The sequence below is a fragment of the Pseudomonas sp. 22526 genome, from assembly GCF_052044735.1.
GTDB classification, from domain to species: Bacteria; Pseudomonadota; Gammaproteobacteria; order Pseudomonadales; family Pseudomonadaceae; genus Aquipseudomonas; species Aquipseudomonas piscium.
On record NZ_JBQENK010000017.1, the window covers coordinates 19,754 to 75,959 of the forward strand.

The following is a 56,206-nucleotide window of genomic DNA, read 5'->3' on the forward strand; positions in this document are numbered from 1 at the left end:
CGCGATAGCCTTTACCCCCACCCCTTGTGGATTGAGCCCCATGCTCGTCACCTCATCATCGAACCCATGACCGGCACAACCCGATCCCCGTCCAAAGCCTCCCGCCTGTTCTTCGGTTGCCTGGCTTACGTCAGCCTGGCCATCGGCCTGATCGCCATCGTCGTCCCCGGCCTGCCGACCACCGAATTCGTGCTCCTCGCCGCCTGGGCCGCGACCAAAAGCTCGCCACGCCTGAGCGCCTGGATGGAAAACCACCGCCTGTTCGGCCCCATCCTGAGCAACTGGCGCAACGGCCGGATCATCAGCCGCCGGGCCAAGATCAGCGCCACCCTCAGCATGCTGCTGTGCGCCGGCCTGATGCTGAGCCTGCTCACCCATCACTGGACCATGTACCTGGCGCTGGCCGGCATGGGCCTGGGCAACCTGTGGATCTGGTCGCGCCCGGAGGCTCTGGCCCAGGCCTCCTGATTCCTCTGCAAGAGCAGCCGGTCGACGCTCGGTTGCTCGCGACACTCCCTCCAGCGAAACCTCCCTCCTTTCTGTTTATGTCAAACCCATGACCGCTCGTCGGCTTTTTCTCAGGCAAATGCCGGCCAAGCCGATGTTCCGGGCATGGCGCTGAATGGACTTGGCGACCGGAGTCAGCCGACTCACCGCTCACCACCAGTCCATTCGCGAGATCGCCCCATGTTCGACTCTCTGTCCATCCGCCTGAAAATCGTGCTGTTGTCCGGACTCTGCCTGCTCGGCGTGGTGGGCCTGATCGTCGGGATGAACATCTACCAGACCAACCAGAACGATCAGCTGGTCAGCAGCTCCAGTTCGCGAATGCTCACCGACAGCGTGCAGAACCTGCTGCAGGCCCGGGCTGCCGAGCAGGCGGTGCGGGTGCAGAAAACCTTTGGCGAAAGCCTGCTGGTGATCACCGCCCTGGCCGACCAGATCAACGACCTGCGGGCCATGGCCGGTAAGCGTTCGCTGGACGCCGCGACGCTGCGCGAAGAACTCAACCACAGCCTGAAAACCGCCTTCGAACGCAACACCAAGGTGCTGGGCATCTGGCTCGCCTATGAGCCCAACGCCCTCGACGGCAAGGACAGCGAGTTCGCCAACGACGCCGGCCATGCCTCCAACGAAGCCGGGCGCTTCGCCAGTTACTGGAGCCGTGCCGGCGGCACCGGGCTGAACACGGTGATGGTCGAAGAGGACATGAACAAGACCACCCTGAGCGTCAGCGGCACCCCCTACAACAGCTGGTACACCTGCCCGCGCGACAGCAAACGCACCTGCCTGCTCGACCCCTACGCCGACACCGTGGGCGGCAAGCTGATGCTGATGACCACCATTTCCCTGCCGCTGATCGTCGACGGCAAAGTCATAGGCGTAGTCGGCGTGGACATCGCCCTGGATGCCCTGCAGGCCGCGGCCGCCGACTCCCAGCGCGGACTGTTCGAGGATGCCGGACACATGCTGATTGTGGCCGGCAGCGGCATCCTCGCCGCCTACAGCAACGATGCGGCCAAGGTCGGCAAGGGCATCGCCGATACCCTGGGCGCCGAAGGCAAGGATGTCCTGCAACTGCTGACCGGCAACACCCCGAAAATCCTCAAGCAGGGCGACCTGATCCGCGCCGTGTATCCGGTCAGCCCGATCGCCGACGCCCGTCCCTGGGGCGTGGTGATCGACCTGCCGGAGCAGGTGCTGCTGGCCGACACCGTGAAACTCCAGAGCGTGCTCGACGACGCCCAGGCCCAGGGCACCCTGGTGTCCGTGCTGGTGGCGGCGGTCGCCGGCGTGATCGGCCTGCTGCTGATCTGGCTGACCGCCTCCGGCGTGACCCGGCCGATCAACAGCGTCGCGCAGATGCTCAAGGAAATCGCCAGCGGCGACGGCGACCTGACCCAGCGCCTGAAGTACAGCAAACAAGACGAACTGGGCGAGCTGGTGGGCTGGTTCAACCGCTTCCTCGACAAGCTGCAACCGACCATCGCGCAGATCAAGCAGAGCATCACCGACGCCCGCGGCACCGCCGACCAGTCCTCGGAGATCGCCCGCCAGACCAGCGAAGGCATGCAGGTGCAGTTCCGCGAAATCGACCAGGTGGCCACCGCCTCCAACGAAATGAGCGCCACCGCCCACGACGTCGCCAACAGTGCCTCGAACGCCGCCAATGCCGCCCGTGGCGCCGACCAGTCGGCCAAGGACGGCATGACCATCATCGAACGCAGCACCCGCGACATCAGCATCCTGGCCGAGGAAGTGAGCAAGGCGGTGGTCGAGGTCGAGGCCCTGGCGGTCAACAGCGAACAGATCGGCTCGGTGCTGGAAGTGATCCGCAGCATCGCCGAACAGACCAACCTGCTGGCCCTCAACGCCGCCATCGAAGCGGCGCGCGCCGGGGAAAGCGGCCGCGGCTTCGCGGTGGTCGCCGACGAGGTGCGCAACCTGGCCAAGCGCACCCAGGATTCGGTGGAAGAGATTCGCCTGGTGATCGAGCGCATCCAGAGCGGCACCCGGGGCGTGGTGGCGACCATGCATTCGAGCCAGGCCCAGGCCCAGAGCAACGCCGGGCAGATCCAGCAGGCGGTGCAGGCCCTGGGCAAGATCAGCGATGCGGTCACGGTGATCAGCGACATGAACCTGCAGATCGCCAGCGCCGCCGAACAGCAGAGCGCGGTGGCCGAAGAGGTCAACCGCAACGTCTCGGCGATCCGCAGCGTGACCGAATCCCTCACCGAACAGGCCACCGAATCGGCCCAGGTCAGCAGCCAGCTCAACGCCCTGACCACCCAGCAGATGAAGCTGATGGATCAGTTCCGCGTTTGACCTTGCCCCTGTAGGAGCGAAGCTTGCTCGCGATGAACCANGTGCGCGTCATCGTTGACAAGCATCGCGAGCAAGCTTCGCTCCTACAGGTAGCCCTTGCTCCGTCACGGGGCTGCGGCGCTTCACTTTTTTGATCTATGCTGGCCCCTCTCTTGCGGAGGGCCTGCAATGACCGATGTGCTGTCGTCTGTTCAAGCCGCGCTTGGCTTGCCTCTTACCCCGATTGCCTTGACCTCGAGCGGCGCCCTGCCCTCGGCCTTCGCCGTGACCGAACTGGCCAGCGCCAGCATCGCCGCGGCCGGCCAGGCGGCGGCCGGGCTGCTGTTCAGCCAGACCGGGCGCCAGCCCACCCTGAGCGTCGACCGACGCCTGGCCTCCTTCTGGTTCGCCACCTCACTGCGTCCGCTCGGTTGGAGCGTGCCGCCGCTGTGGGACCCGGTCGCCGGCGACTACGCCACCCGGGACGGCTGGATTCGCCTGCACACCAACGCGCCCCATCATCGCCAGGCAGCCGAACAGGTACTCGGCCGGGTCGCGGATCGCCCGGCCATGGCCGCCAAGGTTGCGCAGTGGGACAAGAGCGATCTGGAACAGGCGGTGGTCGAGGCAGGCGGCTGCGCCGCCGAGATGCGCAGCTGGGCCGACTGGCAAGCCCATCCCCAGGGGCAGGCCGTAAATGCCGAGCCCCTGGTGCATTACGTGAAGCAAGGTGCAAACACCGCGCAGCCCTGGCGCGGATCGCTGTCACGCCCCCTGGCCGGGATCAAGGTGCTGGACCTGACCCGGGTGCTGGCCGGCCCCATTGCCAGCCGCTTTCTGGCCGGGCTGGGCGCCGACGTGCTGCGCATCGACCCGCCGGAGTGGAACGAACCCGGCGTGGTCCCGGAAGTCACCCTGGGCAAACGCTGCGCCCGGCTGAACCTGCACGACGCCGCCGATCGCCAGGTCTTCGAAGGCCTGCTGAGCGAAGCCGACCTGCTGTTGCACGGCTACCGCGCCGATGCCCTGGAACGCCTCGGCTACAGTGCGGCCGAGCGTCAGCGCCTCGCCCCGGGGCTGATCGACGTGTGCCTGAATGCCTATGGCTGGAGCGGCCCCTGGCAGAACCGCCGTGGCTTCGACAGCCTGGTGCAGATGAGCAGCGGCATTGCCGAGGCCGGCCAGCGCTGGCAGCAGGCCGATAAACCGGTACCGCTGCCGGTGCAGGCCCTGGACCACGCCACCGGCTACCTGATGGCCGCCGCGGCGATCCGCCTTTTGACCCAACAGCTGCAAACCGGGGCCGTCGGCAGCACGCGACTGTCGCTGGCGCGCACCGCCAAGCTGTTGATCGAGCACTCCCATGGCAGCGCCGAGCCCGCCTTGCGTGCCGAAGACCAGGACGATCAGGGATTGCTGGTGGAGCAGACCTCCTGGGGCCCGGCCTATCGCCTGCAAGTGCCCTTGCAGATCAGCGGCACGCCCCTGCAATGGGCCTACCCCGCCAGCGACCTGGGCGCCCATCGGCCGAAATGGTAATGCTCGTAGCCTCGTAGCCCTGTAGCCGCTGCCGAGCCTGCGAGGCTGCGATCGGCCGCGCAGCGGCCGTAAAACAGGCCATGCGTTACTTCCTCTATGCCGCTGACGAGGACTGCGTCCTCGATCGCAGCCTCGCAAGCTCGGCAGCGGCTACAGGGGATTTGGAGATTACAGGGCCGTCCACAGATGCTGCGCCGCATAACCGCGCCAGGGCCGCCAGGCCTCGGCGCGGGCCAGCAGCTGGCTGGCACTGACCGGCGCGCCTTCGAGCGCCGCCAGGGCATTGAGCAAGCCCACGTCCGCCGCGGGAAAGGCATCCGCCTCGCGGAACTGGCGCAGGGCCACGTAGTGCGCGGTCCAGTCGCCGACACCCCATAGCGCCCGCAAGGCGGACAGGCTGTGTTCGAGGCTGGCCTTGGGGGCAAACAGCTGCGGATCGTCGAGCAGCGCCTGAGCCACGCCGGACAGGGTTCGCCCCCGGCTGCGCGGCATGCCCAGGCTCGCCAGGTCGGCGCCGGCCATTCGCCCCGGCTCAGGGAACACATGGCTCAACCCCGCTGGCGCCCCCACGCAGCACAGAGGCTGGCCATACTGCGCCACCAGCTTGCCCGCCAGGCGGATGGCCGCTGTCACCGTAATCTGTTGCCCCAGCACCGCGCGCACCGCCAGTTCGAAACCGTCCCAGGCGCCGGGTACCCGCAGCCCCGGCCGCGAGGCGATCAGGCGGGCCATCAGCGGGTCGGCGGACAGGTGCCGGTGGATCGGCGCCAGGTCGGTGTCCAGGTCCAGCAGGCGGCGGATGCGCGCAACGATCTGCGCCTGGGCTTGCGGGTCGGGAAAGTGCAGGGTCAGGGCTAGCGCGTCGCTGTCACCCGGCACCACGCTGAACCAGCCGTGCATGCCATCGAGGCTGATGCTGCGCGAGTAGCAGTCGCCGCTGACGGTCTCCAACCCGGCGATGGCCCGCGCCCGGAGAAAGGCCAGCATCGCCGGCCAGTCATAAGGCGCCTGGTAAGCCAGCCTCACAGCGACAGCACACCGCTGTACAGGCCATAGGCGGCCAGGCTGGCCCCGACGACCACGCAGGCGAAAATGCCCTTCTCGATGCCAGTGAACAACGGCTCGCCCTGCTCGCGCTTGGCCTTGGCGAACAGGATCACCCCGGGGGCATACAGCAGGGCCGACAGCAACAGGTACTTGACCCCACCGGCGTACAACAACCAGACCGCGTAACACAAGGCCACGCCACCGATGCACAGGTCTTTCATGCGCTCGGCCGAGGCCTGCTCGTAGGTTTCGCCGCGGCCGCTGAGCAGCACCGCATAGGCCGCCGACCACAGGTAAGGCACCAGGATCATCGACGAGGCAAGGTAGATCAGGCTGGTGTAGGTCCCGGCGGAGAACAGGGTGATCAGCAGGAACACCTGGATCATGCTGTTGGTCAGCCACAGGGCGTTGACCGGTACGTGGTTGGCGTTTTCCTTCTTCAGGAAGGCCGGCATGGTCCGGTCGCGGGCCGTGGCGAACAGGATCTCGGCGCACAGCAGCGCCCAGGACAGCAAGGCACCGAGCAGGGAAACCGCCAGGCCGACGCTGATCAGCAACGCACCCCAGGGACCGACGATGTGCTCCAGCACCGCCGCCAGCGACGGGTTCTGCAAGGTCGCCAGCTCCGGCTGGCTCATGATCCCCAGGGACAACACGTTGACCAGCACCAACAGGGCCAGCACGCCGATAAAACCGATCACCGTGGCCCGACCGACATCCGCGCGCTTCTCGGCCCGGGCCGAATAGACGCTGGCGCCTTCGATACCGATGAACACAAAGACCGTGACCAGCATCATGTTGCGCACCTGGTCCATCACCCCGCCGAAGTTCGGGTTTCCGCGGCCCCAGATGTCGCGGGTGAAAATGTCCGCCTTGAACGCTACCGCGGCGATCACGATGAACATCACCAGCGGCACGATCTTGGCCACGGTGGTCAGCAGGTTGATGAAGGCTGCTTCCTTGATCCCGCGCAGCACCAGGAAATGCACCGCCCACAGCAAGACCGAGGCGCAGGCGATGGCCACCGGGGTATTGCCCTGGCCAAACACCGGGAAGAAATAACCCAGGGTGCTGAACAGCAACACGAAGTAGCCGACGTTGCCCAGCCAGGCACTGATCCAGTAGCCCCAGGCGGACGAGAAGCCCATGTAGTCGCCGAAGCCGGCCTTGGCGTAGGCGTACACCCCCGAATCGAGCTCGGGCTTGCGGTTGGCCAGGGTCTGGAACACGAAGGCCAGGGTCAACATGCCCACGGCGGTGATCGCCCAACCGATGAGGATCGCCCCTGCGTCGGCCCGGGCCGCCATGTTCTGCGGCAAGGAAAAGATCCCGCCGCCAATCATCGAACCCACCACCAGGGCAATCAGGGCGCCGAGTCGCAGTTTTTGTGTGGTTTGTGACATGCCTACCTCTGCGTGCGGTCCAATTGTCCGACAACCAAACTATATGCAAATAAATTACTTCCACACGCTGGCAACGAACTAAAAGAGTCAATAATTCATCTTTTTCCGCCTCATCGACATGACGCCGATCAGAACATATTGAATAGTCGTGAGTTTTATTTTTCATAAAGACTAAATGCCATCAGCCGGCCAGCCCCCTTATAACTTTTTTACTAGTTGCACATTCTTAAAAGCAGACTAGTTTCAACTTGGCGTTAACAAGAAGCCCTGCCACCTTGCCTTCCAGGCCTTCTGAAACACTGCTTTCAGGCCTCCTGCCGACTACCGCAAAGACTGCTTAAGTCATTCATTCACAATGGAATGTAGCGATGACCTGATCTAAGTCAGCTGTTTTTATTACGCGCAGATCTACTCTGACGTCTCTCTTCTCCTGCAATGGAGTCACGCAATGTCTGACACTCCCGGAAAACTACGACTTGGTGCGTTAGTCGCGTTGGTAGTCGGCTCGATGATTGGCGGCGGGATCTTTTCCTTGCCACAAAACATGGCGGCAAGTGCCGATGTAGGCGCTGTTCTTATTGGTTGGGCTATTACCGCTGTCGGTATGTTGACGCTGGCCTTCGTGTTCCAGACCCTGGCCAACCGCAAGCCTGATCTGGACGGCGGTGTCTACGCCTATGCCAAGGCCGGTTTCGGCGACTACATGGGCTTTTCTTCGGCCTGGGGCTACTGGATCAGCGCCTGGCTGGGCAACGTCGGCTACTTCGTGTTGCTGTTCAGCACCCTGGGCTATTTCTTCCCGATCTTCGGCGAGGGCAACACGCCGGCCGCGGTGATCGGCGCCTCGGTCCTGCTGTGGGCCGTGCATTTCCTGGTGCTGCGCGGGATCAAGGAAGCGGCCTTCATCAACCTGGTGACCACGGTCGCCAAGGTGGTGCCGCTGCTGCTGTTCGTGCTGATCGCCCTGTTCGCCTTCAAGCTGGACATCTTCACCGCGGACATCTGGGGCGTGAAGAACCCCGACCTGGGCAGCGTGATGAACCAGGTGCGCAACATGATGCTGGTCACCGTCTGGGTGTTCATCGGCATTGAAGGCGCGAGCATCTTCTCCTCCCGCGCGGAAAAACGCTCGGACGTGGGCAAGGCCACCGTGATCGGTTTCATCACCGTGCTGCTGTTCCTGGTGCTGGTGAACGTGCTGTCGCTGGGCATCATGACCCAGCCGGAACTGGCGAAGCTGCAGAACCCCTCGATGGCGGCGGTGCTGGAGCATGTGGTCGGCCACTGGGGCGCAGTGCTGATCAGCGTCGGCCTGATCATCTCGCTGCTGGGGGCGCTGCTGTCGTGGGTGCTGCTGTGCGCGGAGATCATGTTCGCCGCGGCCAAGGACCACACCATGCCGGAGTTCCTGCGCAAGGAGAACGCCAACCACGTGCCGGTCAATGCCCTGTGGCTGACCAACGCCATGGTGCAGATCTTCCTGGTGATCACCCTGTTCTCGGCCAGTACCTATCTGTCGCTGATCTACCTCGCCACCTCGATGATCCTGGTGCCCTACCTGTGGTCGGCGGCCTATGCGGTGCTGCTGGCGGTGCGCAACGAAACCTACGAAGCGGCCCTGGCCGAACGCAAGAAAGACCTGTTGATCGGGGTCATCGCCCTGCTCTACGCGGTCTGGCTGCTGTACGCCGGCGGGGTCAAGTACCTGCTGCTCTCCGCCCTGCTCTACGCCCCCGGCGCGATCCTGTTCGCCAAGGCCAAGCTGGAGCTGGGCAAACCGATTTTCACCAACGTCGAGAAGCTGATTTTCGCCGCAGTGGTCATAGGCGCCCTGTTGGCCGCCTACGGGCTCTACGACGGCTTCCTGACCCTGTAACGGCACGATTGTTTCTACCTCTGGAGGATCACTGTAATGACCACGGAAAAAGTTAAGTACGGCGTTCATTCCGAAGCCGGCAAACTGCGCAAAGTCATGGTTTGCTCCCCAGGCCTGGCCCATCAGCGGCTGACCCCGAACAACTGCGATGAACTGCTGTTCGATGATGTGATCTGGGTCAACCAGGCCAAGCGCGACCATTTCGACTTCGTCACCAAAATGCGCGAGCGTGGGATCGAAGTCCTGGAAATGCACAACCTGCTGACCGATACGGTGCAGAACCCCGAAGCCCTGAAGTGGATCCTGGATCGCAAGATCACCCCCGACACCGTCGGTGTCGGCCTGACCAACGAAGTGCGCAGCTGGCTCGAAGGCCTGGAGCCACGCAAGCTGGCCGAGTTCCTGATCGGCGGCGTGGCCGGCGAGGACCTGCCGGACAGCGAAGGCGCCAGCGTGATCAAGATGTACCGCGACTACCTGGGCCACTCCAGCTTCCTGCTGCCGCCGCTGCCCAACACCCAGTTCACCCGCGACACCACCTGCTGGATCTACGGCGGCGTGACGCTCAACCCGATGTACTGGCCGGCCCGGCGCCAGGAAACCCTGCTGGCCAGCGCCATCTACAAATTCCACCCCGAGTTCGCCAACGCCGACTTCGAGGTCTGGTACGGCGACCCGGACAAGGATCACGGCCAGGCCACCCTCGAGGGCGGCGACGTCATGCCGATCGGCAATGGCGTGGTGCTGATCGGCATGGGCGAGCGGACCTCGCGCCAGGCCATCGGCCAGCTTGCACAATCCCTGTTCGCCAAGGGCGCGGTGGAAAAAGTGGTGGTGGCCGGCCTGCCGAAATCCCGCGCAGCGATGCACCTGGACACCGTGTTCAGCTTCTGCGACCGCGACCTGGTCACGGTCTTCCCGGAAGTGGTCAAGGAAATCGTGCCATTCGTCATCCGTCCCGACACCAGCAAGCCCTATGGCATGGACGTGCGACGGGAGAATAAATCGTTCATCGAGGTGGTGGCCGAGTCCCTGAACCTCAAGCAACTGCGCGTGGTGGAGACCGGCGGCAACAGCTTCGCCGCCGAACGCGAACAGTGGGACGACGGCAACAACGTGGTGGCCCTGGAACCGGGCGTGGTCATCGGCTATGACCGCAACACCTACACCAACACCCTGCTGCGCAAGGCCGGCGTGGAAGTGATCACCATCAGCGCCGGCGAACTCGGCCGCGGCCGTGGCGGCGGCCACTGCATGACCTGCCCGATCGTGCGCGACCCGATCGATTACTAATTAATTAACCACTACCCGACGCTGTGAAAGCGTAGCGAGCGCAGGAAAGACAAGGCAAAAACAGGCGAGGAACGGTTGGAGTCGCACTCGACTCTACTGGTTGTAAATGAGCATTCCGAGCCTGTTTTTAACGCAGTATTTCGAGCGTAACGCCGAAGGTGAACAGCCCGCAGTAGCTTTCACAGTGTCGGGAAAGGAGATCCATCATGGCTTTCAACATCCACAACCGTAACCTGCTGAGCCTCGAGCACCACACCGCGCGCGAACTGCGCTACCTGCTCGACCTGTCCCGCGACCTCAAGCGCGCCAAGTACACCGGCACCGAGCAGCAGCACCTCAAGGGCAACAACATCGCCCTGATCTTCGAGAAAACCTCGACCCGTACCCGCTGCGCCTTCGAGGTCGCCGCCTATGACCAGGGCGCCAACGTCACCTACATCGACCCGAACTCATCGCAGATCGGCCACAAGGAAAGCATGAAGGACACCGCCCGGGTGCTCGGGCGCATGTACGACGCCATCGAGTACCGCGGCTTCAAGCAGGAAATCGTCGAAGAACTGGCGAAGTTCGCCGGGGTGCCGGTGTTCAACGGCCTGACCGACGAATACCACCCGACCCAGATGATCGCCGACGTGCTGACCATGCGTGAGCACGCCGACAAGCCGATCCATGACATCAGCTACGCCTACCTGGGCGACGCCCGCAACAACATGGGCAACTCGCTGCTGCTGGTGGGCGCCAAGCTCGGCATGGACGTGCGCATCTGCGCGCCAAAGGCCCTGTGGCCCCATGACGACCTGGTCAGCCGCTGCAAGAAATATGCGGAAGAAAGCGGCGCCCGCATCACCCTGACCGAAGACCCGAAAGCCGCGGTCAAGGGCGTCGACTTCATCCACACCGACGTCTGGGTATCGATGGGCGAGCCAGTGGAAGCCTGGGCCGAACGTATCCAGCAACTGCTGCCGTACCAGGTCAACGCCGAGCTGATGAAGGCCACCGGCAACCCACGGACCAAGTTCATGCACTGCCTGCCGGCGTTCCACAACAGCGATACCAAGGTCGGCAAGCAGATCGCCGAGCAGTATCCGAACCTGGCCAACGGCATCGAAGTGACCGACGACGTGTTCGAGTCGCCGGCCTGCATCGCCTTCGAGCAAGCGGAAAACCGCATGCACACCATCAAGGCGATCCTGGTCTCGACCCTGGCCGACCTGTAACCCCGACGCCCGGGACAATCTCCCGGGACCTGTAGGAGCGAGGCTTGCCCGCGATGGCGTCAAACCTGACACCCGACAATCGCCGGCAAGCCGCGCACCCACCGGATCACCGAATTCTGGAAGGAATGCATTATGCGTATCGTCGTCGCATTGGGCGGCAACGCCCTGCTCCGCCGTGGTGAACCCATGACCGCGGACAATCAACGCGCCAATATCCGGATCGCCACCGAACAAATCGCCAAGATCCATCCCGGCAACCAACTGGTGATCGCCCACGGCAATGGTCCGCAGGTCGGCCTGCTGTCGCTGCAGGCGGCGGCCTATACCTCGGTGTCGCCTTACCCGCTGGACGTGCTCGGCGCCGAAACCGAAGGCATGATCGGCTACATCATCGAACAGGAACTGGGCAACCTGCTGGACTTCGAAGTGCCCTTCGCCACCCTGCTGACCCAGGTCGAGGTCGACGCCAAGGACCCGGCGTTCCAGAACCCGACCAAGCCCATCGGCCCGGTCTACAGCAAGGACGAAGCGCAAAAACTGGCCAAGGAAAAAGGCTGGGCCATCGCCCCCGATGGCGACAAGTACCGCCGCGTGGTGGCCAGCCCGAAACCCAAGCGCATCTTTGAAATCCGCCCGATCAAATGGCTGCTGGAAAAGAGCAGCATCGTGATCTGCGCCGGCGGTGGCGGCATCCCCACCATGTACGGTGAGGACGGCAAGCTCAGGGGCATCGAGGCGGTGATCGACAAGGACCTGTGCTCGGCGCTGCTGGCCGAACAGCTGGAAGCCGATCTGCTGGTGATCGCCACCGACGTCAACGCGGCCTTTATCGACTGGGGCAAGCCCTCGCAGAAAGCCATCGCCCAGGCCCACCCGGACGAAATGGAAAAACTCGGCTTCGCCGCCGGCTCCATGGGACCAAAGGTCCAGGCGGCCTGCGAGTTCGCCCGCCATACTGGAAAAGTCGCGGTGATCGGTTCACTCTCGGACATCGAAGCGATCGTCCAGGGCCAGGCCGGCACGCGCATCAGCACGGCCCAGCCGGGCATCACCTACCGATAAGAGAAACCCAGGGGGCAGGCTCCAGGCCTGCCCCCTCTCCCATGCCTTGAAAGGAGAGAACCATGGCCCAGTTCGAACCCGGTCATTTGCACATCGAACGACACGCGCTGAACAAGGACGATGTCAGCTACAACATCTGCATCGACTACGAGGTCGCGCAAGATCCCAAGGAAGGCAAAGGGATGCAGTTCAAGATGCATGGAACGATCCAGGGCAAAGCGGTCGATGAACCCTTCTTCCTGCCCAAGGATCAGGCGTACAACTTCGCCAGCAACGTGACGAAAATCGCCGAGAAGTATGGGATTCCCAAGGCAATGAGCAGCATAGGTTCGGTGCACAAGCACTACGACGCGATGTTCGAGGACGTGCGGGTGCAGTTGAACATGAAGTCCGGGGATCCGGTAAAACCCGAACATTTCGAATAACCCCAGCCCGTGGATCGCGGGCTTCCCTACCCGCTTTGTAGGAGCGAGGCTTGCCCGCGATGGTCGTCAAGGATGACGCGGGTAGCCTGATATGCCGCGGCGTCTTCGAGTTCATCGCGAGCAAGCTTCGCTCCTACAGAAGCCCCCTGCGGACCCTACGGCGAATTTCACCAATGGCGTCCGCCAAGGCATACTTGCCACCCTCCGTTTTCCAGAACCCTTGATCGCCCCATGCGCATCCACGTCAGCTTTATCGACCGCGTCGGTATCACCCAGGAAGTCCTGGCCCTGCTCGGTGGGCGCAACCTCAACCTGGATGCGGTGGAGATGGTGCCGCCCAACGTCTACATCGACGCCCCGACCCTCAGCCCACAAGTGCTGGAAGAGCTGCGCGACGCGCTGTTCAGCGTACGCGGCGTGCAGGCGGTGACGGTGGTCGATATCTTGCCTGGCCAGCGCCGACACTTGCAGCTCGATGCCCTGCTGGCGGCGATGACCGACCCGGTGCTGGCCCTGGACAGCGCCGGCAAGGTACTGCTGGCCAACCCGGCGCTGATCGCCCTCTATGGCCGCGAACCGGCCGGGGAAAGCGTGGCCGAGCTGTTCGACGACCCGGCGCTGCTGGAAACCCTGCTGGAACAGGGTTTTCGCCTGCCTCTGCGGGAAATCACCCTCAACGGCCAGACCCTGCTGCTGGACGCCACGCCGATCACCGATGCCGGCGCGCTGCTGACCCTGTATCAACCCAATCGCATCGGCGAGCGCCTGTCGGCCCTGCACCACGACCATGCCGAAGGCTTCGATGCCCTGCTCGGCGACTCCCCGGCCATCCGCACCCTCAAGGCCCGCGCCCAGCGTGTCGCCGCGCTGGATGCGCCGCTGCTGATCCAGGGCGAAACCGGTACCGGCAAGGAACTGGTGGCGCGGGCCTGCCACGCCATCAGTGCACGGCACGGCGCGCCGTTTCTCGCGCTGAACTGCGCCGCCTTGCCGGAAAACCTCGCCGAAAGCGAGCTGTTCGGCTACGCCCCCGGCGCCTTCACCGGCGCCCAGCGCGGCGGCAAGCCGGGGCTGATGGAGCTGGCTAACCAGGGCACGGTGTTTCTCGACGAAATCGGCGAAATGTCGCCCTATTTGCAGGCCAAGCTGCTGCGTTTTCTCAACGACGGCAGCTTTCGCCGGGTCGGCGGCGACCGTGAGATCAAGGTCAATGTGCGGATCCTCAGCGCCACCCACCGCGACCTGGAAAAGATGGTCGCCGAGGGCAGTTTTCGCGAAGACCTGTTCTATCGCCTCAACGTGCTGAATGTGGAAGTGCCGCCCCTGCGCGAGCGCGGCCAGGACATTCTGTTGCTGGCGCGCTACTTCATGCAGCAGGCCTGCGCGCAGATCCAGCGCCCGGTCTGCCGCCTGGCGCCCGGCACCTATCCGGCGCTGCTGGGCAACCGCTGGCCCGGCAACGTGCGCCAGCTGCAGAACGTGATCTTCCGCGCGGCGGCGATCTGCGAAAGCAGCCTGGTGGACATCGGCGACCTGGATATCGCCGGCACCTCAGTGGCGCGCCAGAACGACACCGAAGTCGAGAGCCTGGAACAGGCCGTCGAGGAGTTCGAGAAGGCGCTGCTGGAAAGCCTCTACGTCAACTACCCCTCGACCCGCCAACTGGCCAGCCGCCTGCAGACCTCCCACACCGCCATCGCCCATCGCCTGCGCAAATACGGCATCCCCAACAAGCCCTGAGCCTGCCGTAGCTTCTGCTTCTTGCTTCTGTAGGAGCAAGGGGGACGCCCAGTTCTTGCTCGCGAAAAATCTCAACGGCGCCGCAGTGCCTGGAGCCTGCGCAGCGCCCTCAGGTTCATCGCGAGCAAGCTTCGCTCCTACAGAGAAACAGTGCGAAAAGCGACCTCTACCTGTACTGAAAGCGCTACAGCGGAACGATATCGCTACAGTCGGTTGTAATCAGCGCTACGCAAGGCTTTGATCCCCATAGGCTTTTCCCTGGCCCTCCAGCTGTAGCGATTTCGCTACAGCTGTCAGTTTCCGCTCGCCATGAAAAACACATAAATCATTGATTTATAACAACTAAAAAACATTGGCCGCATTTTTGCTAAGGGCTTATCCATTCAGCTCGGCCCTGCACGAGCATTCAATCGCGTCCACCAGACGAATCTGGCCCCTTGAGGAGTTTCCATGAGCGAGTTGCGTTTTACTGAAGATCACGAATGGCTGCGTACCGAAGCCGATGGCAGCGTTACCGTCGGCATCACGGCTTTCGCGCAAAACGCCCTGGGCGATGTGGTGTTCGTGCAATTGCCGGAACTGCAGGCCTACGACAAAGGCGCTGAAGCCGCCACCGTGGAATCGGTAAAAGCCGCCAGCGGCGTGTACATGCCCCTGGACGGGGAAGTGGTGGAAACCAACCCGGCCCTGGAGGCAAGCCCGGAGCTGGTCAACGAAGACCCGCTGGGCGACGGCTGGTTCTTCCGTTTCATTCCCGCGGACGCCGCCGCTGTCGGCCAACTGCTGGATCAGGACGCCTACGACCGCCTGATCAAAGCCAACGCCGACGCCTGAGGAGCCGCCATGACTCAAGTTAACCTGAGCACCGCCAACGAATTCATCGCGCGCCATATCGGCCCGCGCCAAGGCGACGAGCAAGCCATGCTCAACAGCCTGGGCTTCGACTCCCTGGAAGCCTTGAGCGCCAGCGTGATCCCCGACAGCATCAAGGGCACCAGCGTCCTCGACCTGCCCGCCGGGCAGAGCGAAGCCGACGCCCTGGCCTCGATCAAGGCCATCGCCGCCAAGAACCAGCTGTTCAAGACCTACATCGGCCAGGGCTACTACAACTGCCACACGCCGTCGCCGATCCTGCGCAACCTCCTGGAAAACCCGGCCTGGTACACCGCCTACACCCCGTACCAGCCAGAAATCTCCCAGGGCCGCCTGGAAGCGCTGCTGAACTTCCAGACCCTGATCAGCGACCTCACCGGCCTGCCGATCGCCAACGCCTCCCTGCTCGACGAAGCCACCGCCGCCGCCGAAGCCATGACCTTCTGCAAGCGCCTGAGCAAGAACAAGGGCAGCCACGCCTTCTTCGCCTCCAGCCATTGCCACCCGCAGACCCTCGACGTGCTGCGCACCCGTGCCGAGCCGCTGGGCATCGACGTGGTGGTCGGCGACGAGCGCAAGCTGACCGACGTCAGCCCGTTCTTCGGCGCCCTGCTGCAATACCCGGCGAGCAACGGCGACCTGTTCGACTACCGCGAGCTGACCGAGCGCTTCCACGCCGCCAACGCCCTGGTGGCGGTCGCCGCCGACCTGCTGGCGCTGACCCTGCTGACCCCGCCGGGTGAGTTCGGCGCCGACGTGGCCATCGGCAGCGCCCAACGCTTCGGCGTGCCGCTGGGCTTCGGTGGCCCGCATGCGGCGTACTTCTCCACCAAGGACGCGTTCAAGCGCGACATGCCAGGCCGTCTGGTCGGGGTGTCCGTGGACCGTTTCGGCAAGCCGGCACTGCGCCTGGCCATGCAGACCCGCGAGCAACATATCCGTCGCGAGAAAGCCACCAGCAACATCTGCACCGCCCAGGTGCTGTTGGCCAACATCGCCAGCATGTACGCCGTGTACCACGGCCCCAAAGGCCTGGCCCGGATTGCCCGGCGCATCCACCAGCTGACCGCGATCCTGGCCCAGGGCCTGAGCAAACTGGGGATCAAGGTCGAGCAGGAAAGCTTCTTCGACACCCTGACCCTGCACACCGGCGCCCGCACCTCGGCGCTGCACGACAAGGCCCGCGCCCAGCGCATCAACCTGCGGGTGATTGACGCCGAGCGCCTGGGTCTGTCCCTCGACGAAACCACCGGCCAGGCCGATGTACAAGCGCTGTGGAGCCTGCTGGCCGACGGTCAGGCCCTGCCGGACTTCGCCGCGCTGGCTACCACGGTACAGAGCCGTATCCCGGCGCCGCTGGTGCGTCAGTCGGCGATCCTCAGCCACCCGGTGTTCAACCGCTATCACTCGGAAACCGAGCTGATGCGCTACCTGCGCAAGCTGGCGGACAAGGACCTGGCCCTGGACCGCACCATGATCCCGCTGGGCTCGTGCACCATGAAGCTCAACGCCGCCAGCGAAATGATCCCGGTCACCTGGGCCGAATTCGGTGCCCTGCACCCGTTCGCCCCGGCCGAGCAAAGCGCCGGCTACCAGCAACTGACGTCCGAACTGGAAGCCATGCTCTGCGCCGCCACCGGCTACGACGCGGTGTCCCTGCAGCCGAACGCCGGCTCCCAGGGTGAATACGCAGGCCTCTTGGCCATTCGTGCCTATCACCAGAGCCGTGGCGACGACCGTCGCGACATCTGCCTGATCCCTTCGTCCGCCCACGGCACCAACCCGGCCACCGCCAACATGGCCGGCATGCGCGTGGTGGTCACCGCCTGCGACGCCCGCGGCAACGTCGATATCGAAGACCTGCGGGCCAAGGCCATCGAGCACCGCGAGCACCTCGCCGCGCTGATGATCACCTACCCCTCGACCCACGGCGTGTTCGAGGAAGGCATCCGCGAAATCTGCGGCATCATCCATGACAACGGCGGCCAAGTGTACATCGACGGCGCCAACATGAACGCCATGGTCGGCCTCTGCGCCCCGGGCAAGTTCGGCGGCGACGTGTCGCACCTGAACCTGCACAAGACCTTCTGCATCCCCCACGGCGGTGGCGGCCCGGGCGTCGGCCCGATCGGCGTCAAGTCGCACCTGGCGCCGTTCCTGCCGGGCCACGCAGCCATGGAACGCAAGGAAGGCGCGGTCTGCGCCGCGCCGTTCGGCAGCGCGAGTATCCTGCCGATCACCTGGATGTACATCCGCATGATGGGCGGCGAAGGCCTCAAACGTGCCTCGCAGCTGGCGATCCTCAATGCCAACTACATCTCCCGTCGCCTGGAAGAGCACTACCCGGTGCTCTACACCGGCAGCAATGGCCTGGTGGCCCACGAGTGCATCCTCGACCTGCGCCCGCTCAAGGACAGCAGCGGCATCAGCGTCGATGACGTGGCCAAGCGCCTGATCGACTTCGGTTTCCACGCCCCGACCATGTCGTTCCCGGTAGCCGGCACCCTGATGATCGAGCCGACCGAAAGCGAATCCAAGGAAGAACTGGACCGCTTCTGCGACGCCATGATCCGCATCCGCGAAGAAATCCGCGCGGTGGAAAACGGCGGCCTGGACAAGGACGACAACCCGCTGAAGAACGCCCCGCACACCGCGGCGGAAATCGTTGGCGAGTGGTCGCACCCCTACAGCCGTGAACAGGCGGTGTACCCGGTGGCCTCGCTGATCGACGGCAAGTACTGGCCTCCGGTCGGTCGCGTCGACAACGTGTTCGGCGATCGCAACCTGGTGTGCGCCTGCCCGTCGATCGAAAGTTATCAGGACGCGTAAGACGACATCACCGTCCATCGCGGGCCAGCCTCGCTCCCAGGGTTTCTGCGTATACCTGTAGGAGCGAGGCGGCTGGCGACGAATACCGGCTAGACCGGACTGCAACACCCGCTTCCCCCGTGCGTGCCGATCAACACAATAAGAAACCGGAGAACCAACATGTCCTTGAGCGTGTTCGACCTGTTCAAGATTGGCATCGGCCCCTCCAGCTCCCACACCGTTGGCCCGATGCGCGCGGCCGCGCGCTTCGTCGAAGGCCTGCGGCGTGACGGACTGCTGGGCGCCACCACCTGCGTCAAGGTCGAGCTGTACGGCTCGCTCGGCGCCACCGGCAAGGGCCACGGCAGCGACAAGGCTGTGCTCCTGGGCCTGGAAGGTGAACACCCGGATACCGTGAATACCGAAAACATTGCCGCGCGCCTGCAGGAAATACGCAGCAGCGGACGCTTGACCCTGCTCGGCGAACACGTCATCGCGTTCAACGAGAAAGAACACCTGGCCATGATCCGCAAACCCCTGGCCTACCACCCCAACGGCATGATCTTCCGTGCCTTCGATGCCGCCGGGTTGCAGATCCGCAGCCGCGAGTACTACTCGGTGGGCGGCGGCTTCGTGGTCGACGAGGATGCCGCGGGAGCCGACCGCATCGTCGAAGACACCACCAAGCTGACCTTCCCCTTCAAGAGCGCCAAGGACTTGCTCGGTCACTGCACCACCTATGGCCTGTCCATCAGCCAGGTGATGCTGACCAACGAAAGCGCCTGGCGACCGGAAGCGGAAACCCGCGCTGGCCTGCTGAAGATCTGGCAAGTGATGCAGGACTGCGTGGATGCCGGCTGTCGCAACGAAGGGATCCTGCCTGGCGGCCTGAAGGTCAAGCGCCGTGCGGCCGCCCTCCACCGCCAGCTGTGCAAGCACCCCGAGGCGGCCTTGCGCGATTCCTTGTCGGTGCTGGACTGGGTCAACCTGTACGCCCTGGCGGTCAACGAAGAAAACGCCAACGGCGGGCGCGTCGTCACTGCGCCCACCAATGGCGCCGCCGGCATCATCCCGGCGGTGCTGCACTACTACATGCGCTTCATCCCCGGCGCCAACGAAGACGGGGTGGTGCGTTTCCTGCTGACCGCCGCCGCCATCGGCATTCTCTACAAGGAAAACGCCTCCATCTCCGGTGCCGAAGTCGGCTGCCAGGGCGAGGTCGGCGTGGCCTGCTCGATGGCGGCCGGCGGGCTGTGCGAAGTGCTCGGCGGTACCGTGCAACAAGTGGAAAACGCCGCCGAGATCGGCATGGAACACAACCTCGGCCTGACCTGCGACCCGATCGGCGGCCTGGTGCAGGTGCCCTGCATCGAGCGCAACGCCATGGGTTCGGTCAAGGCGATCAACGCCGTGCGCATGGCCTTGCGTGGCGACGGACAGCATTTCGTCTCCCTCGACAAGGTCATCCGCACCATGCGCCAGACCGGCGCCGACATGAAAAGCAAATACAAGGAAACCGCCCGCGGCGGTTTGGCAGTCAACATCATCGAGTGCTGATGCAGGCACACACGCATCTCACGTTTATCCAGGAGCTGAACATGTCCACCGAAATACTGTTGAAGACCCCGCTGCATTCGCTGCACCTCGAACTCGGCGCGCGCATGGTGCCGTTCGCCGGTTACGACATGCCTGTGCAATACCCGCTGGGCGTGATGAAAGAACACCAGCACACCCGCGAGCAGGCCGGCCTGTTCGACGTCTCGCACATGGGCCAGATCCGCCTGACCGGCGCCAATGCCGCCCAGGCCCTGGAAACCCTGGTGCCGGTGGACATCATCGACCTGCCCGTGGGCATGCAGCGCTATGCCATGTTCACCAACGAAAATGGCGGCATCCTCGACGACCTGATGGTCGCCAACCTGGGCAACGACGAGCTGTTTCTGGTGGTCAACGCCGCCTGCAAGGACCAGGACCTGGCCCATCTGCGCCAGCACATTGGCCAGGCGTGCGGCATCGAGCCGCTGTTCGAGGAGCGTGCCCTGCTCGCCCTGCAAGGCCCGGCGGCCGTCACCGTGCTGGCGCGCCTGGCGCCAGAAGTGGCGAAAATGACCTTCATGCAATTCACCCGCGTGAAGCTGCTGGGCGTGGACTGCTTTGTCAGCCGTTCGGGCTACACCGGCGAAGACGGTTTCGAAATCTCGGTACCGGCGGCCGACGCCGAAACCCTGGCCCGCGCCCTGCTGGCCGAGCCGGAAGTGGCCGCCATCGGCCTCGGCGCCCGGGATTCGCTGCGCCTGGAAGCCGGCCTGTGCCTGTATGGCCATGACATGAACAGCCAGACCACACCGATCGAAGCCAGCCTGCTGTGGGCCATCTCCAAGCCACGTCGTGCCGATGGCGCGCGGGCCGGCGGCTTCCCGGGCGCGGAACAGGTGTTCGTCCAGCAGCTCAATGGCGTGCAGCGCAAGCGCGTGGGCCTGCTGCCCCAGGAACGCACACCGGTGCGTGAAGGTGCGGAAATCGTCAACGAAGCGGGCGAGGTGATCGGTAGCGTTTGCAGTGGCGGTTTTGGTCCGACCCTGGGCGGTCCGTTGGCCATGGGTTACATCGATAGCGCCTATGTCGCACTCGATACGCCAGTTTGGGCAATTGTTCGTGGGAAAAAGGTGTCAATGCTTGTAAGCAAAATGCCATTCGTTGCACAACGCTACTATCGCGGTTGATCGACTGTTTCTATAAGTAACGCGGTTGCGTTAAAAGTGCACTAATCTGTAACGCAACCGCCATAAAATAGTGCATATTTTCGATATTGAACTTGCCTTATAACAGTTGAAAACAATTGAACAACTCTATCGAATAAGCCCAGACGCCTAGTTCCGGCAACAGCTGCCAAGCTGAGGAAAACCGGGGCTTCGCAGGGCTTGTTTTTTCTCCCATAGTTGGCGTAGAGTTTCCCCACTGTGTTTGCATGGGTCGCTTGGAATCGTGACCTGGGCAGTAGCCAACAAGTTTGCTACAACCCGTTCGACGTCTCTTACTTTCCTGCAACCCAGCCCAGTACTCTTTCATGAGGAAGAGACTGTCATTAATTTTTTAGCGTCAAAGGAAATAAGAAATGTCCCAACGTCAGAGCGGTACCGTCAAGTGGTTTAACGACGAGAAAGGTTTTGGTTTTATCACTCCAGAAAGCGGTCCGGATCTGTTCGTGCATTTCCGCGCTATTCAGGGCAACGGCTTCAAGAGCCTGAAAGAAGGCCAGAAAGTGACCTTCATCGCTGTGCAGGGCCAAAAAGGCATGCAGGCTGACGAAGTTCAAGCCGAAGGCTGATCGTCTGTAACGAAAAAGCCCCTGATGCTGACATCAGGGGCTTTTTTGTGCGCGCAATTCCGTAAAATGGCTTCTTTTTTCGATCGAGAGGCCTGTGATGCCAAAGCACCTGCTAACCCCCCAGGGCGATTTTCCCGCCGCTGGCCTGGGCCGTCGTCTGGCAGCGATGTTCTACGATTTCCTGCTGTGCACCGCACTGCTGATCGTCACGGGTGGCATCTACAAGTTCATCCAGCTGCAGATCCTCGGTGAAACCCGGATGCGCACCCTGACCGAATCCGGCGCCCTGGACGGCGATCCCCTCTACTCCACCGTCCTGCTGTTCGTACTGTTCGCCTTCTTCGCCAAGTTCTGGACCCATTCCGGCCAGACTCTGGGCATGCAGGTCTGGGGCATTCGCGTGCAGAACGCCGACGGCAGCAGCATCAGCCTGTGGCAGGCCCTCCTGCGCTTCATGGTCTCGATCGCTTCCTGGCTGTGCGCCGGGCTGGGTTTCATCTGGGTCCTGGTCGACAAGCAGAAGCGCAGCTGGCACGACATCTACTCTTCCAGCCAGATAGTGCGCATTCCCAAGCAGAAAAAATAATCCGCCACAGACAAAAACGCCCCGAATGTCGGGGCGTTTTTCTGTGCGCTTGTCGAAGGCGATCAGGCATTGCCCGCCAGCTTCATCCGCGCGGCCTGGGTGAAATCCAGCATGCGCTTGAGCGGACGAATGGCCTGGGGAATCAGCGCCGGGTCGACGAATATCTCGTTGCTGCCCTCACGCAGGCTCTGCAAGGTGCGCTCCAGGGTGTTCATGGCCATCCACGGGCAATGGGCGCAGCTGCGGCAAGCCGCGCCGTTACCGGCCGTTGGCGCCTCGATAAACACCTTGTCCGGGCACAGCTGCTGCATCTTGTAGAAGATGCCGCGGTCGGTCGCCACGATCAGCGTCTTGTTCGGCAAACGTTGCGCGGCGGCAATCAGCTGGCTGGTGGAGCCCACCGCATCGGCCAACTCGATCACCGAGGTCGGCGATTCCGGGTGGACCAGAATGGCCGCATCGGGATAAAGCGCCTTCATGTCCTCCAGCTGCTTGGACTTGAACTCTTCGTGGACGATGCAGGCACCGTCCCACAGCAGCATGTCGGCACCGGTCTGGCGCTGGATGTAGGTGCCCAGATGCTTGTCCGGCCCCCAGATGATGGTTTCGCCGTTATCCATCAGGCTTTCGACGATTTCCAGGGCGCAACTGGAGGTCACCACCCAGTCGGCACGGGCTTTGACCGCTGCCGAGGTGTTGGCGTAGACCACCACGGTGCGTTCCGGATGCTGGTCGCAGAACGCCGAGAACTCTTCCACCGGGCACCCCAGGTCGAGGGAGCAGGTGGCTTCCAGAGTGGGCATCAGCACCCGTTTCTCGGGGTTGAGGATCTTCGCCGTCTCGCCCATGAACCTGACACCGGCGACCACCACGGTCTTGGCCGGGTGAGCGTTACCGAAGCGGGCCATTTCCAGGGAATCGGACACGCAGCCGCCGGTCTCTTCGGCCAGGGCCTGAATCACCGGGTCACAGTAGAAGTGAGCCACCAGCACCGCGTCCTGAGCCTTGAGCTCGGCAGCAATCGCGGCACGGTAATGGGATTCCTCTGCAGCCGTCAGCGGCTTGGGCTGTTTGGCGTCAAGGTGGGCCTGAACCAGAAGGCGTTCGGAAATTTGCGTCATGATCGCAAGACCTGCGGGCGCTTATGCGCGAAAGTCGAGTATACACCCGGCTCCGGACCCGTTGAGGGTACCGCCGGGAGAGTGAGTATTCATCAGGTAGGTGCAGCGTTGAAACTGCGCAAGGCTACAGAATATCCCCTTGATGTAAAAGATGATTCTGACCTGTGTCACAGGGCTCGCCCGAGCACGAAAGCCCACAAATTGCAGCCTCTACAGAAACGCCTCTGCGCAAACGGCTCAGTGACGCGCAATGCGCACTCGCACCATTTTTGAGCATTACCGGCAGGCGAGCCTCGGCCTGGCGCTGAATACCCTCGATCGACCAAGCGTTTTTTTACACTTCATAGCAATTTTATCTTTCTGCGCTAACGTCAGTTACAGAAACAGCTAACTGCTGGTTGGCTGCAGCAACAGCTTGGCGGGCTCTGGTTCAGATGACGGAGAAATGATCCCTGCTGACCGGCCCTTGCGGTTTCCCCCAGCCCAAACAAGGAAGCAGTGCATGAACAGTGATTGTGTACAGGTGCTCAGGAGAGTGGCGTGGACATTGATTGTCGCTGGTCTTCCCACCGGAATGGCCATGGCGGCATCAAATAACTGCGCTGGATTGCCGCCACTGCCGTCGACGGTGGAAGTGGGAGAGGGTCAGCAGACGATAATGCACTCCCCCGTTGCCATTACCCGATTGGCCGTGGGCGACCCGAAAATTGCCGATGTGTATCTCAATGGGCGGGATTCATACCTGCTGACGGGCATTGCGCCCGGCGCCACCAGCCTGATGGTCTGGACAGCATGCGACAAGGAACCTCGCCAGAGCATGGTGTTCGTGCAGGGCAAAGGCCCGCATTCGATGGTGAGTTCGCTATTGCCCCCCTCCGAAGATCCGTCTCTGGCCAGCCAGGTGCAGACCGATATCCGTTTTGTCGAAGTCAGCCGCACCAAGCTGAAAGAGGCCGGCACCTCGATCTTCGGCAAGAGCGGTAACTTTCTGTTCAGCTCCCCGGGCACTGCCCCGTTGGGGACAACGGTGACGCCCGGCAATATCGGTGGCGTCAGGCCGAACATACCGCTCAACAATGGCATGTTTAATATCGGCATTGGCGGCGGTAACGTCCTGGGGCTGATCAACGCCCTGGAAGGCAGTGGGTTTGCCTACACCCTGGCGCGTCCGAGCCTGGTGGCGCTGAGCGGACAGAGCGCCAGCTTCCTGGCCGGTGGCGAAGTGCCGATCCCGGTCCCCAGCAGCGGCAGCGACAGCATTACCATCCAGTACAAGGAATTCGGTATTCGCCTGACCCTGACCCCCACCATAGTCGGAAACGACCGCATCTCCTTGAAGGTCGCCCCGGAGGTCAGCGAACTGGACTTCACCAATGGGATTACCGTCAACGATATCTCGGTGCCAGCCCTGGTTGTGCGTCGCACCGACACCAGCATCTCCCTGGCCGACGGTGAGAGCTTCGTGATCAGCGGCCTGATCAGCACCACCAACACCACGGCCGTAAGCAAGTTCCCCGGCCTGGGAGATATTCCGATCCTGGGTGCATTCTTCCGTGATTCCTCGATCAGGCGCGAAGAGAAGGAACTGCTGATGATCGTCACTCCGCACCTGGTGCAACCGCTGGCGGTCAACGCCAAGCTGCCAGTATTGCCTGGCGAGCCACTGCGCAACTACGACCCGAACTGGTTCCGTCTGTACTTCCTGGAAAACGGCAACTATGACCAGGCCTCCAGCGGGCTTTCGCAATGACCCAAGGTTCTGACTCGTCGCTTACCGCGCTCAAGCTCAATGGCACCGGACTCGGCAAGTCCGGTGCCGGCCATTCCTCGACAATCGGATTGTTCCAGGAGGGAAAAATGAAAGTAGTCATTGCTGCCTTGGGGCTGCTCATGCTCGGCGGCTGCGCCACGAACAGCGGCGGTACCTGGTCGAAGCAGGCATGCAGCAAGCTGGATTCGGACCAGGAACTATCGCTGAGCCTGGCCGACGACATGATCGGCGAAGGCAAGCTGCATGCCGGCCTGGCCAATCTGCAACGCCTGCCGGATAACCTGGCACAGGTTCGCATGCGCAAGGCCAAGGTCTATCGCCTACTCGGACAAAGCGAGGCCGAACCGCTGTACCGCAGCCTGCTCAGCACCTGCCTGGCCGCCGAAGGCGAGCATGGCCTGGGTCAACTGGCAGTGTCACGCAACGATAACGCTCTGGCCCTGGAGCATCTGACGCGAGCGGCGCGCCTGTCCCCCACCGACGAGAAAATCCGCAACGATCTGGGGGTGGTCTACCTCAACCAGGGGAATACCAAGCAGGCCCGCTTTGAGTTCCTCACGGCCATGGAGCTGAAACAGGACGACCAGCTGGCAACCCTCAACCTGGTGACCTTGCTGATTTATCAAGGCAACTGGAAACAGGCCTCGGACCTGGTCAATCGTGCCGGCCTGAAACCCGAACAAGTCACCAGTGCCAAGGAGCGGGCCGAAAAACTCAGGAACACGACGAAGAAGGCAGCTAACAGTCAGGCAGTCACTGCCACGGATTCGTCGCCATCGAGTGTCAACCAACCAATAACGCAGAGGTAGTGATGAAATACCAAACGCTTAGCTGCCTGGGACTCTTGCTTCTTCCGCTGGTGACCCAGGCTATCGAACCCGGCCCGGCCTCCCTGTCACAACAGTCGACCGAAACCTGGCTGCTGCTGCAGAGTCGTAACCAGGTCAAGTCGCCCATTCCGCAGAACGCCTCGCCCAGCGAGCGGGAACTGACCCTGCAGCGCTGGCTGAACAACTACAAACACCCGATCCCCGAGTACTACAAGGAGTACGTAGGTTCGGGTAGTTCGGGTGGTTCAAAGTGACAATGAATCGCGATGGTGTTCAGTTCAGAAGGGGCAATGCCATCCATGCGGATGGCCCTTGCCCCTCCCCTCTTTCATAACTTCCCGAATACTTTGAACACGCCGATGATTGCCGGTCCTATGGCCACCAGAAAGAAGCTTGGCCACAGGCAGAAGATCAGAGGAAACACCAGCTTGGTGCCGATTTTCGCGGCCTTCTCTTCGGCCTGTTGGGTGCGCCGGTCACGAAACTCCTCGGCATAGACACGCAGGGTCGTACCCACACTGGTACCGAAGCGAATGCTCTGCGCCAGCAGACTCACCAACCCGCGAATGTCCTCCAGCCCGGTACGCTCGGCCAGGTGCTTGAGCGCTTCGGTACTGGGAATCCCGGCCCGGATCTCGGAGTTGACCAGTGCCATCTCCATGGCCAGCTCAGGCTGGCTGACCGCGATCTCTTCCGACACCCGCTCGATCGCCTGGGGCAAGGCAAGGCCTGACTCCACGCAGACCACCATCAAGTCCAGCGCATCCGGAAAGGCGACGAGCAACCGGGTCATCCGCGCGTTCCTGCGGCTGTCGACATAGATGGCCGGTGCCAGCCAGCCTACCCCCAACGCCAAGAGCACCAGACCCATCCCCAGAAGCAGCGAGATCTTCGGTATCAGCGGCAGCGCCAGGACCGCCAGCGCCACCAATGCCAACGGCGTCAGCAGGCGCACCGCCCAGTACATCTGGACTGCGGCCGGGGAGCGAAAGCCGGCATGGGTCAGCAAGGTCCGGGTCGCCGAGGCCTGCTCCTGATCACCGGAGACAAAGCGCTGGCCGACCTGCTCCAGCATCAATTGCAGATTGCTCGGCGCCCCCTGCCGATGACCGTCGCCGCCATGGCCGCGCTTGATCAGCAGCAAACGACGGTGCACGGGGTCTTGCAGGCCCTGCACCAGCAACACCAGGGTCGCCACGGCCAGTACCACGCTCAGGCCTATGGCCCCGGCGAACAGCAGGCGCGCCAGTTGTTCGTTACCGACCACACTGTTGATCAGACTCAGTAGATACTCCATAACCTCACCCCCTACGAGTGATTGTGCTCACACCTGAATCCGGATGATCTTGCGTATCCAGAAAATTCCCACCAGCATCGCCACAAACGCGCCCAGCACCATCTTCTGCCCCAATGACTCATTGATGAGCAAAGGCAGATAGGTCGGGCTCGAAAGCACAATCCCCGCCGCCAGCACAAAAGGCATCGCCACCAGGATCCAGCCCGACAGGCGCCCTTCGGCCGAGAGCGTCTTGACCTTGCGCTGAAAGCGGAAGCGGCCGCGAATCAGGCTGCTCAATCGCTCCAGCACCTCTGTCAGGTTGCCGCCCGTCTCGCGATGGATCAGCACAGTGGTCACCAGCATCATCACGGTCATGCTCGGCATGCGCTCCAGCAGGCCGAGCATGGCCCGACGCACATCGTTACCGTAGTTGATGTCGGCAAAGGTCAGGCCGAACTCGTGGGCAACCGGCCCCTTGTGCTCGTCGGCGACCAATTGCAGGGTTTCGTTGAACGGATGCCCGGCACGCAGCGCCCGACATATGGCATCCAGCGCATCCGGCAACTGCTCCTCGAACTGGGCAAAACGTTGGTTGCGGTCCCGGGAGATTTTCAGCACCGGCAGCCAGAAGGCCACGGCAGCCGCCGGGAGCGCCACCCACCAGAGTTGCGTGAGCAGCCACATCCCGATGCCAGCCGCCACCATCAGGACCAGGCTAAGCATCAGCACCCGATAGGCGCGGTACTCATGCCCGGCCTGCTCGATCATCTGCGCCAGGGCCTCCATCGCCGGCAACTGCTCCAGACGCGCCTCCAGCGGCGACAGACGACGCAGGTATTTCTGGCGCAGTACCGACTGCATGTTCTCCAAGTTACTGGCCCGCTCCAGCAGGTCGAGGCGACTGCGAATACGCTTGCGTACCTTGCCGGCCTCGCCGAACACCGGCACTGCCAGGCTCTGGCTGAGCAGGAATATGGCGGTGAACACCATCCCGAGAAACGCCAGGATAAATTCACTGGGGACTTGATTCATGACTAGCCCTCCATCCAGTCTGGCCGGAACAGGCTGAGCGGCAGCTCGATGCCCCGTTTGGCCAGCACATCACGAAACGCCGGAACCATGCCCGTGGGGCGGAACTCGCCCAGGACCTCGCCTTTCTCGCCGATACCGCTGCGCACGAAAGCGAAGATCTCGGTCATGGTGATGATTTCTCCTTCCATACCGTTGATTTCCTGCACGCTGACCAGCCGTCGCGTGCCGTCCTCCTGCCGCTCCAGCTGGATGACCACGCCGATGGCCGAAGCGATCTGCTGACGCAAGGCCTTGATCGGAAAGGTCGCCCCTGTCATCGACACCATGTTCTCGATCCGTCCCAGGGCATCGCGGGCGGTGTTGGCGTGGATGGTGGTCAGCGAGCCGTCGTGGCCGGTATTCATCGCCGTCAACATGTCCAGCGCCTCGGCGCCACGCACCTCACCGATCACGATGCGGTCCGGCCGCATACGCAGGCTGTTGCGCACCAGCTCACGCTGGCCCACCTCGCCACGGCCCTCGATGTTCGACGGACGGGTTTCCAGGCGCACCACATGGGGCTGCTGCAGTTGCAGCTCGGCCGAGTCTTCGATGGTCACGATCCGCTCGTTGTGCGGAATGAAACTGGACAACACGTTGAGCATGGTGGTCTTGCCACTGCCGGTCCCTCCGGAGATCAGGACATTCAGCCGGCCGCGGACGATGGCCTTGAGCATCAGGGCGATGCCCGGGGTCAGGGTGCCCATCTGCACCAGGCTCTCGGTGTTGAGCAAATCCACGGCGAAGCGACGGATCGACACGCTCGGACCGTCGATGGCCAGCGGTGGAATGATGGCGTTGACCCGCGAACCGTCCTTCAGGCGGGCGTCCACCAGCGGCGAGGACTCATCGATGCGCCGCCCCAGGCTGGAAACGATGCGATCGATGATATTCAGCAGGTGCTGGTCGTCGCGAAAACGCACATCCGTCCTTTGCAGCTTGCCGAAGCGCTCGACGTACACCGAGGCATGCCCGTTGACCAGGATGTCGGACACGCTCGCGTCGTTCAGCAGCGGCTCCAGCGGCCCGAGGCCGAGCACCTCGTCGGTGATCTGCTTGAGGATCAACTGGCGGCTGCTGGCATTGATCGGCGCCGAATGCTCATCGAGCAGGCGCTGACAGATGTCGCGGATCTGCCGCCCGGCCTCGGCCGGCTCCAGGGAATCGAGGAGCGACAGGTCCATGACCTTGAGCAACTGCTGGTAGATCTTTTCCCGCCACTCGGCCTCCAGCGGGCCGAGCTTGGTCCTGGTTTCATAGAGCAGGTCCGGCACACTGGCCTCCCAGGCCATGAGTACGCTGGCGCACTCTTTGCCGTCGAGGGACGCATCTTGCGTTTCTGCCGGTGCCTGTTTGCCGGGTTGCTGACGCAGGCGATTACGAAAGTCGCTGAGCATGGCCTAGCCTCCGAACAGACGATTGAAGGTACGTTTGAACAAATTCTTCTCGGCGACCTCGATCCCGATCAGGTTCTGGGTCAGCTCACGCAGGGCCAGGGTCACCCCCGAACGTGGAGCGTGCAGCTCAAGCGGTACACCGGTGTTCTGACTCTCACTGACCACCGCATAGTCATTGGGCACGGCTTGCAGGGTCGGGCAGCGCAGGGCATCGGCAACATCCTTGAGGCTCACCGGCGAGGCCTTGTTGTAGCGGTTGACCACCACCTGTATCCGGTTGCTCTGCACATTCAGGTCGTCGCGCAGGATGCGGGTCAGGCGGGTGCCGTCCTTCAGGTGGCTCAGGCTCTGCTGCAACACGACGTAGATGCGATCGGCCTGTTCGAGCGTGACCCCGGTGAGGTGATCGATCTGCCGCGGCAGGTCCACCACCACCCAGTCGTAGGTCCCACGGGCCAGGCGCAACAGTTTTTCCAGCTGATCCAGGTGCACATCCTGCGTCAGGCACAGCTCCCCGGTACGCCCGCCCAGCACATGCAGGGTCGGGCTGAAGTGGTTGCAATAGCCACGCAAGGCGATGCTGTCCAGGGACTCGACCTGCTTCAGCACATCCACATGGCTGTGGGTAGGCACCACGTCCAGGCAATGCGCCACGCTGCCGAACTGCAGGTCCAGGTCCAGCAGCAGGGTCCTGCCACCGCGGGTGGCGAGCTGATGCGCCAGGTTGCAAGCGAGCATCGAGGCCCCCGAACCGCCTTTGGCATTCATCACCGCAACCAGCTTGCCACCAGTCCCCTGCTCCGCATTGGCCTCCATGAGCATTCGGCCGATGGCCGCCTGCAACTCTTCTGCCGCTACCGGCTCGGGGAGAAAATCCCGGGCGCCGGCCTGCATCGCCAGGCGCATGCCCTCGCGCTCATCCAGCGGGCCGCAGACCAATAACGGTGGGCGCTCCTTGAGCGGATGCTGCAACAGGGCCGCCAGCTCTTCGCGCCACAGGTGGCTGACGCGCAACAGCAGGAAGTCGGGCATCTGCTCCAGCCCATACAGCGGATCGGTATGACCGTTGCTCACCAGGCGAGTGCTGACCTGAATGTTCGGCATTCCCTGGCTCAAGGCTTTCAGGTGATTCAAGGTCGTCGCGTCGCGCCCACTGATCAGCAGGCGTTTGCCTTGCTTTTCAGTAGCAGCAGCGACAGGCGCTTCTCGGGTACTCAACATGGCGTGATCTCCGGTGTGACTGCTGCCTGGGGATGCCGACCGAGGCTTTCACGTGGCACGGTCGACCTGAATACCGGCAGGACAAATACCCCGTTGAACCCAGGAATCAGCAGATTGAAACTGAAATTGGATACCTGTAGCTGGACATAACGAATGGCGGCAAAGCCGTTGGTGCCGGTCAGATCGTTGGGGCTGGCGACGACCGCGCCGTTGGCGTCCAGATAAACCAGGTTCAGGTTGGCGGACGTCAGGTTATTGAGCAGGCTGCTCGGACCGCCGTTGGTGGAAGCGTTGAACATCGCCCGACGCAGGATCACCGGATCGTTGATGTCGCACACCGCCGCCAGACGGGCGCCGCGGCGCACGGTTTCATTCAGGGCATTGACCGTGAAGTACAGCCGGCCCATTTCCAGCACGCCGAACAGCACGGTGAACAGCACCAGGCTGGTGATCGCGAACTCGACGGTGTACAGCCCACGCATACCTTTGACGTTCATCACAGGGCCCTCATGACGACGGTGGAAGTCAAGGCCAGACCCAGCGGCACGTTGCTGCCAAACAAGGCGGGCAAGGCACTGCCGATCACCGGCACATAGGTGTAGGTAATGCTGACCTGGACATGCTCGGCACCCACCGCGGTGACCGCGACAGCCGCGGGCGTCAGCCCCGACACCGCCGCCGGGTAGCCATTGGGATTGGCGGGTACGCCAAAGACCGCGACGTTCTTCGCCTGGGCCTGCAGCGTATCGCTCAGGCTGAGCTTGCCGAGGGTGGAGTTCCACGCCCTGTCAGCGACATAACGCCCGGCGTCGCGGCTGGCCTGCATCAGGCTGTTGTACTGGAACAGCATGCGACCGAACTCGGCGAAGGCCAGCATCAGCAACAGCAGCAGCGGCAGCGTCAACACCAGCTCCACCATCGCCAATCCGCCTTGACTGCGCGGCGACCTGAATCCTGTGCGTCCCATAAAACCTCCTAAGAGTCGGTACTTGGCGTCTGGCTGTTGTCGATATAGGTCTTGTACAGCTGGATGATCTGCGGTCCGGTGGTATTGGCCGGGTTGGGGCCTGGCACGTTGTCGCCTTCGCACACCTTCTCGAACTGACCGAATATCTGCGCCTCATTGCCCTTTTGCGATGCCGGTTGCAGGACGAAGTAGCAGGCGAAACCCAGCACCGGTATCGAGGACGCCCCGTCGTTCTTGCCCGAACAGTCACCGATCACAATCTTGATGATCCGCCGTTCGAATGCCCCGCTGTTCTGGCAGCCACCGCCGCCACCGGCAACGCAGTTGGCGGAGTCCTGTACCCAGTTGTTGTAGTCGTACAAGGCGCTGCCGCCCGCGGACAAATTGCCGCTGCTCGAGGTAACCGCCTGATTGTTGTACTGAATCTGCTTGAGCGTATCGTCGTAAGTGAACGACTTGGAGTTGGTCGTGATCACCAGGTCCGGTGGATAGTCCGCCGCCTTGAGACCGCCGGAATACTGGTTGAAGCGCGTATTGAGGCCCTGCGAGGCCGGCCCGACGGTGTTCCCCGGCTTGGTCTGGGCATTCGAACCGACGTTGTTGCACTGCTTGATACCGCCTGCCAGCCCCTGCCTGACCGTGCTGCCACCGGAACCGAAATCGAGCAGCTGGAAGTTGCCGGGGCCAATCGGCGAACTGTTGCCTGCGGCGGTTTTCAACACCTGCGGGTCGCCGAACTGGAACCCCCAGAACATCCCGGCGGCCGGGTTGTTTTTCGTCGGATCGCCGCACACCAGCAGCGGCGTGAGGTCGCAAGGGCTGGCAGGGCTTGGCCCGGCGGTGGCGACCGCGCTCACAAACTTGTTACCGACACCATTGCCCAAGGTCTGAAAGACGCCCCAGAAGAATCCGGCCAGGGGATAGTTCGTGACCGTCACCCGTACATAGCTCGCATTGGCCGGCCCCGGGAAAGAGAAGGGGCCATAGACAGTGGACGCCAACTCCACCGTGGCAAAACCGCCGACATTGTTGCCGATGGCGGTGGCCAGCTCCTGATTGCCGTTGGCATTGGCATTCAGGGTCAGGGTGCTGAGCGCAGCGGTCTGCGTCAGGCTCGCGGCCCCTGTCGTGCCCATTACCGTGCTGAGGGTCTTGGCACCGCTCAGCGCCGCCGCATCCACCGCATTCTGCAGGCGGGACTTGTTCACCAGCATATGGCCGCCATCCAGCGCCAGGGCCCCCATTAGCAGCATCGAGGCCAGGGCAATCACCACCAGTACGGTCATCGCTCCGCGCTGCCGCCGTGGAAATGCACTCAATGGCTGTTGGATACGTGCACTCATCATCAAGCCCTCATTGTTCGTCTATGTCGTACCCGATCATTTACAGCTGGGACTTCACAACGTTGACCTCGATCCCACGAATCACCGTGATCCCGCTATCGCCGCTGGCACGACGACGGACAATCGGCCGGACCACCGGAGGGGCAGGCACGTCCTGGATCATCGCGACCGGCTCGACCATCGCCGGTTGCTTCTGGTTGTCCAGCGGGTTGCGCAGGGCCAGTTGCAGCTTGCCGGCGGCCATCCCCTTGACCAATTCCTCGGCCTGGAGAGGGGTCATTTCCAGGGTCACGGCGCGCACGACCACCGGTTGGGTCTTGTCGGTACTGGCCGTCTGGTCCACTGCCAGCACCCGCAGGTCTTCCAGGATGGTCTTGGATTCGGCGTCGCCGGTATTGCCGGTCTGCCGGGTAGCCAGCACATCGACCCGGTTACCCGGCAACAGGAACCCACCCACGCCGACCACGTCGTCCACCCTGACCGAGATCGCACGCTTGGTGGGTTCGATCAGCGACGCCAGGGTGCTGCCGCCCAAGTGTTCGGCCAGGCGCGCACCACGCAGGATGTCGCCGCGCAACATGGAGAAGGTGGCGATCTTGCCCACGACCTTCTCGGTCGCGTCGAAAGCATCCTCGGGCACCGTCTCCTTGGGCATACGGACCAGCGCGACCTGCTGTGGCTCGACCATTTGCCCGAAAGCGATTTCCACGGTCGCCACCACCACGTTCTGCTGGTTATCGTCAGGGGTGGCATTGAGCCTTGCATTGAGCCAAGTGTTGGCCATCCATGCCGCGCCCAGGCCCAGAACCACGGACAAGGTCACCAGAGTGAAAGTACGAGAACTCATGTCGAAATCTCCTTACTCAAAGAAAGTCGAGCTGGACGAAGTAGCTGTGCCAGGCCCATTCCAGTTCCAGGGATGACAGTGGTCCGCTGGCGCCCAGATAACGCTGGCGATCGAGCGCCATGCTCAAGAGATCCCGTGGGTGGCAAGGCACCAGCGGCATGTTTTCAGCGCCATAGAGCTCATCCAGGACGTAGCGCAACAGCTGCGGGTCGTATTGGATGTTCAGGCGCTCCGTCTCTTGAACCCAGATGCGTTCGTACTCCTCGGGCTTGAGGTAGCCGAACTGCAGCTTGTAGCCAATCCGCCGCAGGAACGCCTCATCGGCCAGTTCCAACGGGTTCAGGTTGGTGGAGAACACCAGGATCAGGTCGAACGGCAACTCGCAGTGCCGCCCGCCGCCGAGGTTGAGGAAGTCACGCTTCTCCTCCATCGGTACGATCCAGCGGTTGAGCAGTTCCGCGGGGGCCATGCGCTGGCGCCCCATGTCGTCGATGACGAACAGCCCGTTGCTGGCCTTGAGCTGCAACGGCGCCTGGTACTGACGGGTGAAGGGGTCGTAGCGGATATCCAGCTGTTCCATGGTCAGCTCGCCGCCGGTGATGACGATCGGCCGTTCACAGCACAGGAGCCGACGGTCGATCCCCTCATTGAGCATCAGACTGTTCTGCGGATCACCGACATCCAGACGCCGGTGTACCTGGGGGTCGTAGATCTCGATCACCGCATCGTTGATCGCAATGGCATAGGGCACCCAGATGGACTCGGAAAACAGCCGGATCAACCGGCTGCTGACGTAGGTCTTGCCGGTCCCCGCCGGTCCGTAAATCATGATGGCGCGCCCGGAATTCAGGGCCACGCCCAGTTGATCGAGCATGTTCTGCGCCAGCACCATGGAGCCGAAGGAAGCCTGCATGTCCCGGGCGCTGATACGGCCATGGTGAATGGTCTGTACCTTGAGCAGCGAGCGGTAAGCGCTCACCGGAAAGGGCGCCGCGCCGATATACCCACTGCGCGACAAGGCATCCCGGGCAGCATTGCGGCCGCGCTCGGTCAGCCCGTAGCGCAAGCCCTGGCCACCGGCTTGGCCAAGGACCTCGACCCGATGATCCTGGCGCAGGAAAGTCAGGACTTCTTCAACCACCGCCCCCGTCAGCGCCAGGCGCTCTACCAGTCGGGGCATGTCCAGTACGCCCGCATCGTGCAGATGCTTGCAGACCAGATCTCCGAGGAAATTGTCCGCCAGCCCGGTCTCAAGGATCGTGCGTGGCTGTGGAGCCAGTCGCTGCACTGCTTCCCGGTCATTGCCGGTCGGACGGCTGTTACTGATGGCATACATAATGTTCTCCTGAGCTACTGGCCAAGGGGCAACCAGAGAAAGCTGGCCAATGTGCCGAGCAGGATCGCAACCGAATAGGGAAAGGGTTTGCCGGCCACTTCATCATCCGCCGGCGGGAAATAGGCCCTGGCTCTCACCATCTGCCAGTAGCGCCCCATGGTCTGTTGAACTTGACCACGTACCAACACAATCAGTACCCCGCACGCGCCGCCGGCGATCAGGCTGAAAAACGCAGCCCAGAGGGCGTGCTGCGGAGTGAGAAAGGTGCCAACCATGGCCATGAGCTTGACGTCGCCGGCCGCCATCCCGCCAAAGGCGTACAGAGGAAGGAAAACCGCAAAACCGATCGACATGCCCAGCAGTCCATAACCAAACCCGATGACGCCTGAGGAATAGACCTGACCGGCAATCCCCAGTCCCAGCCCCAACAGCACCAAGAGGTTGGGAATACGGTGGTGACGAAGATCGTTCACCACCGCAATCCCCAGCAGTCCCAGCATCAATGCAACAACGAACAATTGCTCTTTGCCCATGACTGCAGCCCTCGGTGGAAGTTGGCGCGTTAGCAGACTTGACCCTGGACAGCGCATCCCAGACTGGTGATGGCAGTGGCCACGTTCCCGCCCAAGGTGATAAACGCAGCAACAGCGCCCAAAGTGATCAGGCCACCGGCCACGGCATATTCCACAATGGTCAGGCCGTCTTCGTCTTTGGCGAACTTGATTACCAAAGTCTTGATCGATTGCAGATTCATTTTCCCACCTCACTCGAATGTTTTTGTTTAAGAGCAGCACTTGCGCACTGCCTGGTTGAACATTAGTCAGGGGAACATTGGGAGGGTTAGGAGTTTTTTGCTGATCGTTAGGACTTTATTGCTGTTGTTGAAAGAAGCCAAAAAACACCAGGAACAACACCCTCCAAGGAACAGATGGTTTATCTAAGGAAGGAGTAATTGAAGAGCCGCCTTGAGTCAGCTTCGCCCTCGGTGCGAGAACGACCTGAGCCTGGGTCGATAAAGACAAAAACCCCGGCCGTGTTCGTTGCAACAAAACCATAGTGCGAAACGAAGTAACCCGGAGGTGGCATATCAGGATTTGATCTTCACGCGAGCAATACAGCGACGATACTCCAGATGCTGCAAAGAGAATTTGCAGGCCGCTGCAGAGCAATGGGAGCCGTGCTCGGCCAAAGGTCATTTGACGATTTGTCTCGTTCGAGACCAAGACTGGAGCCATCCGCCATGTACTGTGCGCTGACTGCACATACCGATTGAGAAGGCTCCATCCTGTCCAGGCGAAATCAGACAGAAAAACGGCGGGAACACACATGCACCACAGGTACGGCCTCAGCCCGAGGGAAACCGCTCTTCACAACCAGACCCGCGAAGTCTGGCTGCGTACGAGCAACAAACAGCTCCAGCCCAGGACTGAGGACTCGGCACAACGACTGTCGTTAGCACACCTGGCCCTGAACAGCACAACCCAGGCTGGTAATGGCGGTGGCCACGTTGCCGCCCAGAGTCACGAACGCGGCAACGGCCCCCAGAGTGATCAAGCCACCGGCCACGGCATATTCCACGATGGTCAAACCATCTTCGTCTGCAATGAAGGCCAGTACCGAGGTTTTGATTGTTTGCAGATTCATCTTGTTCACCTCATATAAGTAAAGTTGCTTTAAGGCGATCAGTATTTGTGCCGCCTGACTGAATCCTAGTCAGGGGCTAACAGAAAGAGTTAGGAGTTTATTGTCGGCTTCTAGGACTTTTTTGCGCTCCTTGGCAAGACAGCAGAAGAACACCAATGAACTAAACCAGGCAGATAGCGTTTTTTTTCAGAAAAGGAACTGTTCTCATATAACACTAAATTGATTCAGCCGTGGCCGGTGGTGCAAGAAAGGCGATCACAACAGCAAGGAGCTGCCTGTGACTCTTATCTCGCTGTCAGACATAGAAGGTAATCAAGAAAATTTATGAAACCTAATCAGAACTTGATCCTTTGCCCACAAAGCCCAATGGCGATACTGACAGCTCAGGAAGTGACAGTGAGACACCAGGAAGGAATAAGGAAATGAAACCTGAGTCGGCCCAAAAACCCTCTCTTTTATGGTTCGACCTCACGCGCGACCGATCGTCTGAAGAGCTGATCGCGCTGTTTCGCCCAGCCTGCGATTGCCGGGTGTCGAAAGATGCGTCTCTGCCCGAAAAGGACACTCATCCTCTACCCGACATGATCTGCATGCACTATGACCGCCCGGACATGCCGGGGCTCAATCTGTTGCTGGAGATCAAACACAAGATTCCCTCCATCCCCATCGCCATGTTCACGGTGCAGCACTCCGAAGAACTCGCCGTCTGGGCCATGCGTTCGCGGGTCTGGGAGTACATGGTGCTCCCTCTCTCGAGTGCCGAGATCCGGCGCTTCCTGCATGCGCTGAAGCAGCTCTACGAACTGCGCCACAGCAGCGGATCCGGCGCCAAGACCCTGCAGATCGAACACGGCCCGTCCCTGCCGGACAGCATCCGGCTGACCGCAGAGCACCAGAAACACCAGGCACTCAGTGATGTGCTGCTGTACATCGAGCAGAATTTTCGGGAAAGCATCGACCAGAAAGAACTGGCTAAACGTTGTGGCATGACCACGTTCCGCTTCAGCCGTCTGTTCAAGGAGGTCCATGGCCTGGGGTTCATGGACTACATCCTGAGCAAGCGCATGGATTGCGCCAAGAATCTGCTCGACAACAGCCAGATGCCCATCACCAGCATCGGCTATGAAGTCGGCTTCAAGGACCCGTCCTACTTTGCCCGCGCCTTCAAGCAATTCGCGGGCGCCAGCCCCAGCGAATACCGACAACGCCGAAGAAGCCCGGAACTGGTAAAAAAAGAAGAGTTGGAACTGGAGCAAACACTGTCTCAGGTGATCGACAGCCTGCCGCTGCGTATCGAAGGCCGATGAGCAGGCCAATCCAGTGCGCCCATAGATTTCTGCAGGCAAAAAAAAACCCGAAAATCCTCACTTTCGTGGGCCTTTCGGATTTTAAATACTGCTAGAAAATGGTGGGTCGTGTGGGATTCGAACCTACGACCAATTGGTTAAAAGCCAACTGCTCTACCAACTGAGCTAACGACCCGCTGTGTGGTGGCGCGTATAATACTGATTTATAAAAAGAATTCAACACCCAATATGAAAAAAATCAAAAATAAGGCGTTGGGTCGCTGACACCGGCCGCGGCAAAACCTTCTGCACGCAGACGGCAGCTGTCGCATTTACCGCAAGCACGCCCTTGATCATCGGCCTGGTAGCAGGACACGGTCAGGCCGTAATCAACCCCGAGCTTGACGCCCGCCTTGACGATATCGGCCTTGCTCAGGTTCTGCAGCGGAGCCTGGATACGGAACCCCGGCCCCTCTACCCCGGCCTTGGTCGCCAGGTTGGCCATGCGTTCGAAGGCCTCGACGAACTCTGGACGGCAATCCGGATAACCCGAATAGTCCACGGCGTTGACGCCAATGAAGATATCCCGCGCACCCAATACTTCCGCCCAGCCCAGCGCCAGGGACAGGAACACAGTGTTACGCGCCGGCACGTAGGTGACCGGGATCCCTTCGCTCGGGGCCTCAGGCACATCGATGGAGCTGTCGGTCAGCGCGGAGCCGCCAATACCGTTGAGGTTGAGACCTATCACCTTGTGCTCGACCACGCCCAGGTCGCGAGCGACACGCTCGGCCGCCTGCAACTCGGCGCGATGGCGCTGGCCGTAATCGAAGCTCATGGTGTAGCAGCGGTAACCTTCGGCGCGGGCCATGGCCACCACGGTGGCCGAATCCAGGCCGCCGGACAGCAGGATGACTGCACGCTTTTCAGTGGCAACCTGGTTCTGTGCTTGTTCAGTCATGTCAGCGCCCCGGCTCGTCATTCCAAAGGTATTTATGCAGCTGCAATTGCAGGCGCACCGGCAGGTTGTCCGCAACGATCCAGTCGGCCAGATCGCGCGCATTCAGGTCGTGATGGCTCGGCGAGAACAGCACCTCGCCCGCCCGCCGCTCCAGACCATACTGGATCAGCTTGGAAACCGCCCAGTCGTAGTCCTCGCGGGAACAGATGACAAACTTGACCTGGTCGTTCGGCGTCAGCAGCTCGATGTTTTCGTAACGATTGCGCTGAACCTCTTCCGATCCTGGCGTCTTCAGGTCGAGCACCCGACTGACACGCGGATCGACGGCGGAAATATCCAAGGCTCCGCTGGTCTCCAGCGAGACTTCGTAACCGGCGTCACACAGCTGCTTGAGCAGGGGAATGGCGTTAGGTTGCGCCAGAGGCTCGCCCCCGGTCACACAGACGTAACGCGGGCGGAAACCGGCGACCTGCTCGAGAATGCTCTCGAGGGTGCGGATGGTGCCGCCGCTGAAGGCATAGGCGCTGTCGCAGTATTGGCAACGCAGCGGACAACCGGTCAGGCGCACAAATACCGTGGGCAGGCCGGCAGTCCGAGTTTCACCCTGCAACGAGTAGAAAACTTCGGTAATTCTCAATGTGTCTTGCATAGTCGCCACGGGCGTAACAGCTAAACAGGCTGTCCGCCTCCGTCAGGCACCTCGAGGAATCCCGCAAACACGGTAATCCCAGGAAGCGTGTTTCATAAAAAGGGCATGGATTCTAACGAAAAAACCCGCGGCAAGCGCGGGTTTCTTCCAAACAGCTCAAACTCGATTACATGCGTTGCAGATCGCGCTGAGCCAGCTGGGCGGCGGAAGTACCCGGATATTGGGCCACCACCTGCTGCAGAATGCCCTTGACCTTGTCAGTGTGGCCCAGGCGGCGCTCTACGTCAGCCAGCTTGTACAGCGAGTCCGGCACCTTGGCATGCTTCGGATACAGCTGGGAGACCTTGGCGAATGCCTGGCCGGCACCTTGCAGGTCGCCCTTGGCCAGGTTCACTTCGCCCAACCAGTACTGAGCATTGCCCGCGTACTGGCTGTTCGGGTATTTACGCAGGAACGCGGCGAAAGCCTGGCTGGCCTTGTCGAAGTCCTTGGCCTTGATCAGGTCGAAGGCTGCGTCGTAATACAGCTTTTCCTTCGCCGGATCGCCCGGTTCACTGCTTGCCGCTGGAGCCTGCGAGGCAGCCCCGGCAGCTGCACCGGCGGCACTTGCATCGCCACCGGCAGAAGAATTATCAGGAGTCGCGGCAGGTGCACCGCCCGCTCCAATGCGCCGATCAAGATCCTGGTAACGCTCCAGGCTTTCCTGCTTCATGCGCGCAACATCGTTTTGCAGTACTTCAATCACACCTTGTTGCCGTGCGATTTGCTCCTGCATTTGCTGCAGTTGCTGGAACAGCTCGCCCTGTGCCGAGACAGGGGTCGAAACCCCTCCCCCGGCATAGGCGCCGTTCGTGCCATAACCCGCTGGCGGATAACTGCCTCCGCTATTGTTATAGCCTGAGTTGTTATCGACCACAGGAACCGCAGCCCACACCGAAAGCGGCGCGAGGCTGAGAGCCAAGACAGTTAGAGCACGACGGCACGTTCGCATGACGAATTACTTACGCAGTTCGACGCGACGGTTTTGAGCCCAGGACTGCTCGTCGTTGCCGGTAGCAACTGGACGCTCTTCGCCGTAGGAAACCAGTTCCAGCTGAGCTGGGGAAACGCCTTGCAGCACCAGGTAGCGCTGAACGGCTTTCGCACGACGCTCGCCCAGAGCCATGTTGTACTCACGAGTACCACGTTCGTCGGTGTTGCCTTCCAGAACAACGCGAGCGCCGTTTGCTTTCAGGTCTTTGGCGTGAACGTCCAGAGCGCGCATGGCTTCTGGCTTCAGGTCCGAGCTGTCGTATTCGAAGTAGAAGGTGGTGATTGCGCGCAGAGCAGCTTCTTCGCTCAGGGAGCCGTCAACTGCACCGGTGTTAGCGCCGTAACCAGCGTTTGGATCAACAGCGCCTTCACCAGCGTTGTCGCCGCCTTTGGAGGAGCAACCTACAGCTACAGCCATGGCCAGAGCCAGCGCAGCAAACTTACCAAACTTCAGCATTTCCATCGTGAAACTCCTAATGAACCCCAGTGTGTTAAGTAAAACGTAAAGCGCCGCGTCAGTTCAGGTAAGGGGACCAGGACGGTTCTCTGACTTCGCCTTGAGCGGTAGGAAGCGGGAGCCTCACGCGTCCATTAATGGACACGAGCATCAAGACTCCCCGGCCCTGCTGGCGGGTGGCGTAGATTACCATGGTGCCGTTGGGCGCAACAGTAGGCGACTCATCAAGTGTGCTGTCTGTAAGGATTTTTACGTTGCCACGCTGCAAATCCTGGGCAGCTACCTTGAAGTTTGTGAAGCCATCCTGCCGGTGAATCATGACCAGCGTTTTTTCATCCGCGGACAGTTTCGGGTTGGCGTTGTAGTTGCCCACGAACGTCACCCGCTCCGCACCGCCACCACCGGCACTGGTCTTGTAGATCTGTGGCTTGCCGCCACGGTCCGAGGTGAAGTAGATGGTCGAGCCATCCTTGCCCCAGAAGGGTTCGGTGTTGATGCCAGGACCTGCGGTCACACGCGAGATCTGACGCGAACCCAGGTTCATCACATAGATGTCCGGGTTGCCGTCCTTGGACAGCACGAACGCCAGGCGCTGGCCGTCCGGCGACCAGGCAGGCGCGCCGTTCAGGCCTTCGAAGTTGGTGATCTGCTCGCGACGGCCAGTGTCGATGTGCTGAACGAAGATGCGCGGACGCTTCTGTTCGAACGACACATAGGCAATGCGCTTGCCGTCCGGCGCGAAGCGCGGCGACAGGATCGGCTCACGGGATTGCAGCAGGGTCACCGCGCGCGCGCCGTCATAGTCGGAGCGTTGCAGGGTGTAGCGCGTGTTCTTCTCGGAGAAACGCTCTGCCGTGACATACAGCATGCGAGTCGAGAAGGCGCCCTTGATACCAGTGAGTTTTTCGAACGACTGGTCGGAGATGTAGTGAGCCATGTCGCGCAGTTGGTCGACGCTGCCCGAGACGCTGCCGGTCAGCACTTGCTGTTCGGTGGCGACGTTGAACAGGGCGTATTGCACCTGCAGGCGACCGCCCGCCGGGACAATGCTGCCGACCATGATGTACTGGGCGCCCAGGGCCTTCCAGTCACGGTAGATGACTTCGCTGGCCTGGGTCGGCAGGCTGATCATGTTCTGCTTTGGAATCGGCGAGTAGTAACCCGAGTTGCGCAGGTCGTTACCGATGATTTCCGCCATGTCGTCGGGCAGCACGCTGCCCCCTTGCCAACCGAATGGCACTACGGCGATTGGCGTGGCCCGGTCACTGCCACTGGTGACCAGAATGTTCTTTTCATCCGCCGTCGCTATCCCTGCCATACAGCAAATAACGACAAGCAATCCTCGAAGAAGGTTTCTCACAAGGCTAGATCCTCAGGTGTGAATGTCATCTTGAATGAACGATACGGAGCGAAATCGCTCGGCTTCATTCCCTGCATTTCTGTCAAACGTCCAATGTTCTTGACCGCAGCTACCGCCGAGGCATCGAACGGACCATCGCCGCTGGACTTGGCCACCGACACGGAAGTCACCGTACCATCCGGCAACATGCCGATTTGCAGCACGACAGTCATGTTGTTGCGCGCCGAAGGAGGACGAGCCCAGCCTTCCGCCGCACGAGCACGAATCAGATCGTCGAAACTGCCCGCGACTTCGTCGCCCTGCTCGTCCGCCAAGGCCTGCTGACGCTGTGGCGTGTCGGAAAGCAAATCAGCCAGGGCCTGGGCCTTTTTCTCTTCGGCGGATTTACGCGCTGCTTCCTGGGCCTTTTTCTTGGCTGCGTCGGCGGCGGTTTTCTTCTTCGCGTCCTCGGCGACCTTCTTCTTCGCCTCGTCTGCTTCAGCTTTCTTCTTGGCGTCTTCCGCGGCTTTCTTCTTCGCGTCTTCGACTATCTTTTTCTTCGCCTCTTCAGCGGCCTTTTTCTTGGCCTCTTCTTCAGCGGCTTTCTTGGCTTCTTCTTCGGCTTTCTTCTTGGCTATATCAGCCAATTGTTTCTCTTCGGCCTTTTTCGCTTCCGCAGCCTTCTTCGCGTCGTCGGCTTTCTTGGCTTCATCAGCCTTCTTCGCCTCATCCGCTTTCTTGGCTTCGTCGGCCTTTTTCGCTTCCTCGGTTTTTTGAGCAGCCTCTTCTTTCTTTTGTTCCGCAGCCTTGACCGCTTCCTGCTCGACCTTTTTCTGCTCCATCTGCTCGACTTCGGTCTGGCGCGCGGCGGATTTCTTCGCTTCACCCGCAATCTTCTGATTGGTCTGAGTGGTCGCCTGACTTTTCGATTTCAGCTGATACAGGGTCGCCTGGACGATCGGCTTGGACGGCGGCAACTCCGGCGTCATGGCAAAACTGACGAACAGCATGCCGAACACCAGAACGTGCAGGGCAATTGCCCACACGCTAGGCCAGAAGTAGCTTTCCGAGGCGGACGGCTCTCGCTGTTGCTGCATCAGGGCGCCTCGGTAATCAAGCCAACGTTACCGACGCCGGCCTTCTGCAGCCCGCCCATGGCGCCCATGACGGCACCGTAGTCAACGGACTTGTCGCCGCGGATGAACACCTGGGTATGCTTGCCGCCTTCATTGCCGGCGCGAATGATCTTGGTCACGGCGTCGGTCATCTGCGGCAAGGTCATGGCCTTGTCCATCTGCTTGTCGGTGTCGACTTCGCTGCCAAGGTTCCAGTAGTAGGTCTTGTCAGCCTTGATCGAAATGGTCAGGACCTGGGTGTTGTTGTCCTGCGGCAAGGCTTCGCTGGAAACCTTGGGCAGATCGACTTTCACGCCCTGATTGAGCATCGGCGCGGTCACCATGAAGATAACCAGCAGTACCAACATCACGTCGATGTAGGGCACCACGTTCATCTCGGCAACCGGCTTGCGTTTGTGGCGAACTCGGGCCATGGGGATTTACCTGCTCACTCTTCGCTGGTGTGCACTTTACGGTGCAGGATCGCCTGGAACTCGTCGGCGAAGGTGTAGTAACGGCTGATCAGGGTCTCGCCACGGGCCGCAAAGCGGTTGTAGGCGATAACGGCCGGGATCGCGGCAAACAGGCCGATCGCGGTGGCGATCAGAGCTTCGGCGATACCCGGTGCTACGGTCGCCAGGGTCGCCTGCTGGGCGCTGGCCAGGCCGCGGAAGGAGTTCATGATCCCCCAGACGGTACCGAACAGACCGATGTACGGGCTGACCGAACCGACGGTGGCGAGGAACGGCAGGCTCTGCTCGAGCTTCTCTTCTTCGCGGGAGATGGCGACACGCATGGCACGCGCGACACCTTCCATCACTGCCTCGGGATCAACGCCCGACTGCTGGCGCAGACGCGAGAATTCCTTGAAACCGGCACGGAAGATCTGCTCCACGCCCGAATCGGGGTCCGGGTTGCTGCCGGCCTGACGGTACAGCTTGGACAGGTCGATACCCGACCAGAAGCGCTCTTCGAAGCTCTCCAGGGCGCGTCGACCGGCGCGCAGCAGGTTGCTGCGCTGAAAGATCATGATCCATGAGGTCACCGATGCGGCTACCAGGGTCAGCATTACCAACTGCACAACGATGCTGGCATTGCTGACCAGGCTCCACATGGAGGAATGGTCGACGACGTTAGCTTCCACGCTTTATCTCCTGCTCTGAGTGTGTACCCGCGCCGCTCACGTCGGCAAAGGCCGCACGTAGAGCTTCGGGAATGGCCCGGGGTTTCAAATTGTCGGTGCGCACACAGGCCACCAGAAACTGCCCCTCACAGAGCAGTGCATTATCCGTGGCTCGCCTGACCTGCTGTTTGAAGCGCAGGCTGGCCCGGTTCAATTCGATGACTTCTGCACTTACCAGAAGCTCGTCGTCCAGTCGCGCCGGCGCGTGGTAGCGCGCTTCGCTGGAATGCACGACGAACAACAGGTTCTCCCCTGCCAGCTGCGATTGGGCAAAGCCCAGATCTCGTAGCCGCTCGGTTCGAGCCCGTTCCATAAACTTAAGGTAATTAACGTAATAAACGATGCCGCCGGCATCGGTGTCTTCGTAATAAACGCGACAACGATGTGCGAACGACTCAAGCCCGTTTTGCGCGCGCATACTCTAGTGCTTACTCCTCAGGTTGCCAATCCGGCCGGGCAACTGTTTTTCATTCTCGAACGGCTTTCTGGCGAAATAACGGCAATGCCAGCCCCCTAGGACCACACAAGCTGCGAATAAATCGCTGCCGAAGCGGTTATTAATCGTCCACGGCATCGAGGAACTCGTCTACCACAGGCATCTCCCCCAATCGTGACGGAATGTTTAGACCGAAATGCAGATAGGCATGCCGGGTCACCACACGCCCCCGCGGCGTACGCATGATATAGCCCTGCTGGATCAGATAGGGTTCGAGCACGTCCTCGATGGTATGCCGCTCTTCGCTGATGGCGGCCGCCAGACTGTCGACACCCACCGGCCCGCCGTCGAACTTCTCGATCATGGTCAGCAGCAGGCGCCGGTCCTGGTGGTCGAAGCCACGCTCGTCGACATCCAGCAGATTCAATGCCAGGTCGGCGATGGGCTTGGTGATGTGCCCCTTGGCGCGAACCTCGGCAAAGTCCCGCACCCGGCGCAACAAACGGTTGGCGATCCGCGGCGTACCCCGGGCGCGCCGGGCGATTTCAAAGGCGCCGTCCGGGTCCAGCGGCAAGCCGAGAATGCCGGCGGAACGCCCGACAATGGTCGCCAGGTCCGCGGTGCTGTAGAACTCCAGGCGCTGGACGATGCCGAAGCGGTCGCGCAGCGGGTTGGTCAGCATGCCCGCTCGGGTCGTCGCCCCCACCAGGGTGAACGGCGGCAGGTCGAGCTTGATCGAGCGGGCCGCCGGTCCTTCGCCGATCATGATGTCCAGCTGGAAATCTTCCATGGCCGGGTACAGCACTTCCTCGACGATCGGCGACAGGCGATGGATTTCATCGATAAACAGTACGTCGTTGGGTTCGAGATTGGTCAGCAGCGCCGCCAGGTCCCCGGGGCGCTCCAGCACCGGGCCCGAGGTGCTCTTGATCGACACGCCCATTTCCTGGGCGATGATGTTGGCCAGCGTGGTCTTACCCAGGCCCGGCGGGCCGAAGATCAGGGTGTGGTCCAACGACTCGTTGCGCCCGCGGGCAGCCTGGATGAACAGCTCCATTTGCTCGCGCACCGTCGGCTGGCCGATGTATTCGGCCAGGCTGACGGGGCGAATCGCACGGTCCTGGACTTCCTCGCGCTCACGGGGGCCCGTGGCGGCGATCAGACGATCTGCTTCTATCACTTAAATCATTCCCTTCAGGGCGCGGCGAATCATGTCTTCACTGCTCAGGCCTTTTTCCTTGATCGCGGAAACGGCCTTGCTGGCTTCCTGCGGCTTGTAGCCCAGGGAGATCAGGGCGCTGACCGCATCGGTCTCGGCGCTGGCCACCGGCATCGGCGCATCCGGCTGGTTCGGTACCAGGGCAAACATGCTCGGTACGGTTTCCCAGGCCTTGAAGCGGTCCTTGAGTTCGACCAGCAGACGCTCCGCGGTCTTTTTACCGACCCCCGGCACCTTGGTCAGCGCCGAGGTGTCCTGTGCCTGCACACAACGCACCAGCTCGTCGACCTCCAGGCTGGACATCAATGCCAGCGCCAGCTTCGGCCCCACGCCATTGAGGCGAATCAGTTCGCGAAAGAAGTCCCGCTCGCGCTTGCTGGCAAAGCCATAGAGTAACTGGGCATCTTCACGCACGACCAAATGGGTGTGCAGGGTGAGCGGTTCACCGACCGACGGCAGGCGATACAGGGTGGTCATGGGGACTTCCACCTCGTAACCCAGACCGTTTACATCGAGAATCAGGTGCGGCGGCTGTTTTTCAGCCAAGGTGCCGCGCAAGCGTCCAATCACGTTTCAGATCCTTAGCTCAGGCCAGATCAGCGGCCGGCGAGTCACAGAGCGGCGTTCCGGGCCGGGCAGACAGGCGCGGGGCACTCCACTCATCAAATGTTTGCGCAGATGCTATCAGAGACGCAGGCGGCCGCCACGACTGCGTGCGGTCCCCAGGCCATGAGGCAGCAGGCTGGAACGGGTATGGGCATGGCAGATGGCGATCGCCAGGGCGTCCGAGGCGTCGATCTGTGGCTTGCTGGTCAATTTGAGCAAGTGCATGACCATCATTTGCACCTGCTCCTTGTTGGCCCCGCCGGTACCCGCCACCGCCTGCTTGACCTGAGTGGCGGTGTATTCGGCGATTTCCAGGCTTTCCTCGGCCCCCGCCACGATTGCCGCGCCACGGGCCTGGCCCAGTTTCAGGGCCGAGTCGGCATTACGCGCCATGAACACCTTTTCAATGCCCATGGTCACCGGACCGTAGGTCTGAATGACCTCACGCACCCCGCGATAGACGATTTGCAGCCGCTCATGCAACTCGCCGGCGCCGGTTCGAATGCAGCCCGAAGCCACGTACACGCAGCCACGCCCGGTATCACGTACCACGCCGTAACCGGTGATGCGCGAACCCGGGTCGATACCAAGAATAAGAGTCATAACGCCTGCAAAGAGAAAATTCGGTTGCCTAAGGTAACGCCGGAAGAAGCCGGAGAAACAAAAAATCGCAGCCTTCGACAGCTCCCCTACAGGTACAGCCTAACCCTGTGCGTAAAGGGGGGAAACCGCCGAAGGCTGCGATCTTTTATCGAGCTATCAGCCGAGTTGCTCGGCCACCGACTCGGGAATATCCGCGTTGGAGTAGACGTTCTGCACATCGTCCAGGTCTTCGAGCATGTCGATCAGCTTGAGGACCTTCTCGGCGCCTTCCAGATCCAGCTCGGCGCTGGTGGTCGGCTGCATGACGATTTCCGCGTCGTCGCCCTTGAAACCGGCCTCTTCGAGTGCGTTACGCACCGCATAGAAGCCAGTGAACGAGGTAAACACATCGATCGAGCCGTCTTCGTGAACAACCACGTCATCGGCGTCGGCTTCCAACGCCGCATCGGTCAGTGCGTCCTCATCGACGCCCGGCGCAAAGCTGATCTGCCCCTTACGTTCGAACAGATACGCCACCGAACCGTCGGTGCCAAGGTTGCCGCCACATTTGCTGAAGGCATGGCGCACGGCAGCCGCGGTACGGTTGCGGTTGTCGGTCATGCATTCGACCATCACCGCCACGCCGCCCGGGCCATAACCCTCATAGGTCAGCTCTTCGACGTTGTCGGCCTCGGTCGCACCAGCGCCACGAGCAATAGCGCGATCGATGATGTCGCGGCTCATGTTGGCGCCCAGGGCCTTGTCCAGGGCCAGACGCAGACGCGGGTTGGAACCGGGATCACCACCGCCCTGGCGAGCGGCAACCGTCAGTTCACGGATCCACTTGGTGAAAATCTTGCCTCTCTTGGCATCCTGACGCTCTTTGCGGTGCTTGATGTTCGCCCACTTGGAATGACCTGCCATAACGCGCTCCAAATTCTCTTTGAAACATTGCCCGCAACGCCTGTAACGGCGGGCGGGCAACAAATATCTCGACCCAATAGAAAAAGGCGCATCCGCAGATGCGCCTTCAGGTCGGCCTTACTCAGCCTTTGGCTGTTCGCGCAGGCGGATATGCAGCTCGCGCAGCGCCTTGGCGTCGACCAGGCCAGGAGCCTGGGTCATCACGCAAGCGGCGCTCTGGGTTTTCGGGAAGGCGATCACTTCGCGGATCGACTGGGCGCCGGTCATCAGCATCACCAGACGATCCAGACCGAACGCCAGGCCACCGTGCGGCGGCGCACCGTACTTCAGGGCGTCGAGCAGGAAGCCGAACTTCTCTTCCTGTTCCGCTTCTTCGATACCCAGCAGACGGAATACCGCCTGTTGCATTTCCTTGCGGTGGATACGGATCGAACCGCCACCCAGCTCGGTGCCGTTGAGCACCATGTCGTAGGCACGGGACAGCGCGGTCGCCGGGTTGGCTTCCAGTTCTTCCGGCGAGCACTTCGGCGCGGTGAACGGGTGGTGCAAGGCGGTGAAGCTGCCGTCGTCGTTTTCTTCGAACATCGGGAAATCGACAACCCACATCGGCGCCCATTCGCAGGTCAGCAGGTTCAGGTCGTGACCGAGCTTGATCCGCAGCGCGCCCAGGGCTTCGCTGACGATCTTGGCCTTGTCGGCGCCGAAGAACACGATGTCGCCATCGACCGCACCCACGCGATCGAGGATCACGTTCAGGTTGGCTTCCGGGATGTTCTTGACGATTGGCGACTGCAGGCCTTCAACGCCCTTGGCGCGCTCGTTGACCTTGATGTACGCCAGGCCCTTGGCACCGTAGATGCCGACGAACTTGGTGTAGTCGTCGATCTTGCTGCGCGGCATGCTCGCCCCGCCTGGAACGCGCAAGGCGGCCACACGGCTTTTCGGGTCGTTGGCCGGGCCGCTGAAGACCTTGAATTCGACTTCCTTGAGCTGGTCGGCAACGTCCACCAGTTCCAGCGGGTTACGCAGGTCCGGCTTGTCGGAACCGTAACGACGCATGGCCTCTTCAAAGGTCATGTGCGGGAACTCGCCGAACTCCAGATCCAGCACTTCCTTGAACAGGTTGCGGATCATGCCTTCGGTCAGGCCCATGATGTCCTTTTCATCGAGGAAGCTGGTTTCGATGTCGATCTGAGTGAACTCAGGCTGACGGTCGGCACGCAGGTCTTCGTCGCGGAAGCATTTGGCGATCTGGTAGTAGCGGTCGAAGCCGGCGACCATCAGCAGCTGCTTGAACAGCTGTGGCGACTGCGGCAGAGCGAAGAAGCTGCCAGCGTGGGTGCGGCTCGGCACCAGATAGTCACGCGCGCCTTCAGGGGTGGCACGGGTCAGGATCGGGGTTTCGACGTCGAGGAAACCGTTCTCGTCCAGGTAGCGACGGATGCTGGTGGTCATGCGCGAGCGCAGACGCAGCTTCTCGGCCATTTCCGGACGGCGCAGGTCGATGAAGCGATAGCGCAGGCGGGTTTCTTCGCCAACGTCGGAGTATTCGTTGAGCGGGAACGGCGGGGTTTCCGCTTCGTTCAGCACTTCCAGCTGGTAGCCCAGGACTTCGATCATGCCCGAAGCCATGTTGGCATTGCCGGCACCGGCCGGACGCAGGCGCACCTTGCCGGTGATCTTGACCACGTATTCGCTGCGCACGCGGTCGGCGGCGGCGAAGGTTTCAGCGCGGTCCGGGTCGAACACCACCTGGGCCAGACCTTCACGATCACGGATATCGAGGAAGATCACCCCGCCATGGTCGCGACGACGGTGGACCCATCCGCAAAGGGTAACTTCCTGACCTTCCAGGCTTTCGTTCAGTTGGCCGCAATAATGGCTGCGCATCATGGTAGTGGTTTCACTTCTCGTAATTCGAAATTCGATGGGAGGCCTTGCGCACCTCGGGGTACCGGATAATGCAAGAGCTCGCGCGTGTCGTTCAACTTAATCAGCTTTGTCGCCACCGGCCAGATTCTTCTTGGCGCCGGTTTTGAAGTCGGTCTCATACCAGCCCGAACCGCTGAGGCGGAAACCTGGCATGGACAGCATTTTTTTCAGCTCAGGCGCCTGGCAGGCAGGGCAATCGACCAACGCAGGCGCGCTGATCTTTTGAATGGCTTCCAACTGATGACCACAGGAAGCACATTGGTAGTCGTACATGGGCATGGGAGCGTCTCGGCGTACTTAACGTCTGGCTTAACCCGTGCCGAGGCCCGGGTTATATAGCAAAGGGCGGGATTATATCCATTAAATCGGCCCTGTGCAGCCGTATGACGGCACCGATAGACCAGCGCCCGGCGAAACAAAGCCAGCGCCCCGCTGCCATACCCAGCCTATCGGGCCTAAGGGCGAACAGCCATGATCGGACGACAAGTCATGCCCCATAAAGGCAAATGGCGCCGATAACGGCGCCATTCGGTCTGCGGGATTATTGCTCGCTCAACAGCGAGCGCAGCATCCACGCGGTTTTCTCATGCACCTGCATCCGCTGGGTCAGCAGGTCCGCGGTGGGTTCGTCGCTGACCTTGTCGATGATCGGGAAAATGCCACGGGCGGTGCGGGTCACCGCTTCCTGCCCCGCCACCAGCTGCCTGATCATCTCATCGGCGCTTGGCACGCCTTCTTCTTCCTTGATCGAAGAAAGACGCGCGTAGATGGAATAGGCGCCTGGCGCCGGGAACCCCAGGGCGCGGATGCGCTCGGCGATCAGATCCACCGCCAGCGCCAGTTCGTTGTACTGCTCCTCGAACATCAGATGCAGTGTGCGGAACTGCGGACCTGTGACGTTCCAGTGAAAATTATGGGTCTTCAGATACAGCACATAAGTATCTGAAAGCAGACGAGAGAGACCCTCCACGATGGATTTGCGATCTTCTGCGCTGATACCGATATCAATTGCCATGTCTATCTCCGTTAACACATTGAATTCAACAGATCAGGTACCGGACCACTCTAGCAAGACTGTCCTGCACCCGCAGCCCGGGATCGCCCGAGGCACTGCGACAGATTGCCCACCTAGCGGGCGACCAGTACCTGCAAGAAAGCCCAGGCTCGTTGTGACCCGCCTGAAAAGCCGCCGTTCCACCTTTTTTCGGGTGCTGGCTCTCTAGAACAAGGCTTTGCCCGATAGTCCGGTATTCCCTCAGGACAACCAGGGCTTTCTCCCTCCATCCGGCTACAGCGCCTGATTTGAGAAGGCCTGGGCTTTGCTGTTAAATAGAGGCCGTGTCGCTGTTGCCTATTTCTCGGCCTCAGCGCATAGGCTGATCTCGCGCACGTGCTCACCGCCTCCCATTGTTCAGAAGCGAACCGTGCACGCTCAGCTCTTCCTTGTGATCCGTCTTAACGTGAGTTCATTAAAATGTTGAAAATCGTCCACCTGCTAACGGGCGCAGCGGCCTTGCTGCTGTCCTTTATCCCTAGCCTGCGATCTGAAGCCGTTCCCTTCCTGCAACAACCCGATGCTCTTTACCTGGCCTTTTTCGGCCTGCTCAACCTGACGCTGGCTCCGGTTATCCCTTACTGGAACAAAGGCCCGCGCCACCAACTGCAAAACCTGGTCAGCGCGCTTCTGGTGCTGGCGGTGGTCTTGCAGACCTTGACCCTGCTGGCTCCGATGCCGGTTATCGCAGGTCAACCGGCTGTACTGTTCAGCCTGGTGACCGCGGCGATCGCCGTTCTTCTGCACCTGGCCGTCAGCTTCTACAAATCGTCCCCCTCGGCCAACACGTCGCAAACCTACGACATGAGCAATCGCGATACCGGTACCGTCAAGTGGTTCAACACTTCGAAGGGTTTCGGCTTCATCTCTCGCGACTCCGGCGATGACATCTTCGTGCACTTCCGCGCCATCCGTGGCGAAGGTCACCGCGTCCTGGTGGAAGGCCAGCGCGTAGAGTTCTCCGTCATGAATCGCGACAAGGGCCTGCAAGCCGAAGACGTGATTGCGGCATTGCCGCGTCGCTGATTCACGCCCATAAAAAAACCGCGACGCAGCCAGGCTGCTCGCGGTTTTTTATTGCCTGAACGGCAAGCCGTCCGGCGCTCAGTAATGTGGCGGCGGAGCCTCTTCTTCGAATGACTCGAACTGCCCCACCATTTCTTCCTGACGCTTGAGCAAGGCGGCCATCTGCAACTGCAGGCGCTCGACCACCCGCTGCTGCCCTACCAGCACGTCGTTCAGGGCTTGAATGGTGTCATCCTGAAAAGCCAATCGGCTTTCCAGGTCGGTTACCCGCTCTTCCAGGCTCATGACTCAGCCCTCCAGAAACTTGAAATCATCGGTCAGGACCAGTCGTAACCGCTCACGAATCGCAGCCACCTGTTCGGCACTGTAAGGTTTGGCAGGCAGCTTGCCCCATACCGGAGCAGGCCAGGCCCCATCGTCGCGCTTGCGAACGATAACGTGCATATGCAACTGGCTGACGACATTACCCAGAGTCGCCACATTCAACTTGTCCGCATCGAAAGAGTCTTTAAGCAACTCCGCCAGCGCCGTGGTTTCTCGCCATAGTTGCTGCTGGTCCGCGTCATCCAATTGAAACAACTCACTGATATCTTCCCGGCGCGGCACCAGGATGAACCACGGGTAATTGGAGTCGTTGGACAACAGCAGCCGGCAAAGGGGGAAATCCCCAATGGGCAAGGTGTCTTGTTGAAGTCGTGGATCTAAAGCGAACACCGCGCGCACTCCCGCTCAGCTCATCAAGTTTCAGCTTAGCGAACGCCATGACCGGCTGCCCGCCAAGCGACAGAGCGGCAGCATACCTGCGAAAGCTCTTCCGTTCATCGCCCTGCTGCGCAGATCCCGCCTCAACATTCATCCTCGATACCACACGTCAGAGCGCCCCGGCCTGGAACATTTTCCAGCGGACTGCACCACGACTGAACGAAGCCCATAAAAAACAAGGAAAAAACCGCGAAAGAGCGCCTTCCTTGCGCATTCCTCAGCGCCCGACGCCGGATGATGATTGAGCTGCATCAAGAAACTTTTGCACCAAAACCTCACAGTGCGTCTACGCTCAGTGCGTTAACCATCCGCGATCTACTCACCCAGCAGGGTGAACCGGTAACGTTTTGGAATGTCGTGCGTTTTTTTTCAGGGAGCAACACCAGGAGGACAGGGAACGTCAAGCCCAAACAAAACGACCTTAAAACCACTGTTTTATGCGGTTTTTACAGCCTGAAGGGCCATCGCCGAAAAAAACTCGGTGCCTTTGCGTTTTGTGCACGCTTGTTGCATTCACACCCACATTGTCCCAGGAGAAGCCATCGGAAAAAGGCTTCTCCTGAGACTAATAACAATAGTGGCAAGGCTGCCCCATGGAGATTTGACTGCTTGACCAAAGTTCTTTTTGTTCCAGGTTCAAGCCTTCGAAAACAGCGCTGAAGTTGTCAGTCCGGGTACATGCGGACTGCGGATTTGCGACATTGATCGAGCATTTTGCGACAGGGTCGTAAAGAAGCTGAAAGGACTGATACGCAAGTATCGCCAACATTGTCGGCGTGATATAAGTTTGCGCCGACACAAAAAGAAAGAGCCGCCCAGATAATAAAACAGGTGGGACGGCAGTACTCTTCTAAAAACCAAAGGAGCAAATCACGATGCGCGTGATGAAGTGGAGCATGATCGCACTGGCAGTTGCAGCAGCCGCCAGTACTCAAGTGGCTACGGCCGCACCTTTTGTAAGTGACCAATCTGAAGCCAAGGGCTTTGTTGAAGACGCAAAATTCGACGTACTGTTGCGTAACTATTACTTCAACCGTGACAACAAAGACCACAGCAACGATCAGAAAGACTGGACCCAGGGCATCTGGGGCAACTTCAGCTCCGGTTACACCCAGGGTACCGTAGGCGTCGGCGTCGATGCGTTCGGTTATCTGGCGATCAAACTGGACGGCGGCGACGGCACTGGCGGTACCGGCAACATGAGCCGCGACTCCGATGGCGACGTCAACGATAGCCAGGGCAAAGCAGGCGCGGCCATCAAATTTCGCGTCTCCAAAACCGAGTTGAAAGCCGGCGACATGCAGCCAAGCACCTCCCCGGTGTTCGCGGTCGGCGGTTCCCGTATCCTTCCTCAAACTGCCAGCGGTTTCCAACTGCAGAGCAGTGAGATCAAAAACCTTGATCTGGAAGCCGGTCACTTCTATTCGTCCACCAGCCAGGACCGAAATGCCCGTGATGGTGGCCTGTACGCCAACTACGCTGGCGTGGAAGCCAACACCATCGACTATTTCGGCGGCAAATACGGCATCACCGACAATCTGAGCGCATCGCTGTACGGCTCCAAGCTGGAAGATATCTGGAACCAGTACTACGCCAACCTGAACTACACCATCCCGATGGGTGGCGATCAGTCGCTGAACCTGGACGGTAACATTTACCGCACCACTGACTCCGGCAGCGCCAAGGCTGGTGACATCAGCAACACCACGTTCTCCCTGGCAGCCGCTTACTCGTTCCTGAAAGCGCATACCATCACCGTCGGGTTCCAGAAGGTCAACGGCGATACCCCGTTCGACTACATCGGCGTGGGCAAGAACAACCGCGGCGGCGACTCGATCTTCCTCGCCAACTCCATCCAGTACTCTGACTTCAACGGCCCGAACGAGAAGTCCGCACAGATCCGTTACGATCTGAAGATGGCTGAGTACGGCATTCCTGGTCTGAGCTTCATGACCCGCTATGTCAAAGGCTGGGATATCGATGGCACCGGTCTGGCTGCCAACAGCATGTACCGTAATAAAGACACCGGTGCTCCGCTGTACGGTGCCGATGGCAAACACAACGAGACCAACTTCGAAGCCAAGTACGTTGTTCAGTCTGGCCCGGCAAAAGATCTCTCCTTCCGCGTTCGCCAGGCTTGGCACTTCGCTAACGCCGACCAGGGTGAAGGCGATATCAAAGAGTTCCGCCTGATCGTCGACTACCCACTGTCGATCTTGTAATAGCGGCTACTTAGCAAGTAATAAAAAAGGCCCATCATTCGATGGGCCTTTTTTGTTGGGGCTGGCGACTCGCTGAAGCTCCGGTTATCGACAGTTCATTGTTACAACCAGGTTTCAAACTCTCCCCAGCGAGTAGGGCATTAAAAGCCTGACCATTCGATCAGACTCTTAACCCCTATCCCCGTTACTTACTCAAACAGCCGCTTCCTGAACCACACGAATCACTCGCTGTGGAAACGGAATATCGATACCCGCTTCCTTCAAGCGATCACGGGACAACTCGTTGAAGCGGAACATCACGTCCCAGTAATCCGCAGTCTTCACCCAGACACGCAGGGAAAGGGTAATGGCGCTGTCACCCAGCATGGAAACCACCGCCACAGGTTCCGGATCGGCCAGTACGCGTTCGTCCTTGGCCAGATCCAGCAGGACCTCACGGGCCTTTTGCAGGTCAGCCTCGTAGTTCACGCCGACATCGAAGATCACTTTGCGGGTCAGCTGGCGGTTGTGGTTGGTGATGATGCCGTTGGACAGGTTGCCGTTAGGCACGATGACGGTCTTGTTGTCACCGGTACGCAGCACCGTGTGGAAG

At 61.1% G+C, this 56,206-nt stretch carries 55 protein-coding genes and 1 tRNA gene (1 of these 56 only partly in view); 21 read left to right on the forward strand and 35 right to left on the reverse strand.

The features are described 5' to 3' along the window. Nucleotides 1–66 precede the first annotated feature (66 nt). The 3 genes from ACTJKT_RS23170 (at nucleotide 67) to ACTJKT_RS23180 (ending at nucleotide 4,344) form a co-directional block, all read left to right on the forward strand. Nucleotides 67–468, forward strand: coding sequence for a YbaN family protein (locus ACTJKT_RS23170; RefSeq protein WP_097305435.1), 402 nt, complete (start codon nucleotides 67–69; stop codon nucleotides 466–468). 219 nt (nucleotides 469–687) lie between these two features. Next, nucleotides 688–2,826 carry a methyl-accepting chemotaxis protein gene (locus ACTJKT_RS23175; protein ID WP_440788719.1) on the forward strand — a complete coding sequence of 713 codons (2,139 nt, stop codon included), beginning with the start codon at nucleotides 688–690 and terminating at the stop codon, nucleotides 2,824–2,826. A 168-nt stretch (nucleotides 2,827–2,994) separates the two neighbouring features. Continuing rightward, on the forward strand, nucleotides 2,995–4,344 hold the full coding sequence (locus ACTJKT_RS23180) for a CoA transferase (protein ID WP_440788720.1): 1,350 nt from the start codon (nucleotides 2,995–2,997) through the stop codon (nucleotides 4,342–4,344). Between the two features lie 168 nt (nucleotides 4,345–4,512). On the opposite strand, the gene ACTJKT_RS23185 is transcribed toward ACTJKT_RS23180, so the two are convergent. Next, the gene (locus ACTJKT_RS23185; protein WP_440788721.1) at nucleotides 4,513–5,370 is read right to left on the reverse strand and encodes a DNA-3-methyladenine glycosylase family protein; all 858 of its coding nucleotides are present in this window, start codon (nucleotides 5,368–5,370) and stop codon (nucleotides 4,513–4,515) included. Beyond that, nucleotides 5,367–6,794: an arginine-ornithine antiporter gene (arcD, locus tag ACTJKT_RS23190; RefSeq protein ID WP_440788722.1), complete on the reverse strand. Its 1,428-nt coding sequence runs from the start codon at nucleotides 6,792–6,794 to the stop codon at nucleotides 5,367–5,369. The genes ACTJKT_RS23185 and arcD (ACTJKT_RS23190) overlap by 4 nt, the downstream gene beginning before the upstream one ends. 448 nt (nucleotides 6,795–7,242) lie before the next feature. Here arcD (ACTJKT_RS23190) and arcD (ACTJKT_RS23195) point away from each other — a divergent pair, with 448 nt between their 5' ends. The 12 genes from arcD (ACTJKT_RS23195) to ACTJKT_RS23250 all read left to right on the forward strand — a co-directional run bounded on the left by arcD (ACTJKT_RS23195) (nucleotide 7,243) and on the right by ACTJKT_RS23250 (nucleotide 22,002). Further along, nucleotides 7,243–8,670: an arginine-ornithine antiporter gene (arcD, locus tag ACTJKT_RS23195; RefSeq protein WP_440788723.1), complete on the forward strand. Its 1,428-nt coding sequence runs from the start codon at nucleotides 7,243–7,245 to the stop codon at nucleotides 8,668–8,670. 36 nt (nucleotides 8,671–8,706) lie between these two features. Continuing rightward, nucleotides 8,707–9,963 carry an arginine deiminase gene (arcA, locus tag ACTJKT_RS23200; RefSeq protein ID WP_440788724.1) on the forward strand — a complete coding sequence of 419 codons (1,257 nt, stop codon included), beginning with the start codon at nucleotides 8,707–8,709 and terminating at the stop codon, nucleotides 9,961–9,963. 206 nt (nucleotides 9,964–10,169) lie between these two features. Then, on the forward strand, nucleotides 10,170–11,180 hold the full coding sequence (locus ACTJKT_RS23205) for an ornithine carbamoyltransferase (protein WP_023966828.1): 1,011 nt from the start codon (nucleotides 10,170–10,172) through the stop codon (nucleotides 11,178–11,180). Between the two features lie 132 nt (nucleotides 11,181–11,312). Further along, nucleotides 11,313–12,242 carry a carbamate kinase gene (gene arcC, locus ACTJKT_RS23210; RefSeq protein ID WP_025805869.1) on the forward strand — a complete coding sequence of 310 codons (930 nt, stop codon included), beginning with the start codon at nucleotides 11,313–11,315 and terminating at the stop codon, nucleotides 12,240–12,242. Nucleotides 12,243–12,304: 62 nt separating this feature from the next. Then, nucleotides 12,305–12,667, forward strand: a complete 363-nt coding sequence (locus tag ACTJKT_RS23215) for a DUF5064 family protein (RefSeq protein WP_440788725.1) — start codon at nucleotides 12,305–12,307, stop codon at nucleotides 12,665–12,667. Nucleotides 12,668–12,898: 231 nt separating this feature from the next. Beyond that, nucleotides 12,899–14,407 carry a sigma-54-dependent transcriptional regulator gene (locus ACTJKT_RS23220; RefSeq protein WP_440788726.1) on the forward strand — a complete coding sequence of 503 codons (1,509 nt, stop codon included), beginning with the start codon at nucleotides 12,899–12,901 and terminating at the stop codon, nucleotides 14,405–14,407. A 450-nt stretch (nucleotides 14,408–14,857) separates the two neighbouring features. Continuing rightward, nucleotides 14,858–15,241 carry a glycine cleavage system protein GcvH gene (gene gcvH, locus ACTJKT_RS23225; RefSeq protein WP_053280591.1) on the forward strand — a complete coding sequence of 128 codons (384 nt, stop codon included), beginning with the start codon at nucleotides 14,858–14,860 and terminating at the stop codon, nucleotides 15,239–15,241. A gap of 9 nt (nucleotides 15,242–15,250) precedes the next feature. Next, entirely contained in the window at nucleotides 15,251–18,109 is a 2,859-nt protein-coding gene (gene gcvP / locus ACTJKT_RS23230; RefSeq protein WP_440788727.1) for an aminomethyl-transferring glycine dehydrogenase, read from the forward strand. A gap of 159 nt (nucleotides 18,110–18,268) precedes the next feature. Then, entirely contained in the window at nucleotides 18,269–19,645 is a 1,377-nt protein-coding gene (locus ACTJKT_RS23235; protein WP_440788728.1) for an L-serine ammonia-lyase, read from the forward strand. 41 nt (nucleotides 19,646–19,686) lie between these two features. Next, nucleotides 19,687–20,811: a glycine cleavage system aminomethyltransferase GcvT gene (gcvT, locus tag ACTJKT_RS23240; RefSeq protein WP_440788729.1), complete on the forward strand. Its 1,125-nt coding sequence runs from the start codon at nucleotides 19,687–19,689 to the stop codon at nucleotides 20,809–20,811. Between the two features lie 392 nt (nucleotides 20,812–21,203). Further along, the gene (locus tag ACTJKT_RS23245; protein WP_007931076.1) at nucleotides 21,204–21,416 is read left to right on the forward strand and encodes a cold-shock protein; all 213 of its coding nucleotides are present in this window, start codon (nucleotides 21,204–21,206) and stop codon (nucleotides 21,414–21,416) included. A 97-nt stretch (nucleotides 21,417–21,513) separates the two neighbouring features. Next, complete coding sequence (locus ACTJKT_RS23250; RefSeq protein WP_009050430.1) at nucleotides 21,514–22,002, forward strand: RDD family protein; 489 nt, start codon at nucleotides 21,514–21,516, stop codon at nucleotides 22,000–22,002. Nucleotides 22,003–22,064: 62 nt separating this feature from the next. Here ACTJKT_RS23250 and nadA read toward each other — a convergent pair whose 3' ends face one another. Then, a complete protein-coding gene (gene nadA, locus ACTJKT_RS23255; RefSeq protein ID WP_025805878.1) occupies nucleotides 22,065–23,123 on the reverse strand; it encodes a quinolinate synthase NadA in 1,059 nt (352 codons plus the stop codon). A 502-nt stretch (nucleotides 23,124–23,625) separates the two neighbouring features. On the opposite strand from nadA, the gene ACTJKT_RS23260 reads away from it, so the two are divergent. The 3 genes from ACTJKT_RS23260 to ACTJKT_RS23270 all read left to right on the forward strand — a co-directional run bounded on the left by ACTJKT_RS23260 (nucleotide 23,626) and on the right by ACTJKT_RS23270 (nucleotide 25,978). After that, nucleotides 23,626–24,873 carry a type II and III secretion system protein family protein gene (locus tag ACTJKT_RS23260; protein ID WP_440788730.1) on the forward strand — a complete coding sequence of 416 codons (1,248 nt, stop codon included), beginning with the start codon at nucleotides 23,626–23,628 and terminating at the stop codon, nucleotides 24,871–24,873. A 107-nt stretch (nucleotides 24,874–24,980) separates the two neighbouring features. After that, nucleotides 24,981–25,703, forward strand: coding sequence for a tetratricopeptide repeat protein (locus ACTJKT_RS23265; RefSeq protein ID WP_440788731.1), 723 nt, complete (start codon nucleotides 24,981–24,983; stop codon nucleotides 25,701–25,703). Between the two features lie 2 nt (nucleotides 25,704–25,705). Further along, the gene (locus ACTJKT_RS23270) at nucleotides 25,706–25,978 is read left to right on the forward strand and encodes a DUF3613 domain-containing protein (protein WP_440788732.1); all 273 of its coding nucleotides are present in this window, start codon (nucleotides 25,706–25,708) and stop codon (nucleotides 25,976–25,978) included. Nucleotides 25,979–26,052: 74 nt separating this feature from the next. Here ACTJKT_RS23270 and ACTJKT_RS23275 read toward each other — a convergent pair whose 3' ends face one another. The 12 genes from ACTJKT_RS23275 to ACTJKT_RS23330 all read right to left on the reverse strand — a co-directional run bounded on the left by ACTJKT_RS23275 (nucleotide 26,053) and on the right by ACTJKT_RS23330 (nucleotide 36,829). Beyond that, nucleotides 26,053–27,021, reverse strand: coding sequence for a type II secretion system F family protein (locus ACTJKT_RS23275; protein ID WP_440788733.1), 969 nt, complete (start codon nucleotides 27,019–27,021; stop codon nucleotides 26,053–26,055). 27 nt (nucleotides 27,022–27,048) lie between these two features. Further along, nucleotides 27,049–28,035, reverse strand: coding sequence for a type II secretion system F family protein (locus ACTJKT_RS23280; protein ID WP_440788734.1), 987 nt, complete (start codon nucleotides 28,033–28,035; stop codon nucleotides 27,049–27,051). A 2-nt stretch (nucleotides 28,036–28,037) separates the two neighbouring features. Next, on the reverse strand, nucleotides 28,038–29,471 hold the full coding sequence (locus ACTJKT_RS23285) for a CpaF family protein (protein ID WP_440788735.1): 1,434 nt from the start codon (nucleotides 29,469–29,471) through the stop codon (nucleotides 28,038–28,040). A 3-nt stretch (nucleotides 29,472–29,474) separates the two neighbouring features. After that, the gene (locus ACTJKT_RS23290) at nucleotides 29,475–30,692 is read right to left on the reverse strand and encodes an AAA family ATPase (protein WP_440788736.1); all 1,218 of its coding nucleotides are present in this window, start codon (nucleotides 30,690–30,692) and stop codon (nucleotides 29,475–29,477) included. Further along, nucleotides 30,686–31,189, reverse strand: coding sequence for a TadE/TadG family type IV pilus assembly protein (locus tag ACTJKT_RS23295; protein WP_440788737.1), 504 nt, complete (start codon nucleotides 31,187–31,189; stop codon nucleotides 30,686–30,688). The genes ACTJKT_RS23290 and ACTJKT_RS23295 overlap by 7 nt, the downstream gene beginning before the upstream one ends. After that, a complete protein-coding gene (locus ACTJKT_RS23300; protein ID WP_440788738.1) occupies nucleotides 31,189–31,659 on the reverse strand; it encodes a TadE/TadG family type IV pilus assembly protein in 471 nt (156 codons plus the stop codon). The genes ACTJKT_RS23295 and ACTJKT_RS23300 overlap by 1 nt, the downstream gene beginning before the upstream one ends. Nucleotides 31,660–31,667: 8 nt before the next feature. Further along, nucleotides 31,668–33,005 (reverse strand): pilus assembly protein TadG-related protein, encoded by a 1,338-nt coding sequence (locus ACTJKT_RS23305; protein ID WP_440788739.1) that lies wholly within the window; start codon nucleotides 33,003–33,005, stop codon nucleotides 31,668–31,670. A gap of 37 nt (nucleotides 33,006–33,042) precedes the next feature. After that, the gene (gene cpaB / locus ACTJKT_RS23310) at nucleotides 33,043–33,849 is read right to left on the reverse strand and encodes a Flp pilus assembly protein CpaB (RefSeq protein ID WP_169914727.1); all 807 of its coding nucleotides are present in this window, start codon (nucleotides 33,847–33,849) and stop codon (nucleotides 33,043–33,045) included. Nucleotides 33,850–33,865: 16 nt separating this feature from the next. Then, a complete protein-coding gene (locus tag ACTJKT_RS23315; protein ID WP_440788740.1) occupies nucleotides 33,866–35,185 on the reverse strand; it encodes an AAA family ATPase in 1,320 nt (439 codons plus the stop codon). 14 nt (nucleotides 35,186–35,199) lie between these two features. Continuing rightward, entirely contained in the window at nucleotides 35,200–35,718 is a 519-nt protein-coding gene (locus tag ACTJKT_RS23320) for an A24 family peptidase (RefSeq protein WP_025805892.1), read from the reverse strand. A 29-nt stretch (nucleotides 35,719–35,747) separates the two neighbouring features. Continuing rightward, complete coding sequence (locus ACTJKT_RS23325; RefSeq protein ID WP_009050445.1) at nucleotides 35,748–35,939, reverse strand: Flp family type IVb pilin; 192 nt, start codon at nucleotides 35,937–35,939, stop codon at nucleotides 35,748–35,750. 698 nt (nucleotides 35,940–36,637) lie between these two features. Next, nucleotides 36,638–36,829, reverse strand: a complete 192-nt coding sequence (locus ACTJKT_RS23330) for a Flp family type IVb pilin (protein ID WP_025805894.1) — start codon at nucleotides 36,827–36,829, stop codon at nucleotides 36,638–36,640. Nucleotides 36,830–37,251: 422 nt separating this feature from the next. Between ACTJKT_RS23330 and ACTJKT_RS23335 the strand changes: the two genes are divergently transcribed. Then, nucleotides 37,252–38,136, forward strand: a complete 885-nt coding sequence (locus ACTJKT_RS23335; RefSeq protein WP_440788785.1) for a helix-turn-helix domain-containing protein — start codon at nucleotides 37,252–37,254, stop codon at nucleotides 38,134–38,136. Between the two features lie 99 nt (nucleotides 38,137–38,235). Here the strand turns inward: ACTJKT_RS23335 and ACTJKT_RS23340 are convergent. From ACTJKT_RS23340 to ACTJKT_RS23420, 17 genes are all read right to left on the reverse strand, one after another. Then, nucleotides 38,236–38,311 (reverse strand) — tRNA-Lys (locus ACTJKT_RS23340). Between the two features lie 63 nt (nucleotides 38,312–38,374). After that, a complete protein-coding gene (gene queC, locus ACTJKT_RS23345) occupies nucleotides 38,375–39,076 on the reverse strand; it encodes a 7-cyano-7-deazaguanine synthase QueC (protein ID WP_440788741.1) in 702 nt (233 codons plus the stop codon). A 1-nt stretch (nucleotide 39,077) separates the two neighbouring features. Further along, nucleotides 39,078–39,725 carry a 7-carboxy-7-deazaguanine synthase QueE gene (gene queE, locus ACTJKT_RS23350; protein ID WP_009050465.1) on the reverse strand — a complete coding sequence of 216 codons (648 nt, stop codon included), beginning with the start codon at nucleotides 39,723–39,725 and terminating at the stop codon, nucleotides 39,078–39,080. A gap of 166 nt (nucleotides 39,726–39,891) precedes the next feature. Then, nucleotides 39,892–40,716, reverse strand: a complete 825-nt coding sequence (ybgF, locus tag ACTJKT_RS23355) for a tol-pal system protein YbgF (RefSeq protein ID WP_025805899.1) — start codon at nucleotides 40,714–40,716, stop codon at nucleotides 39,892–39,894. Between the two features lie 6 nt (nucleotides 40,717–40,722). Next, entirely contained in the window at nucleotides 40,723–41,220 is a 498-nt protein-coding gene (gene pal / locus ACTJKT_RS23360; RefSeq protein WP_003178634.1) for a peptidoglycan-associated lipoprotein Pal, read from the reverse strand. Nucleotides 41,221–41,272: 52 nt separating this feature from the next. After that, nucleotides 41,273–42,532, reverse strand: coding sequence for a Tol-Pal system beta propeller repeat protein TolB (tolB, locus tag ACTJKT_RS23365; protein WP_007931107.1), 1,260 nt, complete (start codon nucleotides 42,530–42,532; stop codon nucleotides 41,273–41,275). Between the two features lie 38 nt (nucleotides 42,533–42,570). Beyond that, complete coding sequence (tolA, locus tag ACTJKT_RS23370; protein ID WP_440788742.1) at nucleotides 42,571–43,650, reverse strand: cell envelope integrity protein TolA; 1,080 nt, start codon at nucleotides 43,648–43,650, stop codon at nucleotides 42,571–42,573. After that, nucleotides 43,650–44,102, reverse strand: coding sequence for a protein TolR (gene tolR, locus ACTJKT_RS23375; RefSeq protein WP_007931110.1), 453 nt, complete (start codon nucleotides 44,100–44,102; stop codon nucleotides 43,650–43,652). Before tolR ends, tolA begins: the two co-directional genes overlap by 1 nt. Before the next feature lie 14 nt (nucleotides 44,103–44,116). Then, complete coding sequence (tolQ, locus tag ACTJKT_RS23380) at nucleotides 44,117–44,812, reverse strand: protein TolQ (RefSeq protein WP_007931111.1); 696 nt, start codon at nucleotides 44,810–44,812, stop codon at nucleotides 44,117–44,119. Beyond that, nucleotides 44,802–45,269: a tol-pal system-associated acyl-CoA thioesterase gene (ybgC, locus tag ACTJKT_RS23385; RefSeq protein ID WP_025805902.1), complete on the reverse strand. Its 468-nt coding sequence runs from the start codon at nucleotides 45,267–45,269 to the stop codon at nucleotides 44,802–44,804. The genes tolQ and ybgC overlap by 11 nt, the downstream gene beginning before the upstream one ends. Nucleotides 45,270–45,408: 139 nt before the next feature. Continuing rightward, nucleotides 45,409–46,467, reverse strand: coding sequence for a Holliday junction branch migration DNA helicase RuvB (ruvB, locus tag ACTJKT_RS23390; protein WP_009050468.1), 1,059 nt, complete (start codon nucleotides 46,465–46,467; stop codon nucleotides 45,409–45,411). Next, nucleotides 46,468–47,076, reverse strand: coding sequence for a Holliday junction branch migration protein RuvA (ruvA, locus tag ACTJKT_RS23395; protein WP_009050469.1), 609 nt, complete (start codon nucleotides 47,074–47,076; stop codon nucleotides 46,468–46,470). A 114-nt stretch (nucleotides 47,077–47,190) separates the two neighbouring features. Next, nucleotides 47,191–47,715: a crossover junction endodeoxyribonuclease RuvC gene (gene ruvC, locus ACTJKT_RS23400; protein ID WP_007931118.1), complete on the reverse strand. Its 525-nt coding sequence runs from the start codon at nucleotides 47,713–47,715 to the stop codon at nucleotides 47,191–47,193. Between the two features lie 156 nt (nucleotides 47,716–47,871). Continuing rightward, nucleotides 47,872–48,618: a YebC/PmpR family DNA-binding transcriptional regulator gene (locus ACTJKT_RS23405; protein ID WP_210476992.1), complete on the reverse strand. Its 747-nt coding sequence runs from the start codon at nucleotides 48,616–48,618 to the stop codon at nucleotides 47,872–47,874. A 117-nt stretch (nucleotides 48,619–48,735) separates the two neighbouring features. Continuing rightward, complete coding sequence (gene aspS, locus ACTJKT_RS23410; RefSeq protein WP_440788743.1) at nucleotides 48,736–50,511, reverse strand: aspartate--tRNA ligase; 1,776 nt, start codon at nucleotides 50,509–50,511, stop codon at nucleotides 48,736–48,738. Nucleotides 50,512–50,607: 96 nt separating this feature from the next. Next, nucleotides 50,608–50,829 (reverse strand): FmdB family zinc ribbon protein, encoded by a 222-nt coding sequence (locus ACTJKT_RS23415; protein ID WP_007931131.1) that lies wholly within the window; start codon nucleotides 50,827–50,829, stop codon nucleotides 50,608–50,610. A 262-nt stretch (nucleotides 50,830–51,091) separates the two neighbouring features. Beyond that, nucleotides 51,092–51,565, reverse strand: a complete 474-nt coding sequence (locus ACTJKT_RS23420; protein ID WP_053280614.1) for a Dps family protein — start codon at nucleotides 51,563–51,565, stop codon at nucleotides 51,092–51,094. Nucleotides 51,566–52,024: 459 nt separating this feature from the next. Here ACTJKT_RS23420 and ACTJKT_RS23425 point away from each other — a divergent pair, with 459 nt between their 5' ends. Further along, complete coding sequence (locus ACTJKT_RS23425; protein ID WP_009050471.1) at nucleotides 52,025–52,630, forward strand: cold-shock protein; 606 nt, start codon at nucleotides 52,025–52,027, stop codon at nucleotides 52,628–52,630. A 78-nt stretch (nucleotides 52,631–52,708) separates the two neighbouring features. Here ACTJKT_RS23425 and ACTJKT_RS23430 read toward each other — a convergent pair whose 3' ends face one another. Together ACTJKT_RS23430 and ACTJKT_RS23435 are read right to left on the reverse strand one after the other, a co-directional pair. Further along, a complete protein-coding gene (locus tag ACTJKT_RS23430) occupies nucleotides 52,709–52,915 on the reverse strand; it encodes a SlyX family protein (RefSeq protein WP_009050472.1) in 207 nt (68 codons plus the stop codon). A 3-nt stretch (nucleotides 52,916–52,918) separates the two neighbouring features. Continuing rightward, complete coding sequence (locus ACTJKT_RS23435) at nucleotides 52,919–53,344, reverse strand: HIT family protein (protein ID WP_097304811.1); 426 nt, start codon at nucleotides 53,342–53,344, stop codon at nucleotides 52,919–52,921. Nucleotides 53,345–54,267: 923 nt separating this feature from the next. Here ACTJKT_RS23435 and ACTJKT_RS23440 point away from each other — a divergent pair. After that, nucleotides 54,268–55,614: an OprD family porin gene (locus ACTJKT_RS23440; protein ID WP_440788744.1), complete on the forward strand. Its 1,347-nt coding sequence runs from the start codon at nucleotides 54,268–54,270 to the stop codon at nucleotides 55,612–55,614. A gap of 192 nt (nucleotides 55,615–55,806) precedes the next feature. Here the strand turns inward: ACTJKT_RS23440 and ACTJKT_RS23445 are convergent, their stop codons facing one another. Then, nucleotides 55,807–56,206 carry the end of a mechanosensitive ion channel family protein gene (locus ACTJKT_RS23445; protein WP_440788745.1) on the reverse strand. It continues 440 nt past the right edge of the window, so 400 of the gene's 840 nt are visible here — the last part of the coding sequence; its start codon lies beyond the right edge, outside the window — the gene reads right to left on this strand; the stop codon is at nucleotides 55,807–55,809.

Coding starts and splice junctions, on each gene's coding strand:
- ACTJKT_RS23265 (WP_440788731.1), top strand. CDS start 24,981: ATGAAAGTAGTCATTGCTGCCTTGGGGCTGCTCATGCTCGGCGGCTGC.
- ACTJKT_RS23295 (WP_440788737.1), bottom strand. CDS start 31,189: ATGAACGTCAAAGGTATGCGTGGGCTGTACACCGTCGAGTTCGCGATC.
- ruvC (WP_007931118.1), bottom strand. CDS start 47,715: ATGACTCTTATTCTTGGTATCGACCCGGGTTCGCGCATCACCGGTTAC.
- ACTJKT_RS23205 (WP_023966828.1), top strand. CDS start 10,170: ATGGCTTTCAACATCCACAACCGTAACCTGCTGAGCCTCGAGCACCAC.
- ACTJKT_RS23275 (WP_440788733.1), bottom strand. CDS start 27,021: ATGGAGTATCTACTGAGTCTGATCAACAGTGTGGTCGGTAACGAACAA.
- ACTJKT_RS23170 (WP_097305435.1), top strand. CDS start 67: ATGACCGGCACAACCCGATCCCCGTCCAAAGCCTCCCGCCTGTTCTTC.
- ACTJKT_RS23250 (WP_009050430.1), top strand. CDS start 21,514: ATGCCAAAGCACCTGCTAACCCCCCAGGGCGATTTTCCCGCCGCTGGC.
- tolR (WP_007931110.1), bottom strand. CDS start 44,102: ATGGCCCGAGTTCGCCACAAACGCAAGCCGGTTGCCGAGATGAACGTG.
- aspS (WP_440788743.1), bottom strand. CDS start 50,511: ATGATGCGCAGCCATTATTGCGGCCAACTGAACGAAAGCCTGGAAGGT.
- ACTJKT_RS23175 (WP_440788719.1), top strand. CDS start 688: ATGTTCGACTCTCTGTCCATCCGCCTGAAAATCGTGCTGTTGTCCGGA.
- queE (WP_009050465.1), bottom strand. CDS start 39,725: ATGCAAGACACATTGAGAATTACCGAAGTTTTCTACTCGTTGCAGGGT.
- arcC (WP_025805869.1), top strand. CDS start 11,313: ATGCGTATCGTCGTCGCATTGGGCGGCAACGCCCTGCTCCGCCGTGGT.
- ACTJKT_RS23415 (WP_007931131.1), bottom strand. CDS start 50,829: ATGCCCATGTACGACTACCAATGTGCTTCCTGTGGTCATCAGTTGGAA.
- ACTJKT_RS23425 (WP_009050471.1), top strand. CDS start 52,025: ATGTTGAAAATCGTCCACCTGCTAACGGGCGCAGCGGCCTTGCTGCTG.
- arcD (WP_440788723.1), top strand. CDS start 7,243: ATGTCTGACACTCCCGGAAAACTACGACTTGGTGCGTTAGTCGCGTTG.
- arcD (WP_440788722.1), bottom strand. CDS start 6,794: ATGTCACAAACCACACAAAAACTGCGACTCGGCGCCCTGATTGCCCTG.
- tolA (WP_440788742.1), bottom strand. CDS start 43,650: ATGCAGCAACAGCGAGAGCCGTCCGCCTCGGAAAGCTACTTCTGGCCT.
- cpaB (WP_169914727.1), bottom strand. CDS start 33,849: ATGAGTTCTCGTACTTTCACTCTGGTGACCTTGTCCGTGGTTCTGGGC.
- ACTJKT_RS23260 (WP_440788730.1), top strand. CDS start 23,626: ATGAACAGTGATTGTGTACAGGTGCTCAGGAGAGTGGCGTGGACATTG.
- ACTJKT_RS23305 (WP_440788739.1), bottom strand. CDS start 33,005: ATGATGAGTGCACGTATCCAACAGCCATTGAGTGCATTTCCACGGCGG.
- gcvT (WP_440788729.1), top strand. CDS start 19,687: ATGTCCACCGAAATACTGTTGAAGACCCCGCTGCATTCGCTGCACCTC.
- ACTJKT_RS23270 (WP_440788732.1), top strand. CDS start 25,706: ATGAAATACCAAACGCTTAGCTGCCTGGGACTCTTGCTTCTTCCGCTG.
- ACTJKT_RS23245 (WP_007931076.1), top strand. CDS start 21,204: ATGTCCCAACGTCAGAGCGGTACCGTCAAGTGGTTTAACGACGAGAAA.
- ACTJKT_RS23180 (WP_440788720.1), top strand. CDS start 2,995: ATGACCGATGTGCTGTCGTCTGTTCAAGCCGCGCTTGGCTTGCCTCTT.
- ACTJKT_RS23335 (WP_440788785.1), top strand. CDS start 37,252: ATGAAACCTGAGTCGGCCCAAAAACCCTCTCTTTTATGGTTCGACCTC.
- ACTJKT_RS23330 (WP_025805894.1), bottom strand. CDS start 36,829: ATGAATCTGCAAACAATCAAAACCTCGGTACTGGCCTTCATTGCAGAC.
- ACTJKT_RS23300 (WP_440788738.1), bottom strand. CDS start 31,659: ATGGGACGCACAGGATTCAGGTCGCCGCGCAGTCAAGGCGGATTGGCG.
- pal (WP_003178634.1), bottom strand. CDS start 41,220: ATGGAAATGCTGAAGTTTGGTAAGTTTGCTGCGCTGGCTCTGGCCATG.
- ybgC (WP_025805902.1), bottom strand. CDS start 45,269: ATGCGCGCGCAAAACGGGCTTGAGTCGTTCGCACATCGTTGTCGCGTT.
- ACTJKT_RS23320 (WP_025805892.1), bottom strand. CDS start 35,718: ATGGGCAAAGAGCAATTGTTCGTTGTTGCATTGATGCTGGGACTGCTG.
- ACTJKT_RS23315 (WP_440788740.1), bottom strand. CDS start 35,185: ATGTATGCCATCAGTAACAGCCGTCCGACCGGCAATGACCGGGAAGCA.
- nadA (WP_025805878.1), bottom strand. CDS start 23,123: ATGACGCAAATTTCCGAACGCCTTCTGGTTCAGGCCCACCTTGACGCC.
- ACTJKT_RS23440 (WP_440788744.1), top strand. CDS start 54,268: ATGCGCGTGATGAAGTGGAGCATGATCGCACTGGCAGTTGCAGCAGCC.
- ACTJKT_RS23420 (WP_053280614.1), bottom strand. CDS start 51,565: ATGGCAATTGATATCGGTATCAGCGCAGAAGATCGCAAATCCATCGTG.
- ACTJKT_RS23280 (WP_440788734.1), bottom strand. CDS start 28,035: ATGAATCAAGTCCCCAGTGAATTTATCCTGGCGTTTCTCGGGATGGTG.
- tolB (WP_007931107.1), bottom strand. CDS start 42,532: ATGGCAGGGATAGCGACGGCGGATGAAAAGAACATTCTGGTCACCAGT.
- ACTJKT_RS23285 (WP_440788735.1), bottom strand. CDS start 29,471: ATGCTCAGCGACTTTCGTAATCGCCTGCGTCAGCAACCCGGCAAACAG.
- ACTJKT_RS23405 (WP_210476992.1), bottom strand. CDS start 48,618: ATGGCAGGTCATTCCAAGTGGGCGAACATCAAGCACCGCAAAGAGCGT.
- gcvP (WP_440788727.1), top strand. CDS start 15,251: ATGACTCAAGTTAACCTGAGCACCGCCAACGAATTCATCGCGCGCCAT.
- ACTJKT_RS23430 (WP_009050472.1), bottom strand. CDS start 52,915: ATGAGCCTGGAAGAGCGGGTAACCGACCTGGAAAGCCGATTGGCTTTT.
- ACTJKT_RS23290 (WP_440788736.1), bottom strand. CDS start 30,692: ATGTTGAGTACCCGAGAAGCGCCTGTCGCTGCTGCTACTGAAAAGCAA.
- queC (WP_440788741.1), bottom strand. CDS start 39,076: ATGACTGAACAAGCACAGAACCAGGTTGCCACTGAAAAGCGTGCAGTC.
- ACTJKT_RS23220 (WP_440788726.1), top strand. CDS start 12,899: ATGCGCATCCACGTCAGCTTTATCGACCGCGTCGGTATCACCCAGGAA.
- ybgF (WP_025805899.1), bottom strand. CDS start 40,716: ATGCGAACGTGCCGTCGTGCTCTAACTGTCTTGGCTCTCAGCCTCGCG.
- ACTJKT_RS23215 (WP_440788725.1), top strand. CDS start 12,305: ATGGCCCAGTTCGAACCCGGTCATTTGCACATCGAACGACACGCGCTG.
- ACTJKT_RS23235 (WP_440788728.1), top strand. CDS start 18,269: ATGTCCTTGAGCGTGTTCGACCTGTTCAAGATTGGCATCGGCCCCTCC.
- gcvH (WP_053280591.1), top strand. CDS start 14,858: ATGAGCGAGTTGCGTTTTACTGAAGATCACGAATGGCTGCGTACCGAA.
- ACTJKT_RS23325 (WP_009050445.1), bottom strand. CDS start 35,939: ATGAATCTGCAATCGATCAAGACTTTGGTAATCAAGTTCGCCAAAGAC.
- arcA (WP_440788724.1), top strand. CDS start 8,707: ATGACCACGGAAAAAGTTAAGTACGGCGTTCATTCCGAAGCCGGCAAA.